General features: G+C 57.2%; 56 protein-coding genes (2 of these 56 only partly in view). 23 read left to right on the forward strand and 33 right to left on the reverse strand.

The features are described 5' to 3' along the window. The 5 genes in view from recG to gmk are tightly spaced (at most 54 nt apart) and all read right to left on the reverse strand, a layout consistent with a single transcriptional unit that may run on beyond the window. Window positions 1-1581, reverse strand: the 5' portion of a protein-coding gene (gene recG / locus ACE3MN_RS00550; RefSeq protein ID WP_024359705.1) for an ATP-dependent DNA helicase RecG. 501 nt of this gene lie to the left of the window's left edge; only the first 1581 of its 2082 coding nucleotides appear in the window; its start codon is at window positions 1579-1581; its stop codon lies off the left edge, out of view. A gap of 2 nt (window positions 1582-1583) precedes the next feature. Beyond that, window positions 1584-2273 (reverse strand): tRNA (guanosine(18)-2'-O)-methyltransferase TrmH, encoded by a 690-nt coding sequence (trmH, locus tag ACE3MN_RS00555; RefSeq protein WP_024359706.1) that lies wholly within the window; start codon window positions 2271-2273, stop codon window positions 1584-1586. A 4-nt stretch (window positions 2274-2277) separates the two neighbouring features. Beyond that, entirely contained in the window at window positions 2278-4398 is a 2121-nt protein-coding gene (spoT, locus tag ACE3MN_RS00560; protein WP_024359707.1) for a bifunctional GTP diphosphokinase/guanosine-3',5'-bis pyrophosphate 3'-pyrophosphohydrolase, read from the reverse strand. Window positions 4399-4416: 18 nt separating this feature from the next. Continuing rightward, complete coding sequence (rpoZ, locus tag ACE3MN_RS00565; protein WP_004106927.1) at window positions 4417-4692, reverse strand: DNA-directed RNA polymerase subunit omega; 276 nt, start codon at window positions 4690-4692, stop codon at window positions 4417-4419. Window positions 4693-4746: 54 nt separating this feature from the next. Next, window positions 4747-5370, reverse strand: coding sequence for a guanylate kinase (gmk, locus tag ACE3MN_RS00570; RefSeq protein ID WP_004137706.1), 624 nt, complete (start codon window positions 5368-5370; stop codon window positions 4747-4749). Between the two features lie 257 nt (window positions 5371-5627). On the opposite strand from gmk, the gene ligB reads away from it, so the two are divergent. After that, entirely contained in the window at window positions 5628-7304 is a 1677-nt protein-coding gene (gene ligB / locus ACE3MN_RS00575; protein WP_286454074.1) for an NAD-dependent DNA ligase LigB, read from the forward strand. A 5-nt stretch (window positions 7305-7309) separates the two neighbouring features. Here ligB and ACE3MN_RS00580 read toward each other — a convergent pair whose 3' ends face one another. Beyond that, the gene (locus ACE3MN_RS00580) at window positions 7310-7927 is read right to left on the reverse strand and encodes a trimeric intracellular cation channel family protein (protein WP_102650143.1); all 618 of its coding nucleotides are present in this window, start codon (window positions 7925-7927) and stop codon (window positions 7310-7312) included. A gap of 275 nt (window positions 7928-8202) precedes the next feature. Here ACE3MN_RS00580 and ACE3MN_RS00585 point away from each other — a divergent pair, with 275 nt between their 5' ends. Then, complete coding sequence (locus ACE3MN_RS00585) at window positions 8203-9462, forward strand: chloride channel protein (RefSeq protein ID WP_049131049.1); 1260 nt, start codon at window positions 8203-8205, stop codon at window positions 9460-9462. Window positions 9463-9535: 73 nt separating this feature from the next. On the opposite strand, the gene ACE3MN_RS00590 is transcribed toward ACE3MN_RS00585, so the two are convergent. Further along, complete coding sequence (locus ACE3MN_RS00590; protein ID WP_004137708.1) at window positions 9536-10399, reverse strand: YicC/YloC family endoribonuclease; 864 nt, start codon at window positions 10397-10399, stop codon at window positions 9536-9538. Between the two features lie 123 nt (window positions 10400-10522). Between ACE3MN_RS00590 and rph the strand changes: the two genes are divergently transcribed. Then, window positions 10523-11239 carry a ribonuclease PH gene (rph, locus tag ACE3MN_RS00595; RefSeq protein ID WP_004106921.1) on the forward strand — a complete coding sequence of 239 codons (717 nt, stop codon included), beginning with the start codon at window positions 10523-10525 and terminating at the stop codon, window positions 11237-11239. A gap of 65 nt (window positions 11240-11304) precedes the next feature. Beyond that, complete coding sequence (gene pyrE, locus ACE3MN_RS00600) at window positions 11305-11946, forward strand: orotate phosphoribosyltransferase (RefSeq protein ID WP_004126666.1); 642 nt, start codon at window positions 11305-11307, stop codon at window positions 11944-11946. A 124-nt stretch (window positions 11947-12070) separates the two neighbouring features. Here the strand turns inward: pyrE and slmA are convergent, their stop codons facing one another. The 3 genes from slmA to coaBC form a co-directional block, all read right to left on the reverse strand. Next, window positions 12071-12667 carry a nucleoid occlusion factor SlmA gene (gene slmA, locus ACE3MN_RS00605; RefSeq protein WP_004137709.1) on the reverse strand — a complete coding sequence of 199 codons (597 nt, stop codon included), beginning with the start codon at window positions 12665-12667 and terminating at the stop codon, window positions 12071-12073. Between the two features lie 174 nt (window positions 12668-12841). After that, window positions 12842-13300 (reverse strand): dUTP diphosphatase, encoded by a 459-nt coding sequence (dut, locus tag ACE3MN_RS00610; RefSeq protein ID WP_004126662.1) that lies wholly within the window; start codon window positions 13298-13300, stop codon window positions 12842-12844. Further along, window positions 13278-14489 (reverse strand): bifunctional phosphopantothenoylcysteine decarboxylase/phosphopantothenate--cysteine ligase CoaBC, encoded by a 1212-nt coding sequence (gene coaBC, locus ACE3MN_RS00615; RefSeq protein ID WP_049131056.1) that lies wholly within the window; start codon window positions 14487-14489, stop codon window positions 13278-13280. The genes dut and coaBC overlap by 23 nt, the downstream gene beginning before the upstream one ends. Window positions 14490-14664: 175 nt before the next feature. Here coaBC and radC point away from each other — a divergent pair, with 175 nt between their 5' ends. The 8 genes from radC to mutM all read left to right on the forward strand — a co-directional run bounded on the left by radC (window position 14665) and on the right by mutM (window position 22150). After that, the gene (gene radC / locus ACE3MN_RS00620; RefSeq protein ID WP_004126657.1) at window positions 14665-15330 is read left to right on the forward strand and encodes a RadC family protein; all 666 of its coding nucleotides are present in this window, start codon (window positions 14665-14667) and stop codon (window positions 15328-15330) included. A gap of 216 nt (window positions 15331-15546) precedes the next feature. Beyond that, entirely contained in the window at window positions 15547-15783 is a 237-nt protein-coding gene (gene rpmB / locus ACE3MN_RS00625) for a 50S ribosomal protein L28 (RefSeq protein ID WP_002436699.1), read from the forward strand. Between the two features lie 20 nt (window positions 15784-15803). Next, window positions 15804-15971 (forward strand): 50S ribosomal protein L33, encoded by a 168-nt coding sequence (rpmG, locus tag ACE3MN_RS00630; RefSeq protein WP_003024094.1) that lies wholly within the window; start codon window positions 15804-15806, stop codon window positions 15969-15971. Window positions 15972-16169: 198 nt separating this feature from the next. Then, a complete protein-coding gene (locus ACE3MN_RS00635) occupies window positions 16170-16847 on the forward strand; it encodes a vWA domain-containing protein (RefSeq protein WP_004137713.1) in 678 nt (225 codons plus the stop codon). A 4-nt stretch (window positions 16848-16851) separates the two neighbouring features. Next, window positions 16852-17577 (forward strand): PP2C family serine/threonine-protein phosphatase, encoded by a 726-nt coding sequence (locus ACE3MN_RS00640; RefSeq protein WP_049131053.1) that lies wholly within the window; start codon window positions 16852-16854, stop codon window positions 17575-17577. Continuing rightward, window positions 17567-18940: a DNA-binding protein gene (locus ACE3MN_RS00645; protein WP_224232912.1), complete on the forward strand. Its 1374-nt coding sequence runs from the start codon at window positions 17567-17569 to the stop codon at window positions 18938-18940. Before ACE3MN_RS00640 ends, ACE3MN_RS00645 begins: the two co-directional genes overlap by 11 nt. Further along, entirely contained in the window at window positions 18941-21277 is a 2337-nt protein-coding gene (locus tag ACE3MN_RS00650; protein WP_154915407.1) for a TonB family protein, read from the forward strand. A 63-nt stretch (window positions 21278-21340) separates the two neighbouring features. Then, window positions 21341-22150, forward strand: coding sequence for a bifunctional DNA-formamidopyrimidine glycosylase/DNA-(apurinic or apyrimidinic site) lyase (mutM, locus tag ACE3MN_RS00655; RefSeq protein WP_004137720.1), 810 nt, complete (start codon window positions 21341-21343; stop codon window positions 22148-22150). 100 nt (window positions 22151-22250) lie between these two features. On the opposite strand, the gene coaD is transcribed toward mutM, so the two are convergent. The 7 genes from coaD to rfaQ form a co-directional block, all read right to left on the reverse strand. Beyond that, window positions 22251-22727 carry a pantetheine-phosphate adenylyltransferase gene (coaD, locus tag ACE3MN_RS00660; RefSeq protein WP_004106901.1) on the reverse strand — a complete coding sequence of 159 codons (477 nt, stop codon included), beginning with the start codon at window positions 22725-22727 and terminating at the stop codon, window positions 22251-22253. Further along, complete coding sequence (locus tag ACE3MN_RS00665) at window positions 22724-23500, reverse strand: glycosyltransferase family 2 protein (RefSeq protein ID WP_004137723.1); 777 nt, start codon at window positions 23498-23500, stop codon at window positions 22724-22726. The genes coaD and ACE3MN_RS00665 overlap by 4 nt, the downstream gene beginning before the upstream one ends. Continuing rightward, window positions 23500-24774, reverse strand: coding sequence for a lipid IV(A) 3-deoxy-D-manno-octulosonic acid transferase (gene waaA / locus ACE3MN_RS00670; RefSeq protein WP_024359715.1), 1275 nt, complete (start codon window positions 24772-24774; stop codon window positions 23500-23502). Before waaA ends, ACE3MN_RS00665 begins: the two co-directional genes overlap by 1 nt. A 92-nt stretch (window positions 24775-24866) precedes the next feature. Then, entirely contained in the window at window positions 24867-25856 is a 990-nt protein-coding gene (locus ACE3MN_RS00675) for a glycosyltransferase (protein WP_004137725.1), read from the reverse strand. 29 nt (window positions 25857-25885) lie between these two features. Continuing rightward, window positions 25886-26980 carry a glycosyltransferase gene (locus tag ACE3MN_RS00680; RefSeq protein WP_024359716.1) on the reverse strand — a complete coding sequence of 365 codons (1095 nt, stop codon included), beginning with the start codon at window positions 26978-26980 and terminating at the stop codon, window positions 25886-25888. Between the two features lie 2 nt (window positions 26981-26982). Beyond that, window positions 26983-28110 carry a glycosyltransferase family 4 protein gene (locus ACE3MN_RS00685; RefSeq protein WP_049130766.1) on the reverse strand — a complete coding sequence of 376 codons (1128 nt, stop codon included), beginning with the start codon at window positions 28108-28110 and terminating at the stop codon, window positions 26983-26985. Continuing rightward, window positions 28107-29183: a putative lipopolysaccharide heptosyltransferase III gene (gene rfaQ / locus ACE3MN_RS00690; protein WP_004137731.1), complete on the reverse strand. Its 1077-nt coding sequence runs from the start codon at window positions 29181-29183 to the stop codon at window positions 28107-28109. Before rfaQ ends, ACE3MN_RS00685 begins: the two co-directional genes overlap by 4 nt. Before the next feature lie 111 nt (window positions 29184-29294). On the opposite strand from rfaQ, the gene ACE3MN_RS00695 reads away from it, so the two are divergent. Beyond that, a complete protein-coding gene (locus ACE3MN_RS00695) occupies window positions 29295-30257 on the forward strand; it encodes a polysaccharide deacetylase family protein (RefSeq protein ID WP_004137733.1) in 963 nt (320 codons plus the stop codon). Window positions 30258-30278: 21 nt separating this feature from the next. Then, entirely contained in the window at window positions 30279-31361 is a 1083-nt protein-coding gene (locus tag ACE3MN_RS00700) for a glycosyltransferase family 9 protein (protein ID WP_004137734.1), read from the forward strand. Between the two features lie 32 nt (window positions 31362-31393). Here the strand turns inward: ACE3MN_RS00700 and ACE3MN_RS00705 are convergent, their stop codons facing one another. From ACE3MN_RS00705 to rfaD, 5 genes are read right to left on the reverse strand one after another with little or no spacing between them, the layout of a single operon-like run. Then, window positions 31394-32560 carry an O-antigen ligase gene (locus ACE3MN_RS00705; RefSeq protein ID WP_049086966.1) on the reverse strand — a complete coding sequence of 389 codons (1167 nt, stop codon included), beginning with the start codon at window positions 32558-32560 and terminating at the stop codon, window positions 31394-31396. Next, window positions 32538-33446: a hypothetical protein gene (locus ACE3MN_RS00710; RefSeq protein WP_004137736.1), complete on the reverse strand. Its 909-nt coding sequence runs from the start codon at window positions 33444-33446 to the stop codon at window positions 32538-32540. The genes ACE3MN_RS00705 and ACE3MN_RS00710 overlap by 23 nt, the downstream gene beginning before the upstream one ends. Continuing rightward, window positions 33446-34417 (reverse strand): lipopolysaccharide heptosyltransferase RfaC, encoded by a 972-nt coding sequence (gene rfaC / locus ACE3MN_RS00715; protein WP_049086967.1) that lies wholly within the window; start codon window positions 34415-34417, stop codon window positions 33446-33448. Before rfaC ends, ACE3MN_RS00710 begins: the two co-directional genes overlap by 1 nt. A gap of 3 nt (window positions 34418-34420) precedes the next feature. Next, window positions 34421-35479, reverse strand: coding sequence for an ADP-heptose--LPS heptosyltransferase RfaF (gene rfaF / locus ACE3MN_RS00720; protein WP_004137738.1), 1059 nt, complete (start codon window positions 35477-35479; stop codon window positions 34421-34423). A 9-nt stretch (window positions 35480-35488) separates the two neighbouring features. After that, entirely contained in the window at window positions 35489-36421 is a 933-nt protein-coding gene (gene rfaD / locus ACE3MN_RS00725; RefSeq protein ID WP_024359722.1) for an ADP-glyceromanno-heptose 6-epimerase, read from the reverse strand. A gap of 214 nt (window positions 36422-36635) precedes the next feature. Between rfaD and kbl the strand changes: the two genes are divergently transcribed. From kbl to ACE3MN_RS00740, 3 genes are all read left to right on the forward strand, one after another. Beyond that, entirely contained in the window at window positions 36636-37829 is a 1194-nt protein-coding gene (gene kbl / locus ACE3MN_RS00730) for a glycine C-acetyltransferase (protein ID WP_024359723.1), read from the forward strand. A gap of 9 nt (window positions 37830-37838) precedes the next feature. Further along, on the forward strand, window positions 37839-38864 hold the full coding sequence (tdh, locus tag ACE3MN_RS00735) for an L-threonine 3-dehydrogenase (RefSeq protein WP_004126597.1): 1026 nt from the start codon (window positions 37839-37841) through the stop codon (window positions 38862-38864). A 160-nt stretch (window positions 38865-39024) separates the two neighbouring features. Further along, window positions 39025-39822: a glycosyltransferase family 2 protein gene (locus tag ACE3MN_RS00740; protein WP_024359724.1), complete on the forward strand. Its 798-nt coding sequence runs from the start codon at window positions 39025-39027 to the stop codon at window positions 39820-39822. On the opposite strand, the gene ACE3MN_RS00745 is transcribed toward ACE3MN_RS00740, so the two are convergent. Genes ACE3MN_RS00745 through gpmM form a run of 3 tightly spaced genes read right to left on the reverse strand, consistent with a single transcriptional unit; the run spans window position 39819 to window position 43580 of the window. After that, window positions 39819-40751, reverse strand: coding sequence for a divergent polysaccharide deacetylase family protein (locus ACE3MN_RS00745; RefSeq protein ID WP_024359725.1), 933 nt, complete (start codon window positions 40749-40751; stop codon window positions 39819-39821). The two genes, ACE3MN_RS00740 and ACE3MN_RS00745, sit on opposite strands and share 4 nt — an antisense overlap. A gap of 3 nt (window positions 40752-40754) precedes the next feature. Further along, window positions 40755-42026 carry a murein hydrolase activator EnvC gene (envC, locus tag ACE3MN_RS00750; protein ID WP_049086978.1) on the reverse strand — a complete coding sequence of 424 codons (1272 nt, stop codon included), beginning with the start codon at window positions 42024-42026 and terminating at the stop codon, window positions 40755-40757. A 9-nt stretch (window positions 42027-42035) separates the two neighbouring features. Next, on the reverse strand, window positions 42036-43580 hold the full coding sequence (gene gpmM, locus ACE3MN_RS00755) for a 2,3-bisphosphoglycerate-independent phosphoglycerate mutase (RefSeq protein ID WP_375364228.1): 1545 nt from the start codon (window positions 43578-43580) through the stop codon (window positions 42036-42038). Window positions 43581-43825: 245 nt separating this feature from the next. Here gpmM and ACE3MN_RS00760 point away from each other — a divergent pair, with 245 nt between their 5' ends. From ACE3MN_RS00760 to cysE, 5 genes are all read left to right on the forward strand, one after another. Further along, a complete protein-coding gene (locus ACE3MN_RS00760; protein WP_004126582.1) occupies window positions 43826-44257 on the forward strand; it encodes a rhodanese-like domain-containing protein in 432 nt (143 codons plus the stop codon). A 111-nt stretch (window positions 44258-44368) separates the two neighbouring features. Beyond that, window positions 44369-44620 carry a glutaredoxin 3 gene (gene grxC / locus ACE3MN_RS00765; protein ID WP_004106850.1) on the forward strand — a complete coding sequence of 84 codons (252 nt, stop codon included), beginning with the start codon at window positions 44369-44371 and terminating at the stop codon, window positions 44618-44620. Between the two features lie 59 nt (window positions 44621-44679). After that, window positions 44680-45147 (forward strand): protein-export chaperone SecB, encoded by a 468-nt coding sequence (gene secB, locus ACE3MN_RS00770; RefSeq protein WP_004106849.1) that lies wholly within the window; start codon window positions 44680-44682, stop codon window positions 45145-45147. Then, window positions 45147-46163: an NAD(P)H-dependent glycerol-3-phosphate dehydrogenase gene (gene gpsA, locus ACE3MN_RS00775; protein ID WP_024359728.1), complete on the forward strand. Its 1017-nt coding sequence runs from the start codon at window positions 45147-45149 to the stop codon at window positions 46161-46163. The genes secB and gpsA overlap by 1 nt, the downstream gene beginning before the upstream one ends. Window positions 46164-46243: 80 nt before the next feature. Then, window positions 46244-47065, forward strand: coding sequence for a serine O-acetyltransferase (cysE, locus tag ACE3MN_RS00780; protein ID WP_004106845.1), 822 nt, complete (start codon window positions 46244-46246; stop codon window positions 47063-47065). Between the two features lie 153 nt (window positions 47066-47218). Here the strand turns inward: cysE and trmL are convergent, their stop codons facing one another. From trmL to ACE3MN_RS00805, 5 genes are all read right to left on the reverse strand, one after another. Next, entirely contained in the window at window positions 47219-47692 is a 474-nt protein-coding gene (gene trmL, locus ACE3MN_RS00785; protein WP_004137752.1) for a tRNA (uridine(34)/cytosine(34)/5-carboxymethylaminomethyluridine(34)-2'-O)-methyltransferase TrmL, read from the reverse strand. A 49-nt stretch (window positions 47693-47741) separates the two neighbouring features. After that, the gene (gene lldD, locus ACE3MN_RS00790) at window positions 47742-48971 is read right to left on the reverse strand and encodes an FMN-dependent L-lactate dehydrogenase LldD (protein WP_024359729.1); all 1230 of its coding nucleotides are present in this window, start codon (window positions 48969-48971) and stop codon (window positions 47742-47744) included. Next, window positions 48971-49744, reverse strand: a complete 774-nt coding sequence (gene lldR, locus ACE3MN_RS00795; protein ID WP_004137755.1) for a transcriptional regulator LldR — start codon at window positions 49742-49744, stop codon at window positions 48971-48973. Before lldR ends, lldD begins: the two co-directional genes overlap by 1 nt. After that, window positions 49741-51396, reverse strand: a complete 1656-nt coding sequence (gene lldP, locus ACE3MN_RS00800; RefSeq protein ID WP_375364230.1) for an L-lactate permease — start codon at window positions 51394-51396, stop codon at window positions 49741-49743. Before lldP ends, lldR begins: the two co-directional genes overlap by 4 nt. 351 nt (window positions 51397-51747) lie before the next feature. Further along, window positions 51748-52110: a YibL family ribosome-associated protein gene (locus tag ACE3MN_RS00805; protein ID WP_004137762.1), complete on the reverse strand. Its 363-nt coding sequence runs from the start codon at window positions 52108-52110 to the stop codon at window positions 51748-51750. Between the two features lie 274 nt (window positions 52111-52384). Between ACE3MN_RS00805 and ACE3MN_RS00810 the strand changes: the two genes are divergently transcribed. Next, window positions 52385-52609, forward strand: a complete 225-nt coding sequence (locus ACE3MN_RS00810; RefSeq protein ID WP_004126554.1) for a hypothetical protein — start codon at window positions 52385-52387, stop codon at window positions 52607-52609. Here ACE3MN_RS00810 and mtlR read toward each other — a convergent pair. From mtlR to ACE3MN_RS00825, 3 genes are all read right to left on the reverse strand, one after another. Continuing rightward, window positions 52598-53194 (reverse strand): mannitol operon repressor MtlR, encoded by a 597-nt coding sequence (gene mtlR / locus ACE3MN_RS00815; protein WP_004137764.1) that lies wholly within the window; start codon window positions 53192-53194, stop codon window positions 52598-52600. The two genes, ACE3MN_RS00810 and mtlR, sit on opposite strands and share 12 nt — an antisense overlap. After that, window positions 53191-54339: a mannitol-1-phosphate 5-dehydrogenase gene (mtlD, locus tag ACE3MN_RS00820; RefSeq protein WP_024359731.1), complete on the reverse strand. Its 1149-nt coding sequence runs from the start codon at window positions 54337-54339 to the stop codon at window positions 53191-53193. Before mtlD ends, mtlR begins: the two co-directional genes overlap by 4 nt. A gap of 127 nt (window positions 54340-54466) precedes the next feature. Continuing rightward, window positions 54467-55403, reverse strand: the final stretch of a protein-coding gene (locus tag ACE3MN_RS00825; protein WP_024359732.1) for a PTS mannitol transporter subunit IICBA. It continues 974 nt past the right edge of the window; only the last 937 of its 1911 coding nucleotides appear in the window; its start codon lies off the right edge, out of view; the stop codon is at window positions 54467-54469.

Here is a 55403-nt window from a genome sequence, read left to right on the forward strand (position 1 = left end):
CATGCGCCCGTGCACCAGGCCGATATTCAGCTCCGGCAGCGCGAGCTTCAACTCTTCCCAGGTGGCTTCCGCCGCCTGGGCTTCCAGCAGATCCGACTCTTCAATCAGCGTACAGACCCAGTAGGCCTGACGACCTTCGTGCGTGCAGGCGTTACGCACGCGGTCGATAATATCGCTGCGTCGGGTATCCGGAATGGCCACCGTGGTGACCGGCGTACGGCCCGGCGGCAGTTCATCGATGACCGAGGTGTCGAGGTCGGCATAAGCGGTCATCGCCAGGGTACGCGGAATCGGTGTGGCGGTCATAATCAGCTGGTGCGGATGAAAACCCTGCTGTTGGCCTTTTTCCCACAGCGCCAGCCGTTGATGGACGCCAAAACGGTGCTGTTCATCGATAATTACCAACGCGAGGCCGTTAAACTGGACCTGCTCCTGAAAGATGGCGTGGGTCCCGACAATCATCTGCACCTGTCCGCTGGCGATAGCCTGCTGCTGCGCCAGGCGCGCTTTGCCTTTTTGTTTGCCCGCCAGCCAGCCCACCTCAACACCCAGCGGTTCGAACCAGCTGCGGAAGTTATTGGCGTGCTGTTCAGCCAGCAGCTCGGTCGGTGCCATCAGCGCCACCTGTTTGCCGTGGGCGATGGCGCGCAGGGCGGCCAGCGCGGCAACCAGGGTTTTACCGGAGCCCACGTCCCCCTGCACCAGACGCATCATCGGCACGTCCAGCGCCATATCGCGCTCGATTTCAGCCGTGACGCGCGCCTGCGCGCCGGTCGGCGTAAAGGGGAGGGAGGCCAGCAGCTTGTCTTTTAACGTGTCGTTAGCGCTAAGCGCGAGGGCGTGATAGCGCTGGGCGCCTGCCCGCAGCGCCAGCATGCTGAGGTTATGCGCCAGCAGCTCTTCCAGAATTAAGCGCCGCTGGGCCGGATGTTTACCGCTTTCCAGCTCGCTAAGCTGTAGCGTGGGCGGCGGGCGATGCAGGGTGCGTAAGGCGTCCGGCAGACTCATCATCCCCTGGGCCAGCTCCGGCGGCAGCAGCTCGGCGATCGCGCAGGTTTCAAGCAGCTCCAGCGCCTGGTCGGTGAGCTTGCGCAGCGTAGCCTGCTTGATGCCTTCGGTGGTGGGATAAACCGGGGTCAGCGTTTCCTGTAAATCAGGCGTACTCATATCGCCCTGAACCCGATATTCCGGGTGGATCATCTCCGCTCCGTGCTTACCGCGCTTCGCTTCGCCGTAGGCCAGCACGCGGCGCCCGGTTGCCAGACTGTTTTTCATCGCCGCGCTGAAGTTAAAAAAGCGCATGGTGAGGATGCCGGAGCCGTCGCTTATCTGGCAGGTCATCATCCGGCGGCCGCCGAAAGTGATATTGCAGTTGAGAACTTCGCCTTCAACGGTGGCGTAAACGCCGGGCAGCAGTTCGCCGATTTGATACAGATGGGTGCGGTCTTCGTAGCGTAGCGGCAGGTGCAGAAGCAGATCCTGCACTGTGTGCAGGCCGATTTTCGCCAGTTTACTGCTCTGGGCCGCGCCAACGCCCGTCAGGGTGTTGAGCGGCACCGCATCCAGCAGACGGCCCTGCATGATTACTTCGCCGCCTGCATGGTGGCCCACCACGCGGCATCGGCTTCGACTTCGCCCTGCTCGTTGACGTGGGGGTAGGGAAGACCTTTGCGTTTTGCGACCCTCGCCAGCACCGGATAGCCGCCTTCAAACAGCAGACGCTGTTGGTCTTCTTCCGGCAGCATGCTGTTTTCGCGCTGGTACATGCCGGCGTTCTGCCGCTGGCGCTGGGCTTCGTAGAGGATAAGCGCCGAGGCGACGGAAACGTTCAGCGACTGCACCATGCCAGTCATCGGAATGATGATGTCCTGGTCCGCCAGGTCTAACGCTTCCTGCGTAATGCCGGTTTTCTCCTGCCCCATCAGGATACAGGTAGGGCGGGTATAGTCGATTTCACGGAAATCAACGGCTTTATCAGAGAGGTGGGTCGCCAGGATCTGCATGCCCTGGCCTTTTAAATGCGTGACGGCCTCGCCAATAGTACGGTGGGTTTTAACCTGCACCCAGCTATTGCTGCCGGCCGCCGCAGAGGCCATGGTACGCATACGGCTACCCGGCCAGATAGCGTGCACTTCATGCACGCCAACGGCGTCGGCCGTACGAATGACCGCAGAGACGTTATGAGGTTTGTGGACCTGCTCCATGCAGACCGTCAGGTCAGGCTGACGCCTGGCGAGCATCTCGCAGATACGCGCATAACGCTGTGAATTCATAATACTAGTTTCGGTTACGGGTGACTTTTATCACATCCGGCATGACGCGAATTTTGCGCATAATATTCGCCAGATGTACGCGATCGCGCGCGGTGAGGCGAATAAAGGCGCTATAAACGCGGCCATCTTTCTCTTCCGTATTCAGGCTTTGGATATTGGAAGAGGCGGTGTTGATCGCGGCGGTAAGATTCGCCAGGGCACCCTGATGGTTGAACATGTCCACCTTGATTTCGGTGATAAATTCCTGCGCCGTCTCTTTGTCCCACTCGACCGCCATAAATTTCTCCGGCTCTTTCTGATAGCCGCGAATGTTACGACAGGACTCATGGTGGATAACCAGGCCTTTGCCAGGACTGACGTGCGCAATAATCGGGTCGCCGGGGATCGGACGGCAGCATTTGGCAAAGGTGATCAGCACGCCATCTGCGCCTTTAATCGGCAGATGGTTATGGCCGATAGGCGCCGGCTGTACAGGCACGGCGGTAGTTTCACCCTGCTGCAGGTTTTTTGCCACCACGACGCTCATGGCGTTGCCGAGGCCGATTTCGGCCAGCAGATCGTCAAGGGTTGTCAGCTTCATGCGCTCAAGTTCACGCTGAATATTCTCTGGCGGAATCTCCGCCAGCTTACGGCTACCGCCGAGGGCGTGGTTGAGCAGGCGGCGTCCGAGGCTAACGGAATCGTCGCGCTTGAGGTTTTTCAGCAGCTGGCGAATTTTGGCGCGCGCTTTCGAGCTGACGACAAAGTTCAGCCACGCGGCGTTCGGGCGTGCGCCCGGCGCGGTGATGATTTCCACCGTCTGGCCGCTGGAGAGCGACTGCGACAGCGGATACGGCTGGCGGTCGACGCGCGCGCCGACGCAGGCATGGCCGATATCGGTATGCACCGCGTAGGCGAAATCCACCGGCGTCGCGCCAGCGGGCAGTTCGACAATGCGCCCTTCCGGGGTGAAAACGTAAATCTCATCCGGGAACAGATCGGATTTCACGCTCTCAATAAATTCAAATGAACTACCGGCGCTCTGCTGAAGCTCCAGCAGGCTCTGCATCCAGCGCTGGGCGCGGATTTGCGCGGTGGTGCTGCTCTCGCCGCCGTGCTCTTTATAAGCCCAGTGCGCCGCCACCCCCATTTCCGCCATCTGGTCCATGTCTTCGGTACGAATTTGTACCTCAACCGGGACGCCGTGCGGGCCGATCATCGAGGTGTGCAAAGATTGATAGCCGTTCGCCTTTGGAATGGCAATGTAGTCTTTGACGCGACCCGGACGCGGCTTGTAAAGGCTATGCATCTGGCCAAGCACGCGGTAGCAGGTGTCGGAATCATGGACGATGACGCGGAAAGCGTAGATATCCATAATCGAGTGAAAGCGCTGCTCTTTGAGCACCATCTTGCAGTAGATGGAGTACAAATGCTTTTCGCGACCGCTTACGCGACAGGGAATTCCCGCTTCCTGCAGGCGCCCTTCGATTTCGGAGAGGATTTTTTGAATCATCTCTTTACGGTTGCCGCGCGCCGCTTTGACCACCTCTTTAATAACGCGGTAGCGGTTAGGATACAGCGCCTCAAAGCCCAGCTCTTCGAGCTCGGTTTTGATGTGATGAATACCTAAACGGTGCGCCAGAGGGCTGTAGATTTCCAGCGTTTCGCGGGCAATGCGGCGGCGCTTATCCGGGCGCAATGAGCCCAGCGTGCGCATGTTGTGGGTGCGGTCAGCAAGCTTGATAAGGATGACGCGGATATCCTGCACCATCGCCATAATCATTTTGCGAAAGTTTTCGGCCTGGGCCTCTTTCTTGTCGCGAAACTTAAGCTTATCAAGTTTTGACACCCCCTCTACCAGTTCAGCAACGCTTTTACCAAAAAGCTGCTCCATGTCCTGGTAGGTGGCGGGGGTATCTTCTATCACGTCGTGCAGCAGAGCGGCCATCAGCGTTTCGTGGTCGAGTTTCATCTCGGCCAGGATACAGGCTACCGCTACCGGGTGCGTGATATAGGGTTCACCGCTTGAACGTGTCTGGCCCTCGTGAGCGTCACGTGCAACGAGATAAGCCTGCCGAAGACGTTTAATTTGCTCTTCGGGCAGGTAGTTTTGAATCAGCTGATTCAGGCTTTCAAACAGATACAAGGGCGACCCGCAGTGTGATTAACGACGACCTTCAGCAATAGCGGTAACGGCTTGTAATTCAGCGGCTTCCTGCTCTTGCTGTTCCTGGCGCTCACGAACGTCGAGGATCTTGTTGTTGATCAGACCTTCTTCGATTTCGCGCAGTGCGATAACGGTAGTTTTATCGTTTTCTTCCGGTACCAGCGGATCCTTTCCGCCTACCTGCATCTGACGAGCGCGACGCGCGGCGACCAGTACCAGGTCAAAACGGTTACCAATTTTCTCTACAGCGTCCTGAACAGTTACGCGTGCCATACTTAAAATGCTCCACAGGTGAAGAAATGACTGGGCATAATACTGAATGTGGGTTCAGTCTGCCAACAGTTTGGTGATTAAAGCGCCATGTCGCTGCTTTTGGCGGCTCATGCGCAGACGTTCGGCGCGAATAATAATTTTCAGATCGCTCAGCGCGGTATCAAAATCATCATTCACAATCAGGTAATCATATTCCGCGTAATGGCTCATTTCTGCAACTGCCTGCGCCATACGTTTCGCGATAACCTCTTCGCTGTCCTGACCGCGGCCGCGCAGGCGACGATCAAGCTCATCTTTTGACGGCGGCAGAATAAAAATGCTGCGCGCGCCGGGCATTCTGTTGCGGATTTGCTGCGCGCCCTGCCAGTCAATATCGAGGAAGACATCGACGCCGGTCGCCAGTACCTGCTCGATAGTTTCGCGCGAGGTGCCGTAATAGTTGCCAAAGACTTCTGCATGTTCAAGAAAAGCGTCTCTGCCAATCATCGTCCTGAATTCGTCGTGATTCACAAAGAAATAGTGTTCACCGTGCACTTCACCCGGGCGCGGAGCGCGTGTGGTATGCGAAACAGAAACCTGAGAGTCGTACAACGGTTGGGTTTTTAATAAAGCCTGAATCAGGCTGGATTTACCCGCGCCGCTAGGGGCGGAAACAATATAAAGCGTGCCTTGAGCCATGAGTGTCTTTTGTATGTGGTGGTCGAAATAGAGCTTACATACGAGCCTATTATACACGGCGGCGCAGCGTGACGCAGTCCCTGTCACACTTTTTGCGTTCTTTCTTTCATTTTGCTTGCCGTTTCCCTGATTTCTCCGGGCGTTGCAGAAACAACACAGAAAAGCCGGAAGCCTGCTCGCAGCGTTAAAAATCCCCTCTCGCCGATGAAAATAAGCCTGCGGCACAATCCTCGGTGAGAAAACAGGAGGGCATCGCGATGCAAAAAGGAGTCTGGGCGCTGGTGCTGTGGATGCTGGTGGGATACGGGCAGGCAGCCTGCCCCGCGTGGCCGCAGGCCAAGGCTGAACAGGAAATGGAACGTCTCGGTCAGCGGATAACGGAATGGAATAACGCCTACTGGCAGCAGGGGAGCAGTACGGTAAGCGATGAAGTCTATGACCAGCTTGCGGCGCGGCTGGCATACTGGCAGCGCTGCTTCACCGGCGAGACTCCCGCTCACTCTGCGCTTCCGCCGCTAAGGGGGGATACCAGACATCCGGTGGCGCACACCGGCGTGCGTAAACTGGCGAATCAAGCCGACGTGGCGCGCTGGATGCGTGGCCAGTCCGGCCTGTGGGTACAGCCGAAAGTCGATGGCGTCGCGATCACGCTGGTGTATCGGCAGGGGCGTTTGACGCAGGCGATAAGCCGGGGTAACGGCCTGACCGGGGAAGACTGGACGGCCAGGGTCTTGCAGATCCCCTCAATTCCTAAAACCTCTGACGGCGTACTGGCGAATAGCGTGCTGCAGGGTGAGCTGTTCCTGCTCCGCGAGGGGCATGTACAAAAGCGAATGGGCGGCATGAACGCGCGGGCAAAAGTAGCCGGCATGATGATGCGCCAGGAGGCGCAAGCGGAGCTTGATAGGCTGGGCATCTTTATCTGGGCGTGGCCCGATGGTCCAGAGGATATGGAACAGCGGCTGGCGCTGCTGCGGCAGGGCGGCTTTCTTTACAGCACGCTTTTTTCGCATCCTGTCGCGGATGCGCAGCAGGTTGAACGATGGCGCCAGCGTTGGTTGACTTCACCGCTGCCTTTTGCCACCGATGGCGTTGTGGTGCGGCGGGCAAAAGAGTCCGCCGGGCGTTTCTGGGCGCCGGGTCAGGGCGATTGGGTTATCGCCTGGAAATATCCGCCTGCCTCGCGGGTTATGGAGGTTCGCGGTATCAGCTTTAGCGTCGGGCGCAGCGGTAAAATAGCCGTGGTGGCGCTCCTGGAGCCGCAGCTGCTGGACGATAAGCGCGTGCAGCGGGTGAACGTCGGCTCGGTATCCCGCTGGTACAATCTGGACATCGGTGTTGGCGATCAGCTGCAAATCAGCCTTGCCGGGCAGGGGATACCGCGCATCGATTCGGTCGTCTGGCGCACGGCTCAGCGTAATAAACCCCAGCCACCGGCGGCGCGTTTCAATGCCTTAACCTGCTACTTCGCCACCCCCGAGTGCGCGGAGCAGTTTCTCTCGCGGCTGGTCTGGCTCTCATCCCGATCGGTTCTCGATATTGACGGCGCGGGGGAAGCGCTGTGGCGAACTCTGCACGATGCCCGCAGCATGGGGCATCTCTTTTCATGGCTGGCGTTTACGCCGGAGCGGCTGCAATCCATCCCGGGCATCTCTGCGCAGCGCGGGCAGCGGCTGTGGCATCAGTTTAACCTTGCGCGCGAACGGCCTTTCCTGCGCTGGATACAGGCAATCGGCGTGCCCATACCGAAGACGGCATTTGCCGGGCTGAAGGAGGATGACTGGCGACGGATGCAGGATCGCAACGAAGAGCAGTGGCGACGCCTGCCGGGTATCGGAGCAGAACGAGCGCGGCAGCTGGTGACGTTCTTACATCATCCGGATGTTGCCGCGCTAGCGAAGTGGCTGAGCGGGCAACGCGTTCCGGGATTCTGAAAGCACTAATGTGCGCTATGGTTGTAATTAAATACCGGCAGGCCCAGCTTCCAGCGCAGCGCCAGCATGCGGGCGGTAAAGCCGAACAGCAGGGTGGAGATAACCACCACATCGTGATTGCTGACGTAATTCTGGAGCGCGATATAAAGCACCGCGGCGGCGAATGATACCCCGGCGTACAGCTCTTTCTGGAACACCAGCGGGATGCGCTTGCAGAACATATCGCGCAGCACGCCGCCAAAAACGCCGGTGATCACAGCGGCAATGGAGGCGATGACCGGGCCCTGGCCCATATCCAGCGCGATCTGGGCGCCAATGATAGAGAACACGATCAGGCCGAGCGCATCAAGCACCAGGAACAAGCGTCGCAGATGCGGCATCACCGGGGCGGCAATCGTGGTCAGGACCGCGGCCACGGCAACAATAATGACGTACTCGGGGTGTTGTACCCAGCCAAGCGGATAGTGGCCAAGCAGAATATCGCGCACCGAACCGCCTCCGAGGGCCGTCGCGGTAGCGATGATAATGACGCCAAACGTATCCATACGGCGGCGCCCGGCAGCCAGCGCGCCGGTCATGGCTTCCGCCGTAATCCCAATCAGATAAAGAATATGAAGCAGCATGAATCCCCCACGGTGATGGCGGAAGGTTAACGATTTGTGCTCAGGATCACGATTGAGTTTTTCTAAAGTGAATGTCTTTAACCAGATTTATGTAATGTTTGTATTGCCTATGTATCCTGTTTTTAAACGTTAATATGTCATTTTATTATTTAATATAGATTAGAAAAAATAATGATGAAGGCGCTGGCGTACATCTCTAGCGAATACGTAATGAATACCTAATGTTTAATTCCCGACCTTTATCCTTTTATTTTCCTCCTTCAGGGCCTGAGAAAATGACTGCAGCCGCTGGCAATAAAAACTCTTTCACCCGCCTGATTGCCGTTGTGCTGACGGGGATACTGGCCGGTCTGTCAGGTATGGTTCTGGCGCTGATTTTACACGCGATTCAGCACCTGGCTTTTGGCTACAGCCCTGGGCAGATCGTGAGCGCGGAGTCATTTCTACAGGGCGTCACGGATTCCTCCTGGCCTCGTCGCATCTCTGCCATTGTGGCGGGGGGAGCCATCGCCGGGTTCGGCTGGTGGCTGCTTGGACTCTATGGGCAGAAGCGGGTTTCAATTGCGGCGGCGGTGGCTAACCCTTCCGTGCCAATGCCTGCGGGTACCACAACGATTCATGCTCTGTTGCAGATCGTCACCGTGGCGCTGGGCTCTCCGCTTGGTCGCGAAGTGGCTCCCCGGGAAATGGGCGCGCTGGGGGCGGGGATGGTGGCGCGTAAGCTGGGGCTGACGGCGGATGAAACCCGAACGTTGGTTGCCTGCGGCGCCGGTGCGGGCCTGGCGGCGGTGTATAACGTCCCGCTGGCCGGTGCGTTATTCAGCCTTGAGGTCATGCTGCTGTCGTTTAGCTGGGAAAAAACGCTGGCGGCGATTATCACCTCGGCGATTGCCGCGTGGACGGCAACGCTCGGGTTAGGCGATGAATCGCAATACCATTTTGCTTCCGACATCCTGCCGCATTCATTTGTCTGGTGGGCGGTTATCACCGGCCCCATTCTTGGCGCCGGGGCCTGGCTCTTTCGCAAAGCGACCAGCACGGCGCGTTCGCACGTCCGAAGTAACTGGCAGATGCCGGTTTTCTGTCTGCTGGCGTTTTCCCTGCTCGCCGTCCTCAGCCTCTATTTCCCTGAGCTTCCGGGAAACGGTAAAGGGCCTATGCAGCTGGCTCTCAACGATGAACTGGGTTTCCCCGGGGCGGCGATGCTGCTGGCGCTAAAAATGGTGGTGATTCTGGCGGTGCTGCGCGGCGGCGCGGAAGGCGGCCTGCTGACGCCTGGGCTGGCGGTCGGCGGCATGACCAGCCTGCTGCTGTGCATGCTCTGGCAACAGCTGCTTCCCGGGGGAGATTGCGCCAGTTTTGCTCTCGTCGGCGCGGCGGCGTTCCTCGCTGCATCCATGCAAATGCCGCTAACGGCGGTGGCGCTGGTGATGGAGTTCACCCACATGGATCACAGCTATCTGGCTCCCACGCTGCTGTGCGCCGCAGGGGCGTTTTTAACCTGCCGGATACTGGATAAAAACTATTTCTTCTGAAACGCAGCGAAAATAAAAGGCCATGATTTACCATGGCCTTTTGTCCGAACGTGATGTGGCGGGCGGGAAACCGTTACTCGATGTTCTGGATCTGCTCGCGCATTTGTTCGATCAGTACTTTCAGCTCAATGGCGGAGTTCGTCACTTCAGCATTGATAGATTTAGACGCCAGGGTGTTCGACTCGCGGTTGAACTCCTGCATCATAAAGTCGAGGCGGCGACCGACCGCTTCTTTCTTCTTCAGGATATTCCACGTCTCTTTCACGTGCGCTTCCAGACGATCCAGTTCTTCGGCGACGTCTATACGCTGCGCCATCAGCACCAGCTCCTGCTCGAGGCGGTTGTTTTCCAGCTGCACTTCCGCATCTTCCAGCTTGGCAACCAGACGCTCGCGCTGCCACTGTAAAATTTCCGGCATATGGGCGCGCACTTTAGCCACTTCGGCCGTCACGCCGTCGAGACGCTGTTCGATCAGCGCTTTCAGCGCCTGGCCTTCGGTTTCGCGGGCGACGATAAAGTCATCCAGCGCGCCGTTCAACGCGCCCAGGATTTCAGCGGTAATAGCGTCCAGATCCTGCTCATGAGCCGACATTACGCCAGGCCAGCGCAGAATATCGACCGGATTGATTTCGCCTTCGTCGCTCTGCATTTTGACCCAGTTGGCGGCGTTAACCAGCTGCTTTGCCAGTTTTTCGTTGAGGATCAGCTCGCCCTGCGCGCTCGGGTCTTGCTCAAAACGCAGGGTACATTCGACTTTACCGCGGGTCAGACGGGAACGAATACGTTCACGCACCACGGGCTCCAGGCTACGGAACTGCTCCGGCAGGCGGAAGTAGGTTTCCAGATATCGTTGGTTTACCGAGCGCAGTTCCCACGCGGCGCTACCCCATTCACCCTTGATTTCACGCCGGGCGTAGGCGGTCATACTGCGGATCATAGACGTTCCTGTTTTTAAAGGAGAGTGGGGTGGATTATAGCTTTCGAGGCCTTATCAGGATAGGAATAAGCGCGCATTATCCGTATAATGCGCAGCCACATTCGTTTCAAGCCGGAGAACACCATGCGTCCAGCAGGCCGTAGCGCTAATCAAGTGCGCCCAGTAACCCTGACCCGTAACTACACAAAACACGCAGAAGGCTCCGTGCTGGTCGAATTTGGTGACACGAAAGTATTGTGCACCGCTTCTATTGATGAAGGCGTGCCGCGCTTTCTGAAAGGCCAGGGCCAGGGGTGGATCACCGCGGAATACGGCATGCTGCCGCGTTCTACCCACACTCGCAACGCGCGTGAAGCCGCAAAAGGTAAGCAGGGCGGGCGCACCATGGAAATCCAGCGCCTGATCGCGCGCGCGCTGCGCGCTGCAGTTGACCTGAAAGCGCTGGGTGAATTCACTATCACGCTGGACTGCGACGTACTGCAGGCCGACGGCGGCACTCGCACCGCATCGATCACCGGAGCCTGCGTGGCGCTGGCCGATGCGCTCAATAAGCTGGTTGCGGCCGGTAAGCTGAAAACCAACCCGATGAAAGGGATGGTGGCGGCGGTCTCCGTAGGCATCGTGAATGGCGAAGCGATTTGCGATCTGGAATACGTTGAGGATTCCGCGGCGGAAACCGATATGAACGTGGTGATGACCGAAGATGGTCGCATCATCGAGGTGCAGGGAACGGCGGAAGGCGAGCCGTTCACTCATGAAGAACTCCTCACCCTGCTGGCACTGGCCCGGGGGGGTATCGAATCCATTGTCACGACGCAGAAAGCGGCGTTGCAAAACTAGTTTTTAAGGCGACTGAGAAGTCGCCTTTTTTTTGTCCGTAGAAAAGTAAGATGAGGAGCGAATCCATGAAACCGTATCAGCGCCAGTTTATTGAGTTTGCGCTTAACAAGCAGGTACTTAAGTTTGGCGAGTTTACGCTGAAATCCGGGCGCAAGAGCCCCTATTTCTTCAACGCCGGCCTGTTTAATACCGGGCGCGATCTGGCTCTGTTAGGCCGTTTTTACGCCGAAGCGCTGGTGGATTCCGGGATTGATTTTGACCTGCTGTTCGGCCCGGCCTACAAAGGTATTCCGATTGCCACGACCACGGCGGTCGCGCTGGCGGAACACCATGACCGCGATCTGCCTTACTGCTTTAACCGTAAAGAGGCGAAAACCCACGGCGAGGGCGGAAATCTGGTGGGAAGCGCTCTGCAGGGCCGCGTGATGCTGGTGGATGATGTTATCACCGCAGGCACCGCGATTCGGGAATCGATGGAAATTATCCAGGCCAACGGCGCGGAGCTGGCCGGCGTGCTGATTTCTCTTGACCGTCAGGAGCGCGGGCGCGGCGAAATCTCCGCGATTCAGGAAGTTGAGCGCGACTACGGCTGTAAAGTGATTTCCATCGTGACGCTGAAAGACCTGATTAGCTATCTGGAAGAGAAGCCGGAAATGGCTGAACACCTGGCGTCAGTTCGCGCCTATCGCGAAGCGTACGGCGTATAAACCGCGGCCCGGCAGGCGCCGGGCTGATTTAAGCCGCTACGCTAAGAGCTGCAGGATATCAACGCGGATAAAGTTCCTGTGGGAAGAGATGCAGCCTTTCTGGCTGCATAGAGACAGGCGATAATTACTTCAGCTGGGCGGCGACCAGCGGCCAGCGGGCGTCAAAATCGTCCGTCGGGCGATATTTAAACTCGCTGCGCACAAAGCGCGACAGCATCCCTTCGCAGAAGGCCAATAGCTGGCTGGCCAGCAGGGCCTCATCGACGGTAAAGCCTTCGCCTTCGCGCATTTTCTTTTCCCGCATCACCTGACGCAGCTGAACTTCAATACGCTCGAACAGCTGATTGATACGGCCCTGAAGCCGGTCCTGTTCAAACATCAGCGCATGGCCGGTCAGAATTCGTGTCAGCCCAGGATTACGCTCGCCAAACCCAAGAATCAACAGAACAATCAGCCGCAGGCGCGCTGAGGTGTCTTTTTCATCTTTTAAAATCAAATTGATGCGCGTAATCAGGCTGTCTTCAATAAATTCAATCAGGCTATCAAACATGCGGGTCTTGCTCGGGAAATGCCGATACAGAGCCGCTTCGGATACGCCAACGGACGCCGCCAGTTTCGCTGTGGTAATGCGCTGACTCCCATCGCTGGATTCAAGCATTAGCGCCAGAGATTGAAGTATTTCTTCGCGACGATTCCTTTTCGCAGTTTGTTTTTCTGCCATGTTTTAAAATACCCCTGAAAAAGCACTTGTCAGGCAGGCACCCACAAAGCGACCGCAAGCTGTGGCCTGCGGTGATGTTATTGCATTAGTGCGCTTTGCGATGCTGGTTCCACTTCATCCTTCAGGCTGCCCTTTTGTCGGCGACGCCCCGAAAGATTTTTTCTATCGCCGGGCTTATTGACGCCCTGAGTGACCGAAGCCGCCTTCGCCGCGATCGGTGGCGTCAAAATCTTCCACCAGGTTAAATTCCGCCTGCACAACAGGCACAAACACCATTTGCGCGATACGCTCGCCGGGTTCGATGATGAAGCTCTGCTGGCTGCGGTTCCAGACGGAAACCATCAACTGGCCCTGATAGTCAGAATCAATCAAACCGACCAGATTACCCAGTACGACACCGTGCTTATGGCCCAGCCCGGAGCGCGGGAGAATGACCGCGGCCAGAGAAGGATCGGCAATATGAATCGCCAGGCCGGTCGGCACGAGAGTGGTTGCGCCGGGAGCCAGCTCTACGGCGTCATCGAGACAGGCTCGCAGGTCAAGTCCGGCGGAGCCGGAGGTGGCATAGGTCGGCAGCGGAAATTGCTGACCAACGCGCGGGTCCAGAATCTTAACGTCGATTTTTTTCATCATAACGGGTAACGATCTCGTCGAGTAATAATTGGCCCAGGAGTTCCTTGCGCTCAAGTGGTAAGCGCTTATCTCCCTCCTGCCAGAAAAGGTGTAATGCATTGCTGTCGCTGTTAAATCCTTGATTTGGCTGTGAAACATCATTGGCGCAAATCAGATCAAGATTTTTGCGGGCTCGCTTTTGCCGTGCGTATTCTTCCACATTATTTGTTTCGGCGGCAAACCCAACGACGTAAGGGCGGTTGGCCTTAAGCGCAGCGACCCCTGCGACGATATCCGGATTTTTAACCATTTTCAGGGTTAATTCATCACCTTGTTTTTTAATTTTTTCTTCGGCGATGGCGACCGCACGGTAGTCGGCGACTGCCGCACAGCCAATAAAAATCTGCTGTTGAGACGCGCTATTTTGCACCGCGGCTTCCATTTCCAGTGCTGTGGTGACATCAATTCTGTGTACAAACGGCGGCGTAGGCAGCGAAACAGGGCCGCTCACCAGCGTAACGTTCGCACCGCGACGCGCGGCGGCGGCGGCAATCGCGAAGCCCATCTTACCAGAACTGTGGTTGGTGATATAACGCACCGGATCCAGCGGCTCGCGGGTGGGGCCCGCGGTAATCATGATGTTCAGATGTTGCAAATCTTTGACAGGAGAGAAATGCTGCGCGGCCATATCCACAATGGTCAGCGGGTCGAGCATCCGCCCTGGGCCAATATCGCCGCAGGCCTGGCTGCCGCTGTCCGGGCCCCATACCAGCAGGCCGCGGGCGGCGATGACGGCAAGATTATGCTGGGTGGCGGCGGCGCGATACATCTGCTGGTTCATGGCGGGCACGACGGCGACCGGCGACGGCGTAGCGAGACAGATCGTCGAGACGAGATCGTTGGCCATGCCTGCCGCGATGCGGGCGATTAAGTCGGCGGTGGCGGGGGCAAGAATGACCAGATCAGCCCATTTCCCCAGCTCAATATGGCCCATCGCCGCTTCGGCGGCCGGGTCGAGCAGGCTGTCGGATACCGGATAACCGGACACCGCCTGTAAGCTTAACGGCGTAATGAAGGCTTTTGCGGCTTCCGTCATGGCGACGCGGACATCCGCGCCGCGGTCACGCAGGCGGCGCACCAGTTCCGGCGTTTTATAGGCGGCAATGCCGCCGCTCACGCCAAGAACGATCTTTTTACCAGCCAGACTCATCATGATTTTTTCCTGTTGCGGTACACCAGAATTCGCGCATCTTATCACAATCCTCACGGCATCGTGTGCCTGGTAGAGATTCACTTTGCGAGGCGCCACGCAGGGATAAAACTTGCGTATCGGCGGCGCAAAAAGGCTGTGCCAGGATAGCGCGGAGTAGGAAGGAGAGGCCGCGATGGAAATACAAGAATCCCTGATGCCGAGGGAAAAGATGCAGCGCTACGGTATCGAAGTTTTGTCGGATATTGAACTGTTGGCGCTATTTTTACGTACCGGTACCCGCACGCAGGATGTGATGACGTTTTCGCGCGAGTTGCTGCAGCGTTTTGGCTCGCTGTACGGCCTGTTATCGGCGGAGGAGTCGCAGTTTGCCGAGGTGGAAGGCATTGGCCTGGCGAAATATGCGCAGCTAAAAGGGATCGCTGAACTGGCGCGACGCTATTTTAGTCTGCGAATGACCGAAGAACCCTCGCTGGTTACCCCATCGATGACGCGAGAATTTCTGCAAAGCCAGCTGGCCGACGAAGAGCGCGAGATCTTCATGGTGATCTTTTTAGATAATCAGAATCGGGTATTGAAACATAGCCGACTTTTTTCTGGTACTCTTAGCCACGTTGAGGTGCATCCGCGAGAAATCGTACGCGAAGCCATCAAAGTGAACGCCGCAGCGGTGATCCTGGCACATAATCATCCATCCGGTAGTCCTGAGCCGAGCAAGGCCGACAGGTTGATTACCGAAAGAGTGATAAAATGTTGTCGATTCATGGATATACGTGTGCTGGATCACCTTGTTATTGGCCGCGGAGCGTACGTATCTTTCGCTGAACGCGGCTGGATTTAGCCCCGATCGCGCGATCCATCGGGATCTTTGTCTGTTCGGGACTTGAGCACATCGCCGAGTCAGCGTATACTACGCCACCTTTGAGAATCTCGGGTTTGGCATTTGGGCCTGGCAATCGAGAGTTCGCTTAGAACTGCGATGACCGGGCTGTAAAGCCTGACGAGGCGCCAATACCCCATACGAAGCTCGAGCTAATTTGATTTTTGGAGAATAGACATGTCCCGAGTCTGCCAAGTTACTGGCAAGCGTCCGGTGACCGGTAACAACCGTTCCCACGCACTGAACGCGACTAAACGCCGTTTCCTGCCGAACCTGCACTCTCACCGTTTCTGGGTCGAGAGCGAGAAGCGTTTTGTCACCCTGCGCGTATCTGCTAAAGGTATGCGTGTTATTGATAAGAAAGGCATCGATACAGTTCTGTCCGAACTGCGTGCCCGTGGCGAAAAGTACTAAGTACTTAGAGGAAATAAATCATGGCTAAAGGTATTCGTGAGAAAATCAAGCTGGTTTCTTCTGCTGGTACTGGTCACTTCTATACCACCACGAAGAACAAGCGTACTAAGCCGGAAAAACTGGAACTGAAAAAGTTCGATCCAGTTGTCCGTCAGCACGTTTTATACAAAGAAGCTAAAATCAAATAATTTTAGACTCCTTGTACAGAAAAACCCCGCCCCGGCGGGGTTTTTTGTTTTCGCTTTACACTCATCCTGCCTCCGAAATATATCCCGCTCTTCTTTTTTATTGATAATCATTAACCATATGAATGAATTGGTTTTTCTTGTCTTACCAGCATGGGGTGTTTATCCTGCCGGTACAGAAAACCACCGACAGGGATTGTTATGACGTCTTTAATTCCGGATGTTTCATTTATCGATAATAGTGAACAGCGTACGCCTTTGATTTTAGTCCTTGACTGCTCAGGCAGCATGGACGGCCAGCCAATCGCCCAGCTAAATCAGGGGCTCAAGCTGCTGGAAGAAGAACTCAAGCATGATGTGATAGCCGCCAAACGCGTTCGCCTGCTGGTGATTAAATATGGCGGTTACGACGAGTGTCAGCTGTACGGCGACTGGTGCGATGCGATGGATTTCACCGCACCTGTTCTTGAAGCCAACGGCTTAACGCCTACCGGGCAGGCCGTCAGCATGGCGTTAAGTGAAATTGAAGCTGAAAAGCAGCGCCTGAAAGCAGCTGGCGTACCCTATACCCGGCCATGGCTGTTTTTGATGTCGGACGGCGCGCCAACGGATAACTGGCAGACGGCGGCCCAGGAGTGCCGCGAGGCGCAGGCGGCGAATAAGGTTGCCGTATTCCCGATAAGCGTGGGTAGCGAGGCTTCCGAATCGATGGGTCACTTCAGTCGTAGCGGTATAAACGGCGTGAAGCAGCTAAAAGGTTTGCAGTTCCGCGAGCTGTTCCTCTGGCTGAGCGCCAGCATGCAGGTAGTTTCGCAGTCTACCCCTGGCGGTAAAGCACAGCTGCCGCCGACGGATAGCTGGTCAGAAATTTCGGTCTGACGCGATGAACTGGCGCGTTTACGCTTCGTCGGCCATTGGCAGCAGCCACCGACAAAATAACCTTCCTTGTCAGGATGCCTTTTGCTACCGCAATTTGGGCGATCGTCTGGTCGCCGCCGTATGCGACGGCGCAGGCTCAGCCGCTTATAGCGAACAGGGTGCGGTTTTAGTCGCCCGAGAGCTGGCCGAACGGCTGGCGAAATTCACCGCCGCGCCTGATGAACAGCAGCTGGCGACGCTGATAGCGAGCGTGCGTGAGGTCGTTCTGCTGGCGGCGCAGGAGCGAGGGCTTTCCGCAGGCGATTTTGCCTGTACCGTTGTGGCCGCATGGCTCGGGGAAACCGCCTCAGTGGTGCTGCATATCGGTGATGGCGTCGCGGAGTTGAGCATCGACGCTGAGCAGCACTTCTCGTTACCTGAAAACGGTGAATACGCCAACCAGACCTGGTTTCTCACCAGCCACGACTGGCGCGAACATTTACGCATCCGTCAGTTTGCTGGCAGAGCCACGCAACTGGTGATGATGTCCGACGGCGTGCAGCCGTTTGCGCTAAACCAGCGCGGCGATGCGCTATTCTCCCCCTTTATGGACCCTGTTTTGCGTTATTTGCCGCAGGTCTCTGAGGTTGAAGGGAGTGAGGCGATACGCGCCACGCTTGACGACCCGCGCACCTGGGCGATAACCGGCGATGATAAGACGCTTCTGGTAGCTCTGCGTAATGAAGCATAAAAAAGCCCCTGGGTGTTATAACGAGCAACGTCGCGCGGTACGCCTGGGAAAACTGATTAAGAGCGGCGGCGCTGGCAGCGTCTATTTTCTGGCGGATGACCCTTCCCGCGTCGCGAAAATCTATCATCCCAATATCGATACCGGCTATTACCAGCGCAAGCTTAGCGCCATGCTTGCGCAGCGCCCGGAAATCCCCGCGCCTGCTGACGGTGAAGCGATCGTCCAACTGGCGTGGCCTGACTATTTGCTCTTCGACGAGCGCAAGCGGGTTATTGGCTTTGTTATGCCGGTGCTCGATACCCGGCGCACTATTGAGCTGGAGTATATTTTGCAGTCGCGGCAGGCGAAGGCGCAGAATCTGCCGGAGGGGATTGGCGCCAAAGTGAGCCTGGCCTGCAACCTCGCCACCCTGGTCTCGGCGTTACACGCGCGCCAGCACCGGGTTATCGACATGAAGCCGGTCAACCTGCGTTTTTATCGCGACAGCCTGTACATCGCGCTGCTTGACTGCGATGGCTTTAGCATCCAGGGCGAGGGCGAGCGTTTCCCGGCCGGGCAGTTCACGCCGGATTACCTGGCGCCTGAGTTCCAGCGCATTGGCCAGGTGCCGGGCGAACAGGAAGAGGCTCAGGACCGCTTCTCGCTGGCGGTGATTATTTTCCAGCTGCTCAACCACGGCATTCATCCCTATAGCGGCCGCGCGCAGGCGGCAAAAGTGCCTGATGATTTACCCGGTCGCATCGCCGCCGGTTGCTACGCCTACGGCATCAATGCCGCAAAGAATATCTCTCCGGTACCGGCCAGTACCCATCACCTGCTGCCCGCTGGGCTACGCAAGCAATTCGATCGCGCCTTTAGCGATTCGCCTGCCCAACGTCCTTCCGCCGATGAATGGGCGAAGATCCTGCGTCCTTATGCGCTACGCAGTACGCAAAAAATTGTTCTCTGTAGTAAGAAACACCAGCATTTCGCAGGGATGCCGTGCCTGGTCTGCGCACGTGAAAAACAGGTTGTTGAGGGGATAAAGCAGGCGAAGCAGCATAAGCGGACACAAACCGTTAGTCCAAAGCCTGCGCCCGCAAAGCGGCAGCCTCGCGTGGCGCCAGCCGCTGCGGTACCTCGTCAGTCAACTGGGCCGGGGCCGTTAACGCTGCTGTGGCGCAATATGCGCAGCAAAGTTCCTGCATTTGTTTGGCATGGCGCGCTGGCTGTGATTAGCACGCTGGTGATGGCCATATTAGCGCGTAATTTTACCCAACTGAGCGGTCCCTGGCATGCCTGGTACGATAATGCGGCGTTAATCCTGATTTTTGTCTGGATAGCCATGATGGGGCTGCTGGCGATTCTTCGGAGTAAGCCATAAATGATTACGCCGAAGTTAAAACACCTGCTGGTCATCTTGTCTTTGATTGCGCTTTTTGTCGCGCCGAATATGGTGCTCTTTCTCTGGTCTGCACCCTTTATGTTGGTGGATAAGCTTTCGCTTTTACCGGCGGCGCTGAATGCTCCCCAGCGTTTATTGCTCTACGGCCTGTGGCTAGGGGGAACTCTCTACTTTTCCGCCCTGATGTGGGTGGCGATTACCCGGCGCAATAAAGGCTATCTGATTGCTGCCGTGGCGCAGATTGTTTTTGTTATCGGTATCACCTTATTCAATGTCCCAATTGGCGAGCAAAACCAGCGGCGTTGGCAGAGTATGAATCAGCTGGCATCGCCCGCCTGGGCGGATTTTCTCTATGACCGTCATGCCCGTTTTATTCAGATAATCCTGCGTGGGGAACCGTTTAATCAGCACAAGATTGTCGAGCAATTTATCGCGCAGAAAAAGCCATTAGCGGAGCTGCCGCTTGGCTGGAGTGAAAAAGATGCCGCCGCCGCGGATGCGCTCTGGCAGCAGGCACTGGGCTATCGCGAACAAGAAGCGAAAGCATTACCCAAAATAACGGATTATCTCAGCTGGATGCCGGACCGTGGCGATCTGACGCTGGCCGCGGCTATCCTGACGCTGACAACGGATGCGGACAAATCGCGGGCGGAAAGAGCCTTTCGGCAGGCAATCGCCATTGCGCCGGAAAACTCTGACGCCTGGCTGGGTTGGGCGTTAGCGCTGATCCAGTCCCGCGATAATGAGCGGGTGCGAAATTCGCAGTTTCAGGCGCTTACGCAAAGCATTACGAGCGGATTATTGATGGCGGAGGGCCTGAAGGATAGCCCGCGCCAGCCTGCGCTACAGCAGCGGTTAGCGGCGTATATCGCGCAAATGCCGTCTGACGACCGGCAAATCCTTCATATTCTGCAGGCCAGAATGCAGACGCGCTCCTGCGATTTGCCATTGGACCGGTATGCAACGGAAAAAGGCGAAGGTAGCAAGGTGCTGCCTTTATCGAAATCGATCGTGTTTAAAGAAGGCACCGTGCGTGGCATCAGCACAGTTAACGAGCACTTTCCGGGGCACGTCAGCATTGAGCCAGAAAGATATGGGATCGGCAAAGAGACGGTGCCGCCGATGCTCTACCCGGCGATAAATAAATATATCAAGTCGGCGACGACGGTACTCTCGCTGGATACAGACGCCAGCGGCGAGCTGTTAAACGTGGTGGTTGAGTGCAGCAGCGGCGTTCCCGAGTTTGATAAAGCGGCGCTCCACTACGCGCCGCAGTGGCGTTTTCACTCTAATCGGCAGGGAAAGCGCCTGCTGATGCCGGTGACCTTTATCAGCGATCGCCTGTCTCCGAATGAACACTATCGGGAAATGGAATCACGGGCGATGCGTATCTCACGGCTGGCGGCCCGGCATAATAAACCTGGAATGGAAGCCGCCGCGCAAGAGATGGCCGCTCAATTCACCCGGATGAAAGCGCTTTTTCCGCAGAAGAAACTGAGCGCGGAAGAGGCGCGCAATTTACAGCTTATCTACTTCAAAAAACGAGAAAAAACGACCAAAGGCAGAATAGAAGGTTTTACCGAAATGACCGAGGCGATGGAAGCGCTGGTCGAAACGCATCCCTACTATGCGCCGTTATTGAAGGATTTGGCGCTGAGAAAGAGCTATGTTTCCTTTGACGAGAAACGGGCGACGTGGGCGCAACTGCTGGCGCTGGCTCCGGAGGATCCGCAGGTGTGGATGGGGTGGGGCAGCCTGTGGGCCGAGCGCGATCCTGAACTGTACATCGGCGCAATGATCTACTCCCTGTTGCTACAGCCACTCGCCGAGGATACCGAGCAGAAAATAGCGAATATCAAAACTAAGCTACTGATGCGGGTTGGCATGGGCGAGCGTAATGCGATTCTTTCGGCAAAAGTGTACGCGGATTATGCTGATATCCTCGGGGAAAGAGCGAAAGGTGAAGAGACCGCAAAAGCCGGGGAAATCTTGCCGGCGAGCAAAAAGCTGGACCGCCATGAAACGCTCGTTCCCTTTGACCCGCCGGTGAGTATGACGGTTGATATCGACAAGAATGCGGTGTTGAACGCGTCTTTCTTCGGCGTTGAGTGGAAGGCGCCGCAAATGCAGGGCGATAAACGGACTGAGCTTACCGTTGATATTGATAAAAACGGCGCGCCGACGCTGGTGCTGGTGAGCAAAAGCAGCGAAGTGGAACAGTACGATGCGCGGGCGGTCGATATGCTCTGGCGCTGGAAGTTCAAACCGCAGCCCGATGGCAGGCAGATAACCATCGGCGTGAATTTTCAGCACTAGTCGCGTCGCGGCCTCCTGAACGAGGTAAAATAGCGGCGCCTGCTGTTTTAATATGAGAAAAATATGCCTGAATTACCTGAAGTAGAAACCAGCCGCCGCGGGATTGAACCGCACCTGGTTGGCGCCACCATCCTGCACGCCGTGGTGCGTAATGGACGCCTGCGCTGGCCGGTTTCCGAAGAGATCTATCGCCTGAGCGACGTTCCGGTGCTCAGCGTGCGCCGCCGTGCCAAATACCTGCTGCTGGAGCTGCCTGACGGCTGGATTATCGTCCACCTCGGCATGTCCGGCAGCCTGCGTATCCTCAGCGAAGAGCTGCCCGCAGAGAAGCACGATCATGTAGACCTGGTGATGAGTAACGGCAAGGTCCTGCGCTATACCGATCCGCGCCGCTTTGGCGCCTGGCTGTGGACCAAAGAGCTGGAGGGCCATCCGGCGCTGGCGCATCTGGGGCCGGAGCCGCTGAGCGATGAGTTCAACGCTGATTATCTCCAGCAGAAGTGCGCGAAGAAGAAAACCGCGATTAAGCCCTGGCTGATGGATAACAAGCTGGTGGTTGGGGTGGGCAATATCTACGCCAGCGAATCGCTGTTTTCGGCGGGGATCCATCCCGATCGTCTGGCGTCCTCGCTGTCGCGCGAAGAGTGCGAGCAGCTGGTGAAAGTGATTAAGCTGGTCCTGCTGCGCTCCATCGAACAGGGCGGGACGACGCTGAAGGATTTCCTGCAAAGCGACGGTAAACCGGGCTATTTCGCCCAGGAATTACAGGTTTATGGCCGCAAGGGCGAGCCGTGCCGCATTTGCGGGACGCCGGTTATCGGCAGCAAGCATGCACAGCGGGCGACGTTTTATTGCCGCCAGTGCCAGAAGTAAGGTGCGATGGTTGCGTTGATCCCGTCTCGCGCTGCGCTTGGTCCGGTAGCCCGGACAGATGCGCAGCATCGCCTCCGGGAAGAGCCCCGAAGGCGCAGGATTACAGCTTCTTCAGCAGCGCCTGGTGAACGTTAGCGGGCAGGAAGTGAGAGACGTCGCCCTGGTGGCGCGCCACTTCTTTTACTAGCGAAGAGGAGATAAACGACCACTCTTTGCACGGCATCAGAAACACGCTCTCCAGCGTCGGCATCAGATGACGGTTCATATGCGCCAGCTGCATCTCATATTCAAAATCCGCCACCGCCCGCAGGCCGCGAATCAAAATATTGGCCTGCTGCGCGCGGGCGAAATTAGCCATTAAATCGCTGAAGCCGATAACCTCAACGTTAACCAGATGCGCCGTTGCCTGGGTGGCCAGCGCGATGCGCTCGTCGAGGGTGAACATCGGCTTTTTGCTCGGGCTGGCGGCGATAGCCAGCAGCACTTTATCGAACATGCTGGCCGCGCGGGTGACGATATCAATATGGCCGTTGGTGATAGGGTCGAAGGTTCCCGGATAGATCGCTTTTGTGCTCATAATGATACTTTCTCCGAGTAGCCGCGGCTCAGGGCCCACAGCTCGGTGTATTTATTAAACGTGTATTGCGCGTTGACTACCGCCAGCAGCCAACCTTGCTTTCCATCCAGCACGCCGCCGCGCAGCAGCAGCGTTTTAACAAAGGCGCCCAGCGTATGGCCGAAGATAGCGGCCAGCGAGGTCTTCTTCCCTCTTTGATGGCGCTCCTGCGCCCAGGCGGCGGCGTAAGCCAGCTGCTTTTGCTGAAAGCCGGAAAAATCGCGGCAGGTCAGATGCAGCAGATCGCCCGCGAGTTCGATAACCTGCGCGCCCTGGCCGTCGAGAGATTCGTGAACCAGATTATCGTTATAGCGGTAACGGTCGCGTTCGTACAGGCGCATCACGCGGTCGGGGTACCAGCCGCTGTGGCGCATAAAGCGGCCAAGAAAATAGTTGCGGCGGGCGATGCTGTATATCGCCCCGGCTTTCGGCGCGGCCAGCACGCTGCGGATGGACTGCGCAAGCTCCGGGGTAACGCGCTCGTCGGTATCGATCATCAGCACATAGTCGCCGGTGGCGTAGTCCTGTGCGCGCTGACGCTGAATGCCGTAGCCCTGCCAGTCGCGGTTGATATGTACCTGAACGCCCAGGCTGCGGGCGAGTTCAACGGTGTTATCGCTGCTGCCGGAATCCAGCAGTACTATCTCATCGGCCCAGCTTACCGAGGCCAGACAATCAGGCAGCAGATCCGCCGCATTTTTGGCGATCATCACGACCGAGAGGCGAGGCGACATCAGTGGCTCCGCTGCGGCAGGTAGGGTTGTAGTAACTGTAGCAGACGGGAGAGGGCGCCCTGGTTTTGGTGCAGGACTTCCACCGCGTGACGGCCGTACCACAGACGGTAATCTTCATCGGTCAGCAGGTTGGAAACCTGCGTCACCAGCGAATCGGCGTCGGTCACGGTAATCAGACCGTCGTCCTGCTGCAGCTTGGCGCAAATATCTTTGAAGTTGAAGGTGTGCGGGCCCATCAATACCGGAATCGCGTGAGCGGCGGGCTCCAGCGGGTTATGACCGCCGCGTTCCACCAGGCTGCCGCCGACAAACGCGAGGTCGGCAATACCGTACAGCAGCATCAGCTCGCCCATGGTATCGCCAATCACCACCTGGGTACTGTTCGACGGGATTTCGCCGGTACTGCGCAGGGTGTAGCTCATTCCCGCTTTCTGCACCATCTCGCGGGCGTCGCCGAAGCGCTCCGGGTGGCGAGGGACGAGGATCAGCAGCAGGTTGGGGAAACGCTCGAGCAGCTTTTTATGCGCCTGAAGAATAATTTGTTCTTCGCCGTCGTGGGTGCTGGTGGCAATCCACACCTGGCGGTGCGGCGCCCACTGGCGGCGTAGGGTGATGGCGCGAGCCGCCAGCTCGGGGGTGACCGAAATATCAAACTTCAGGCTGCCGGTGACCGCCAGCTGATTGCGTTTCAGGCCAAGGGCGATAAAGCGGTTAGCGTCTTCTTCGTTCTGCGCGGCGATAAGCGTAATGCGGCTCAGCAGCCGACGCATAAATTTACCCAGTTTGGCATAGCCTTTCGCCGAACGTTCGGACAGACGAGCGTTAGCGATCACCAGTGGGATTTTACGCTTGTGCAGCGTGGCGACCATGTTCGGCCAAAGCTCGGTTTCCATCACGATAACCAGCTTTGGCTGAACGGTATTGAAGAAGCGATTCATCGCGCCGGGCAGATCGTAAGGCAGATAGACGTGATGCACGTCTTTGCCAAAAGCGGACATGGCGCGCTCAGACCCGGTTGGCGTCATGGTGGTGACGGTGATCGGCAGATAGGGGTAACGGTGGCGTAGCGCGCGCACCAGCGGGATAGCCGCCAGGGTTTCGCCAACGGAAACGGAATGCAGCAGGATGCCACCCGGTTCTACCTTGTTCTGGCAGAAGCCATAACGTTCCTTCCAGCGTTTACGATAGGCAGGGGCCTTACGGCTGCGTAACAGCAGTCGCAGCCACACCAGCGGCTGAATGAGGTAAAGTAGGGCGGTATAAAGCAATTCCAAGCGATTTATCCGTATTTATGTTTTTGCGGGCAAATTCTAAGCATTTAACCCGCGTAAAGCTATCTCTTTGGCGGAAACTAAGGGATTCAGTATTAAGCCGCGTCGCGATAGCGCTTGATGCGCAGATAGCGGCGTCCAAGACGCCAGCGTAGACGGAACGTACGGGCGTTTTTCCAGATCAGGCGCCAGATGCCGCGGTCGAAAAACTCTTTAATGATAATATGCTTTTTTGACTCATCTTTCATGCTATCGAAGGTATGAATAATTCCCAGCCCCTCTTTGGCGATCTGCCAGCGGCAGGCGGAAATATCGCGAACCTTATCCGGGTAGCGCTGGTTGATGGCGTCCAGCATCTCCAGAATCTTCATGTAGTGGCGCGCTGAACGCATCAGCGTGTCGTCGTTGTCCGGTTTATGCGACACCGATTCCGAGTGAATATAGTAATCGTAGAACTGCTCGCTGGTGTACTGCACGCGTTCTGCCGCCAGCAGCACTTCGGTGGTCCAGGGGATATCCTGATGACGCAGGCCAGGCTCAAAATGGAAGCGGTGGCTCGCGATAAATTCCCGGCGATAGATATTCAGCCAGGTGACGTGCAGGAACTTACGCGAATCCAGCGCCTGCTTTAACCAGACGTGGCCGGGCAAAACGCCGGTCGACTGCAGCCGGTCCAGCGGGAAAATGGGATGGATATCTTTTTTCGTCTCGTAGACGTAGCGGCCGTTGCAGGTGGCGACGTCAAGATTGCCCTTTTCCGCCATTTCCAGAAGCGTACGGTACATGCCCGGGTAAAGCTTATCGTCGATATCCGGGAAGGTCAGGTACTTACCGGTCGCCGCGGCGAGGCCGGTATTGCGCGCCACCGACACGCCCTGGTTTTCCTGCTCCAGCACGATCACGTTTTGCAGGCGCTCTTTCCACTGGTCGATAACCGCAAGGCTGCCGTCCGTCGACCCGTCGTTCACCAGGATCAGTTCATAGCTTTCCAGCTGCTGTTGCTCAAGGCACTCAAAGAATTGCGCAAGGAATTTTTCGCCGTTATAGACGGCGGCTACGATGCTTAGTAAAGGCGTTTGACTCATAACTCATTGATCCTGGTTAAATAACGGCGTCAGGCGCTGCGCAGCTGACGATACTGCTGACAAATCGATGCCACGCTGAACTTCTCCAGCGCCGCTGCGTCGATGGCCGGCGGGCTATGGTAAATGCTTTGCATCGTCTGAGCCAGCGCCGGGCTGTTGAGATCCGCCAGGCCGCGCGACAGCTCGCCGGTGAGGATCTCGGTCACGCCGCCCGGGCAGCGGGTGCTGGCGACCGGCGTATCCAGCAGCAGCGCCTCCACCACCACGTTGCCAAAGCCTTCGCTATCGGAGCTCAGGACCAGCATCCGCGCGCCTTTAATCCACGGCAGCGGGTTTTTCTGGAAGCCTTTAAACAGGACGCGATCGGCAACCTGTAGCTGCTGCGCCAGCTGGCGCAGGCGCTGTTCTTGTTCCGGTTTGCCCTGCCCCAGCAGCACCAGTGGCGCGTCGATGCCGCTTTGCGCATAGGCCTCAATCAGGCGGTCGTGACGTTTGCCGGGGTGAAAGCGGCCGACGTGGATAATATAGTCGCCGTCGGGGCGCTGGCTGGGTTCTTCAGCCGCGGCGCGCAGGGCGGCGATATCAAACGGGTTATAAATCGTTTTCAGCTGGGCGGGGCGAATGGCGAACTGCTCAACCAGGTCTTGACCGACCGCATCGGAGACGGTGACGACGTTGCGTCCCTGATAAACGCGCCCGATCTTCTGCTTTTTCATCCAGCGGTCAAAACCGCTGCGGTGTCCGAGATAGGAAGTCGAGAACACGCCGTGCAGGCAGAACCAGACGTTGCGCCCGTTCAGCAGGCGGCTGCGGGAGACGATGCGGTCGGTTTTATGCAGATTCGATAGCACCAGTTCGAAACGGCCCTGCTGTTCTGCTTTCTCGATTGCCGTATCAAGCTGGCGCGCGCGCCGGGATAGCTCGGTGAGTTTGCGCCAGGGTTTGCGGCAGCGGTCGGCGATGACCTGATAATCCAGCCCCGCCGGTAGCGGATACTCGCAGACGTCGCGCAGGGAAAAAAGCGACACCTGTTCACCCTGGCTGAGAAAATGCTCCGCCAGCGTCAGTACCACTTTTTCCGCGCCGCCGCCGGGCAGGCCGTCGATAACAAACAGTATGCGCATCGTTATTTCACCAAATCCTGATAGAGGGAGAGCAGCTGCGCCGAGAGCCGTTCGCTGGTGCTGGTCATGATCCGCTCGCGGGCGCGCTGGCCTTCTGCAGAACCCAAAGCCCGAGCGGGCAGGGCGTTAACCGACTCCTGCAGGGCCGGGATATCCAGCGCATCGCAAACGTAGCCGTTGCTGCCCTGAACGATAAACTCCGCGCCGCCGCAGCCGGTAGTCGTAATCACCGGCAGGCCGCAGGCCATCGCTTCGAGAATGACGTTGGGGAACGGATCGTACAGCGTCGGCAGCAGCAGGCCATCGGCCATCTGGTAGAACGGCAGGGTTTCCGACTGCATACCGAAAAAGCGCACCCGTTCCTCGCAGTTCAGCGTTTTCGCCAACTGCTGGTAACGAGCCTGCTCTTTATCTTTGCCCACCACCAGCAGGTAGCGATTGGTCGGGGCGATGGCGCGGATCGCCGCATCCAGCCCTTTGCGCTCAAAGCCGGAGCCGACGTAAATCAGGCAGGTCGCCTGGATCGGCAGATTCCATTTGGCGCGCAGCGCGACGAAGGCTTCTTCCGTCGGCGGCAGAAAACGCTGGTTATCGATGGCGTTATAGATGACGTGGATTTTTTCCGCCGGCAGGCCGAAGTCTTCAATAATCTCGCGTTTAATCATCTCCGCGTTGCAGATAACGCCGCGCAGGTGCGAGTCCTGGTACATTTCGCGCTCGGCCTGCATCACATAGCGATGGTAGCGGTCGGCAAACAGCAGGCGGCTTTTCCAGCCGGGCAAAATGCGCGAGCGCTGCTGCAGCCAGCGGCGGTGTACGCCATCTCCGGCACGGTACAGGTCGCAGCCGGGGATGCGCTCATGGCTTTGCACCAGGTCAAATGATTCGCGCTGCCAAAGCTGGCGGGCGGCGTCGGCAAACCCACGCTCGCGGCTGATCCGCCCCCACTTGCGCGGATTGCAGATGTGGATGTTCCACTCGGGCTTCACCGGCCCCTGCCACTCGCGAGTGATGACGTTCAGTTCAAGATCGCTGTCGTCGAGGGCTTCCAGCGCGCGGGAGACAAAGCGTTCCGCGCCGCCGTCCGGGCGATACTTCTGGCGTACCAGAGCCAGCCTGAATTTACTCATGCCAGTACCTTTTTCGCCGCCGCGATAACCGCGTCGGTGGGAATTAAATCGAGATAACGTTCGTCCGTGCCGGTATCGATATCATCAGGGTCGGGAATAGCGCCGAAATCGCCTGCCCAGATAACCTCGCCCTGCGCCTGCCAGGGACGCCAGAAGGTGAGCTTGGAGGGGCCGAAAAGCGCGACCAGCGGCGTACCCAGCGCGGCAGCCATGTGCATTGGCACCGAGTCGACGCCGATAAATAGACGGGCATGATCGATGACGGAGGCCAGCTGGCGCAGGGTGAGCAGCCCGGCGAGGGAGTGCAGGCGAGCATCGGGGCAGCCCGCCATAATGGTGTCGATCATCTGCTTCTCTCTGGCGTCAGGGCCGGAGGTCAGCACGACCGGGTAGCCTGCGTCAGAAAGCGCGTTAATCAGGGCGCTCATCCGCGCTTCGCGCCAGCACTTAAAGAACCAGCGGGAGGTCGGCTGAATGACGATATAGTTATCCTGAAATTCTTCCGGCAGCAGCGCGCGGCTGGCGCGCCAGTCCTGATCGCTGTAGCCCATCTTCGCCGGCGCGTCATCAATAGCCAGCCCAAGCGGCGCCAGAATCGACAGGTTCTGCTGCACGGTATGCTGCTGGTTATGCTGCTCGGTTGAGGCGAGGGCGGTATGGCAAAAACGCCAGGCCGGATGACGACGTTTCGGGAAGTCAAAACCGATGCGGGTGGCCGCGCCGGTCAGTTTGGTGATGATCGCGCTGGGCCACTGATCGGCAAGATTGAGCACCATATCGTAGCGCTGCTGGCGGAGCGTGCGAATCAGACGCCACTCCATCTTTAGCTGATGGCCGGCGCCCTGTTTTTTCCAGCGCCGGTCAATGCCGTAAATGTGGGTGATATCGGTATTCGCTGCGAGCATATCCCGGGTTTCTTCATAAAGCAGCACATCCACGCTGGCGGCGGGATATTGCTGTTTTAGCGCGTGAATAAGCGGGGTTATCAATAGCATATCGCCATGATGGCGCAGCTTGATGACCAGGATTCGCGCCGGGTTCACGCGGCCGGAAGTGCGGGTTTCAGGCGTCATTCTCTGTTCTTCATTCAGGGTCAGGGTTCCGATTCTAGGGGATCAGATAGATTGAGAGAAGCGTTGTCTTGCTCTACCATGACCCGATACGTATGGCCTGAGGACGTTTTCGTGCACAAACCCGCATTTCTCATCACGATTGACACAGAGGGCGATAACCTCTGGCAAAAACATGACAGCATCACCACCGAGAATGCGCGTTATTTACCGCGTTTTCAGCAGCTTTGCGAAAAGTACGGTTTCAAACCGGTCTGGTTGACCAACTATGAAATGGCCATCGACCCGGTTTATATCGAATTCGCCAAGGATGCGATCGCCCGGGGAACCGCGGAAATCGGCATGCATCTGCACGCCTGGAACAGCCCGCCGACCGATCCGCTCACCGATGACGACTGGCGGCATAAACCGTACTTGATTGAGTACAGCGATGCGGCGATGCGGGCGAAAGTCGACTATATGACCCGTCTGCTGGAGGAGACCTTCCAGACCAAAATGGTCAGCCATCGCGCAGGACGCTGGGCCTTTGACGAGCGCTACGCGCGTCTGCTGATGGAGTATGGCTATCTGGTGGATTGTTCGGTTACGCCGCGGGTGAACTGGAAAACGGCGAAAGGCGCGCCGCAGGGCGACGGCGGCACCGATTACCGTCATTTCCCGCAGCACGCCTATTTCCTCGACGAGAACGATATCCGCCGTGAAGGGCAATCATCGCTGCTGGAAGTGCCGATGAGCATTCAGTACAAGCATCCCGCGTGGATGAATAGCCTGAAGCAGGGTTACGATCGCCTGCGCGGTAAAGTGCGCTCGCCGTCCGTTCACTGGCTGCGTCCGATGGGCGGCAACGTCGAGACGATGAAAAAAGTGGTGGAACAAACGTTGACTCAGGGCAATGACTACGTCGAATATATGCTCCACTCTTCTGAGTACATGCCCGGCGGCAGTCCAACGTTTAAAAACGAGCAGGATATCGAGCGTTTATATGCCGATCTGGAGTCTTTTTTCAGCTGGCTGGCGCCGCAGGTGAAGGGAATGACGTTGGCGGAGTATTACCAACAGAAACGCACACAGCGATAAAAGATCACAACCAGGTACCGTATGCGTATCGTGAAGCAGTTTACGCGGAAGAAAAATGCCTTCTTCCGCGAAATTAAGTTTAATTTAATTAACTATCGTTACAGAAATAAAAGCGCGCGCCAGCCCTTTAATCCCGCGAAGATTCAGCATGTTTTATTATTGCGCCTGGATGACAAAGTTGGGGATATGGTCGTGACAACCGGCTGCGCAAAGCTTTTAGCCGACCGGGGCTATAAGGTTTCTGTGCTGACCGGGCCGGTTTGTAAGCAGATGCTTGCCGGCGCGGATTTTCTTGAGCAGGTCTATTTATATCAGCCGCGGATGCCGTTAAATGCGTTGCGCGCGGCAGGATTTGACGCGGTCGTTGATTTTGACGATGTTAAAACCTACGAGCGTTTTAAACTGCTGGCTGATTTGCAGCCCGGCTGCGTTATCGGTTTTAATAAACAAGAATATAAACTTTACGATCACTCCATCCCTTTTCTGGATAGCAGCAGCCATATTTCCGCCCGCTATAAAGCCGTCGCCAGGCTATTTGGCATAGAACACCCTCATTACCACTATCATCTGCCCGGCGATGCTTTTGAGCGGGAAAGAGTTAAAACACTGCTGGCTCAGCAACAGGGTAGCGAGCTCTGCATTGCCATCAACCCGTTTACCGCCTCAACGGATAAAGACTTTTGCCGTCATCAGGTTTCTGCCCTGATTGAGCGCTTATATACGCTCCCTTATAAAATCAGCGTCGTGATGGTCGGGCATAGCGAGAAAATTCGTCAGCTTAATCTGGAAACGGCGCTGCATCTGCCTGATAGCAATATTAATTCAGCGGTTGAGATTGTTCGCCACTGCGATCTGGTGATTACGGCGGATACCGCCATCGTGCATATTGCTCGCGCGTTCGACAAGCCCATGGTGGCGGTTTACAACAAACGTAAACTCAAAGACACCGGATTGCCGGGCTATACCATCTGGGCTCCGGGTTATGACAAGGCCAGACAAATTGTCTGCGAAGAGACTAACGTCGCCGACATGACCATTGACGCGGTCTGGCCGGTGATCAAAGCCCAGGCGGATGCCCTGATCGCCGCTCGCCAGCAGGCATAAAAAAGGGCCCGCTGCGGGCCCTTCTCCTTCTCTTAGCGTTTCGCCTTCAGGCCTCCGCTGAGCGCAATGCCCAGCGGTAGCCAAAACAGCGGCCAGCTTTCGCGAGGGTTGCTGATGATAAACATGCCCTGCGAAGCCATAAAAATCAGCGCATAGATAAAAATCGCCAGCCCGTAGCGGCCATCCTGCTGGTTACGCCATGCCTGCCATAACCCTCCGGCAATCACCGCCAGCAGCAGCGCCAGGCCGATTATGCCGCCTTTCAGCAGTGCGCCAAGATAGACGCTGTGGGTGGTGGTGATATGCTCGCCGCTGTAGTTGGTAAAGTTGAGCTCGTAGTCAAAGCCACGACCCAGCCACGGCTGGCTGGCCACTTCCTGGAGCGTATGGCGCCAGATACTGAGGCGCAAACCGCTTTGGGTGCCCAGCTCTTCAAAGCGCGCCAGCAGCAGGTCTCCCGTTGGCGTGAAGAAGAAAAGCGCGCCCAGAACCAACGCTAGCGCGGCGACAATCAGAACATTACGCCGGGTAAATACGTGCAGGTGCAGGGTGCAAACAAACGCCGCCAGCAGGGCGATAATCGGGCCGCGGCTTTGAGTCAGAAACAGCATCACCAGCATGATCGCCATCGGCACATACAGGAGATGGCTGCCTTTCTCCTTCAGCAGCATGGCGCAAATAAGGATACCGATACCGCAATAACCCGCGAGGTCGATAACGTTAGTCGGGCCGGGATTACCCGGTGATACCAGGCGCTCTTTAAGGACCAGGGTGAAATCGATCGCCATCGTCCAGATGGAGAGCACCGTGATCCCGGCAACGACGCTCAGCAGCGCCAGATGTCGGGTTCGGGGGTCGCCCAGCAGGGTAGTTAGCAGCAGGAGATAAAAAAATAAATAGGCGCCGTGCGTCAGCGGCGAGTCGATATGCTGCGGCGTCTGCCCCCAAATGTTGCTCAGGGCATAGTAAACGCAGAATACCACCAGCAGGATATAAACCAGCCACCGCTGGCGGATGCTTTCCGCTAGCGCCTGACGGTTATCGTGGTTAAGCAGTGAAAGCAAAAACAGCAAAATAGATAAATGAAGAAGGTTGTTTGTCCGGGTTGATACGCAAAAAACGGCGCTAAAAAACAGAAATAAAGTGAAGAAAACGGTGTAGCCCTGTCTGGCGTAACTACTTATTTTTAAAGTACTCATCAAAAGAAACCTTTGCGAAAATCGTTTCCGGAACCGCGCTTTCTAAAGAGAAGTTAACGACCCGAATATGGTTTTGTTGCAGCACGTTGGCAGCGTGCGAAAAGGACGGCATGACCAGGTCATCCACCTTATTTGCCAGCCAGGAGGGGAGTTTATCCTGTTCCGTTTCGTAGAAGCGCGGCTGGTTGAAATTACTCATATCCAGACCACTTATCAGAATGGTTTTAAATCCCAGCCACATCAGAATTTGCAGGGCCCAGTAGACCACGGTTCCGGCGTCGAAAATTCCCTGGCGGATATCGGTGCTAAAGCAAATATCCTGCCGCTGCGGGTGAAAGCGTAACGCCGCAACGCCTTTCCATACCTGCGGTATCGCGCTTTTGGCGACTTTGGGCTGATAAATTTTATAACAGGCGTCTTCAATTAATGCCAAACGACAGCGCAGTTCCGCGCCGTGACGGTCGAGGATTTTGGCGATACCGTGCATGGTGGTGAAGAGCACGAGATCGGGTTGGCTAATCACCGAACGAATCACGTCCGGCTTTTTATCGTAAAACTCCATATCGACAATGGTATAGAGCGAAAATTTAATTTTATCAGAGAGATGCCAGGCGCCATTCACCCCCATCACCGGAACGCTTTTCGGCAGCCGCGTAAAATCAATGCGGCGCGTCGAGGGACCGGTGGCGGTCAGCAGCACCTCGCCCTCGGCGCTATCCTTCAGTTCGCTGAGATTAACCAGCGGCACCGTTTTCCCTTTGTATTTCAGGGTGCGGATTTCACCGCTCGCCGCACGCGTGATGTGGGTAAACGGCCAGAGATTTTCGTTATGGCGAAAGGCGCGTCGATGCGTGTAGCGATAGATCTGCTTAAATAATGAACCCATTAAGCCAGTTCCTGAGATTTCAACAGTTGCAGAATCCGGGAGGCGGGAATATCCCCCGTGCTGCTGCCGCTTTCCGGGCGCACCACGTACTGATTTTTACCGTAGCCGCCAATTAGCCCCGGATCGGTCGGGCCGTACAGCGTGAAGTTCGGTTTATCGAGCGCGGCGGTGAGATGGCTCAGGCCGGTGTCGACGGAAACCACCCCGCGCGCGCCTGCCAGTACCCCAGCTACCTGCTCCAGGCTCATCCGCGGCAGGACGTCGACAAAATCGTGCCCCTCCGCCAGGCGCCTGGCCCGCGCTTCTTCATGGGGCGCGCCCCACGGCAGTTTGATGCGTACGCCGCTGTCGGCAAGCAGGGCGATAAGCGCCCGCCAGTTCTCTTCCGGCCAGTGCTTATCATCGCGCGTCGTGGCGTGGAGGAACACCAGATACGCCGCGGCGGACGCGTCATTCTGGCGCAAAAAATGACGGGCGATCGCGTAGTCGCCCTGGGTTTCCGGTTTCGCGTAGCCGAGGCTTTTCGCGAACAGTTCGCGGGTGCGCTCAACGGCGTGCTGCTGTTTAGCAATATGGTGGCGACGGTTGTAAAACAGGCTCGCCAGCGGCTCGCGGGCGGTTTGCCAGTCCATACCGTGCTTCACGCCGCGGGCCAGCCGGGTGACCAGCGCGGCGCTCTTCACCAGCCCTTGGGCATCGATGATCGCGTCGTACTTTTCCGCCCGTACGGCGTCGCGGAAAGCCTTGCGCTCGGTTTTGATCGGCGCGGAAAACCACGCCTTGCGCCAGCGGCGAATCGCCACCGGGATGACCCGGTCAACGGTCTCATGCCAGGAGGGGATCTGTGCGAAGCCTTCTTCAACTACCCAATCGAAACGAATGCCGGGAAAGGCCAGCGCGGCGTCGCTCAGCGCAGGCAGCGTGTGCAGCACGTCGCCCATGGACGAGGTTTTTACGATCAGTACCCGCATCCGCTAGTCTTCCTCTTGTTCCGTTTTTTCCAGCAACAGGTCGTTTAATTCTTCCAGTACGCGCTGCGGCGTAATGTCGATCAAACTCTGATGATAGCCTTCGGCGGCATCGCCTTTACGCACTTTGTGGTAGCCGCTGATCAGGCGGATCACGCGCGCTTTATGCGACAGCGGGGGAGTAAAGTCCGGGCTGCTGGGCCCGTAGAGCGCCACCAGCGGACGGTCCAGCGCGGCGGCGACGTGCATCAGGCCGGAATCGTTGCTGACCACCGCTTTACAGGCGGCGATCAGAATAACGGCCTGCTCAAGCTGGGTTTCCCCGGCCAGATTGCGGCACCATGCCTGCTGTTCGGTATTAAGCGCGGCGAGGATTTCATTGCCCGCTTCGTGGTCTTTCGCGGAGCCAAACAGCACGATCTGAAAGCCTTCGTCGATCAGCTGTTTCGCCAGCTCGGCGTAGTGATAGTGCGGCCAGCGTTTTGCCGGGCCGAACTCAGCGCCGGGGCAGAAGCCGATGATCGGGCGCTCGGTTGAGAGATTAAACGCGCTACAGGCCTGCGATTTTTCGCCTTCATGCACCTGCAACTGTGGCCAGAGCAGCGGCTGAGGCAGATCTTTCGCGCAGCGCATCACGCCTTTGTCGTAGGCCAGACCGACGTAGCGTTCGACCATCAGCGGCCAGGCGTCTTTATCCAGCTTGCGGGCATCGTTCAGCAGGCCGTAGCGCATCTCGCCGAGCCAGCCGGTGCGATGCGGTATTCCCGCAAAGAACGGCACGAGGGCCGATTTAAACGAGTTAGGCAGAACGTAAGCGCGGTCGTAGCGACGCTCGCGCAGGCTGTGCCCAAGCTTACGCCGTTCGCCGATTTCCAGCGCGCCGTGACCGAGCGGCATCGGGATTGCTTCGTTGACTTCCGGCATGCGCGAGAGCAGCGGACGGCACCATGCGGGCGCCATCACGTCGATGATCGCCTGGGGATAGCGCGCCCTGAGCGTACGATAAAGACTTTGCGACATCATCATGTCGCCCACCCAAGACGGGCCAATCACCAGTATTTTCATGCTTGCTTCTTACGCGTCGCGGTTCAGCCAGGCCATATATTCCGTTACGCCTTCGGCAACGGTCTTAAACGGTTTATCGTAGCCCGCTGCGCGCAGGTTTGTCAGATCCGCCTGGGTAAACGCCTGATAGCGGCCTTTCAGCTTATCCGGGAACGGAATGTACTCGATGCTGCCTTTCTTGTGGTAAGCCAGCGTTGCGTCTGCGACGGCCTGGAAAGACTCCGCGCGGCCGGTGCCGAGGTTGAAGATACCGGAAACGCCGTTTTCCCAGAACCACAGGTTCACCGCCGCGACGTCGCCGACGTAGACGAAGTCGCGCTTGAAGCCATCGCTGCCTTCAAACAATTTCGGACTTTCGCCATTATTCAGCTGAGTATTCAGATGGAAAGCGACGCTGGCCATGCTGCCTTTATGGCCTTCGCGCGGCCCGTAGACGTTGAAATAGCGGAAGCCGACGATCTGCGAGTTCGCTTCCGGCAGGATCTGACGGACGTATTCATCAAACAGAAACTTGGAGTAGCCGTAAACGTTGAGCGGCTGCTCGTATTCGCGGGATTCAATAAAGTCGCTGGTGCGGCCGCCGTAGGTCGCCGCGGAAGAGGCGTACAGGAACGGAATTTCACGCTCCAGGCAGTAGTGAAGCACCTCTTTAGAGTACTGATAGTTGTTATCCATCATGTACTTGCCGTCCCACTCCGTGGTGGAAGAGCAGGCGCCTTCATGGAAAATAGCGTCGATATCGCCGAACTCTTCGCCCGCCATAATCTGGATCAGAAAGTCTTCTTTATCCATGTAGTCGGCAATGTTCAAATCCACCAGATTGATGAATTTGGTGCCGTCTTTCAGATTATCTACGACCAGAATGTCGGTAATGCCCTGGTCATTCAGCGCTTTAACGATATTGCTGCCGATAAAGCCTGCGCCGCCGGTAACGATGATCATAACTGTAACCTTTGAAGTGGGTAGTCCAGAGACAATCCGGACATGAATACTCCTATCATATCACTACATCGAAAAGGCTTCAGCCATTCGCCGATAAGGTGGAGAGGGACTCGTGATTTATGCTGCAAATAATTCATGCAGTAATGCATCATCTCGTATCAGCGTATAGCTTTAGGTAATATGTGCCAAATTTTGCCGAATCTGGAGAGTTGCAATGCGTGGTGATTTCTACAAACAGTTAACCAATGACCTGGATACCGCGCGCGCGGAAGGGTTGTTTAAAGAAGAACGGATTATTACTTCGGCGCAGCAGGCGGATATCACCGTCGGCGGAAGCCAGGTGATTAACTTCTGCGCCAATAACTATCTCGGCCTCGCGAACCACCCGGAACTGATTGCCGCCGCGAAAAGCGGCATGGATAGCCACGGCTTCGGTATGGCCTCCGTGCGTTTTATCTGCGGGACCCAGGACAGCCATAAAGCGCTTGAGAAGAAGCTGGCCGATTTTCTCGGTATGGAAGATGCGATTCTCTACTCCTCCTGCTTTGATGCTAACGGCGGCCTGTTTGAAACCCTGCTCGGCGCGGAAGATGCGATTATCTCCGATGCCCTGAACCACGCGTCGATCATCGACGGCGTGCGCCTGTGTAAAGCGAAGCGCTTCCGCTACGCCAACAACGATATGGTGGAGCTGGAAGCCCGTCTGAAAGAGGCGCGCGACGCCGGCGCGCGTCACGTGCTGATCGCCACCGACGGCGTGTTCTCAATGGACGGGGTGATCGCCAACCTGAAGGGCGTTTGCGATCTGGCGGACAAATACGACGCGCTGGTGATGGTTGATGATTCTCACGCCGTGGGTTTTGTGGGTGAAAACGGCCGCGGTTCCCATGAGTACTGCGACGTGATGGGCCGCGTCGATATTATCACCGGTACGTTGGGTAAAGCGCTGGGCGGCGCGTCAGGCGGCTATACCGCCGCGCGTAAAGAAGTTGTCGAGTGGCTGCGCCAGCGCTCGCGTCCGTATCTGTTCTCCAACTCGCTGGCGCCGGCGATCGTCGCGGCTTCCATCAAAGTGCTGGAAATGGTGGAAGCGGGCAGCGAACTGCGCGATCGCCTGTGGTCTAACGCCCGTCTGTTCCGTGAAAAAATGACCGCGGCAGGGTTTATCCTCGCGGGCGCCGATCACGCCATTATCCCGGTGATGCTCGGTGAGGCCACCGTGGCGCAGGAATTTGCGCGCGAGCTGCAAAAAGAAGGGATTTACGTCACTGGATTCTTCTATCCGGTGGTACCAAAAGGCCAGGCGCGTATTCGTACCCAGATGTCTGCGGCGCATACCCCTGAACAAATTGAACGTGCGGTGGAAGCCTTTACCCGCATCGGTAAACAACTGGGCGTCATTGCCTGAGGGTGTGAGATGAAAGCGTTATCCAAACTGAAGGCGGAAGAAGGCATCTGGATGACCGACGTGCCGGAACCGGAAGTCGGCCATAACGATTTGCTGATTAAAATTCGCAAGACCGCGATTTGCGGTACCGACGTGCACATCTACAACTGGGATGAGTGGTCGCAAAAGACCATTCCGGTGCCGATGGTGGTGGGCCATGAATACGTCGGCGAAGTGGTGGGCATCGGTCAGGAGGTTCGCGGCTTTAAGCTTGGCGATCGCGTTTCCGGCGAAGGGCATATCACCTGCGGCCACTGCCGTAACTGTCGCGCCGGGCGTACGCACCTGTGCCGCAATACCACGGGCGTCGGCGTCAACCGTCCGGGCTGCTTTGCCGAATATCTGGTGATCCCGGCGTTTAACGCTTTTAAAATTCCGGACAATATCTCCGACGATCTGGCGTCGATTTTCGACCCGTTTGGCAACGCCGTGCATACCGCGCTTTCATTCGATCTCGTCGGCGAGGACGTGCTGGTTTCCGGCGCTGGCCCGATCGGCGTGATGGCCGCCGCGGTAGCGAAACACGTTGGTGCGCGCAACGTCGTGATTACCGACGTTAATGAATATCGTCTGGAGCTGGCGCGCAAAATGGGCGTCACCCGGGCGGTAAACGTTTCTAAAGAGAACCTTAACGATGTGATGGCCGAACTGGGCATGACCGAAGGTTTCGACGTGGGTCTGGAGATGTCCGGCGCGCCGCCGGCGTTTCGCACCATGCTCGATACCATGAACCACGGCGGGCGCATCGCCATGCTGGGGATTCCGCCGTCGGATATGTCTATCGACTGGACCAAGGTGATTTTCAAGGGGCTGTTTATCAAAGGGATTTATGGTCGCGAAATGTTCGAAACCTGGTACAAGATGGCCGCGCTCATTCAGTCCGGTCTCGATCTGTCGCCGATCATCACTCACCGCTTTGGTATCGATGATTTCCAGCAGGGCTTTGACGCGATGCGTTCCGGTCAGTCTGGCAAAGTCATTCTCAGCTGGGATTAATTCCCGCTAGTTTGCATTTTAAAAAAGCGCCTGCGGGCGCTTTTTTGAGAGTTGTCCTACATTTTTGTAATACTTAATCCACTCCGCACTTTTTCTAAATCGCTTTCTCGCCTATTCGTTTATACAGTCAGTTTAACCATGGTTTAACCCTACAAAGATTATGATTAAACTTTCTGTATGCTTATTGACCTGTAATTCATCCCGCTTATTACGGGAGGTATTACCACCTTTGCTTAAGGTGGCCGATGAATTTATCGTCATCGACTCAGGCAGCACGGACGCCACGCTGCAGATTTGCCAACAGTTCGGTCTCACCGTTCACTATCATGCTTATACCACTCACGGCACGCAGATGAACTACGCGACCTCCCTCGCCAGCCACGACTGGGTGCTGTGTATGGACAGCGATGAGATCCTTGATGACGAGGTGGCGGCGGCTATTCTGGCGCTGAAGGCGGGGGATGAGCCCGATCCAACCTGCGCATGGCGTCTGCCGCGCCACTGGTTCGTGCTGGGTGAAGAGGTGCGAACTATTTATCCGGTATCCTCGCCAGATTTCCCGGTTCGTTTGTATAACCGTTCTATCGCCCGGTTCAACGAGCGTCCGGTAGACGATCAGGTTGTCGGTTTTACGCACTCGGCCAGGCTACCGGGATTCGTGCGCCACGACACCTTCTACTCCCTGCATGAAGTGTTTAACAAGCTCAATAGCTACACCACACGGCTGGTTAAATATCAGAAGATCAGGCCGTCTCTTGCACGCGGAGCGATCAGCGCGATTGGCGCTTTCTTTAAGTGGTATCTGTTTAGCGGAGCGTGGCGAAAGGGCAAGGTCGGCGTGGTCACCGGGCTTTACGCGACCTTTTACAGCTTTCTTAAATACTTTAAAGCCTGGTATGCCCATCAGGACAAGGCGGAATCCGCGGCGGATAAGCACACGGATTCCCGGACGATTTAGTTGGTGGGCTGATCCCAGCCCTGCCACTTCAGCTGATAATACTGCAGCAGCGTACTCTGGGCGATGCTTTCGCTCAGAATGGTAAAGAAGCGGCTGGCGTTGACCGGCTCCGGCGGACGCTTAGATTTGCACTGCTTCACGCCCCGGAATGGATTGCGCGGCGGCTTAACCGGCGGCGCGGCATTCGGCGTGGAGGTATCCACCTGCGGCTCGTTGAGCAGGCTGCTCGGACGCACCAGAGTGATATCCGGCGGCAGGTTATACACCATCTGCTGCAGCACGCGCACCGTCGTCGGGTGCGGGTGGCCGATAGCAATGGCGGAACCGTTGCGCCGCGCCAAAGCGATAGCGCGGTTGAACTGATAGCGGATATCCGCTTCGTTTTGGGTATCGTCGAGGAAAACCTTACGCTTAATCACCTTCACGCCGGTGCCCTGCGCCGCGCGCATGGCCTGGGTATTGCCGATGGTGACGCTATCGAGGAAGTAGAGATTGTAGCGCTCGAGCGCCTGCATCACCTTCTGCATGCCGAAGAGGTTCGACGTCATCGCGCTGCCCATATGGTTATTCAGCCCCACGGCGTACGGAACCTTACCGTAGGCTTCGCGGATGATGCGCTCTATCTCGCTGCTGTTCATATCCGGACGGAGGGTATCTTTTTCCAGCGGCTGTTTGCTGAGCGGCGCCATCGGCAGGTGGATGAGCACCTCGTGGCCGAGATTATGCGCTTTGGTCGCCATTTCGCGGGCGTGGGGCGCATTAGGGAGTACGGCAACGGAGATCGTCGCCGGCAGCGCCAGCACCTGATTTTCCGTTTGTGGACGATAGCCAAAGTCGTCGATAACAATGGAGAGTTTGCCGGCAAATACCGGCGACACCATAACCAGCGTACCGGTTATGGCGAGTGCGATTCTGCGAAATTGAAGCAAAACTTATCTTCCCAACCACGGCTGTGGATTGACCGCCTGACCCTGGCGGCGAATTTCGAAATAGAGCGACGGACGGCCCTGACCGCCGCTGCTGCCTACGAGAGCGATCGGCTGGCCCGCCCGGACCTGAGTGCCGACGCTGACCAGCGCGCTTTGGTTATAGCCGTAAAGACTCATGTCGCCTTTGCCGTGTTCAACGACCACCACCAGGCCATAGCCCTGCAGCCAGTCGGCGAGAATAACCCGACCATCGGCAACGGCTTTGACCTCGGTGCCTTCAGACGCAGCGATAACCATCCCTTTCCAACGTAGCTCACCCTGCAGCTGTTCGCCATAACGATGGAGAATTGAGCCGCGAACCGGCCAGAATGCCTGGCCGCGCGGTGAGCCAAGCCCGCCGGTGCGGGACATCAGCGAGCGTTCGCTTTCGGTAGGTTTGTAGGTGGTGCCTTTACGCGAGGCTTCCTGCTGGCGATCGCGCACATCCTGCGCTTCGCGGGCTTCGCGATCCGCCCGCGCTTTGGCCGCCGCCGCCGCCTGGGCGATACGACCGCGCAGGCGCGATTCGTTAGCCCGCATTTCGCTGAGCTGTTGCTGACCTTGCTGAATGGAGGATTCCAGGCTGGCGAGGGTCTTTTTACGCTCGTTGCGCGCCTGCTCCAGCTTGCTCTGCTGGGCGCGCTGTTCGTAAACCAGGGTTTGCTGCTGGCTCTGTTTCTCTTCCAGCATGCTTTTTTGCACCGCTACGTCTTCGCGGGTCTTCTTAAGCTCGGCAATGGTTTCCTGGCGCGCCTGGTTCAGATAGCCGAAATAGGCCTGCATGCGCTGGTTACGCTGCCCCTCTTCGCCGCTAAGGATCATCTGGATGCCGGTATGCGGCCCCTGACGAAACGCGGCATCGAGCTGCGCGGAAAGATTACGCTCCTGCGAGGCGCGCTGACGCTCCAGCTTCGCAAGGGCGGCGTTCATTTCATCGATCTGCTTATTTAGCTGATTCAGCGTTTCCTGGGTTTCACGCAGCTTGCGCGCGGCGGCGGAGATGGCCTCCTCCTGCGCTTTAAGCTGCGCGACCAGGGAAGCGCGCTGCTGCTGCTGCTGCTTAATCGCCCTCTGTTTAGCGGCGATATCGGCCTGAATGGATTTAAGCTGGTCGCGGTCGTCGGCGTGAGCAGATGCGGCGCACAGCAATACGCCAGCGCTAAGCGCGCTGGCGTAAAGGACGGATCGAACTGCCGTTGCGATCCATGTAGTTGAATAAGTCGCCTTTCCCCTCATGGGGAAGGATTATTCCACGATGAACAGCGGCTTGCCAGTCATCTCTTGCGGGATTTCCATTCCCATCAGCGTCAGCATGGTCGGCGCGATGTCGGAAAGTTTGCCGCCGTTAACCGCTTTGACGTTTTTATCGCCAACGTAAATCAGCGGAACCGGCAGGTTGGTGTGCGCGGTGTGTGCCTGACCGGTGCCCGGGTCGCGCATCTGCTCGGCGTTGCCGTGGTCTGCGGTGATCAGCAGCTGTCCGCCAACGGATTCAACGGCTTTGCTAACCTGGTCGATGCAGTGATCCAGCGCTTCCACCGCTTTAACGGCGGCTTCCATCACCCCGGTATGACCAACCATATCGCCGTTCGGGTAGTTACAGATAATGGTGTCGAACTGACCGCCCTTGATGGCGGCAACCAGTTTTTCGGTCAGCTCGGCGGAGCTCATTTCCGGCTGCAGATCGTAGGTCGCGACCTTCGGCGAGTTGATCAGAATGCGCTCTTCGCCTTTGAACGGCTCTTCAACGCCGCCGTTGAAGAAGAAGGTGACGTGAGCGTATTTTTCGGTTTCGGAGATGCGCAGCTGGGTTTTGTCGTTCTTCGCCATCCATTCGCCGAAAGTATTGGTCAGAGACGCCGGCGGATAAGCACAGGCGACTTTAATGTCGGCGGCGTATTCGGTCAGCATGATGAAATCGAGATTCACCACTTTCTTACGGGCGAAGCCGTCGAAATCGGCGTTAACGAAGGCGCGGGTAATTTCGCGGGCGCGGTCGGCGCGGAAGTTCATGAAAATCAGCGCATCGCCGTCTTCCATCGCCGCATCGGCCTGGCCTGCGGCGCGAATAACGGTCGCTTTCACAAACTCATCGTTCTCATCGCGCGCATAAGCGGCCTGCAGGCCCGCAACGGCGGTATCGGCCTGGAACTCGCCTTTTGCCAGGGTCATCAGATCGTAAGCCTGCTCAACGCGATCCCAACGGTTGTCGCGGTCCATGGCGTAGTAGCGGCCAATGATCGAGGCGACGCGGCCTTTGCCCAGCGCGGCAAATTTGTCTTCGAATTTCGCCAGCGTTTTTTCAGCGCTGCGCGGCGGGGTATCGCGGCCGTCAAGGAAGGCGTGCAGATAAATTTTATCCGCGCCGCGCTCGGCTGCCAGTTCAACCATCGCCATGATGTGGTCTTCGTGGCTGTGGACGCCGCCCGGCGACATCAGGCCCATGATATGCACGGCTTTGCCCGCGGCGACGGCTTTATCGACCGCGCCGGTCAGTACCGGGTTGGCGAAGAAGGTGCGTTCTTTGATTTCAACGTCCAGGCGGGTCAGATCCTGGTACACGATGCGGCCCGCGCCGAGGTTGACGTGGCCCACTTCAGAGTTGCCCATTTGACGATCCGGCAGACCGACTTCCAGGCCTGAAGCATCGATCAGAGTGTGCGGACGTTTCGCCCACAGTGCGTCCATAACAGGGGTTTTGGCGCTATAAATAGCGTTATCCTGCTGGTCTTCACGGTAGCCATAGCCATCCAGAATCACCAGTACCATAGGTTTTTTAGAAACCGACATTGCGACAACCTCATGCTCAAAGACAGAAAATTTGCGTAATTTTACTACAGCTGAATCGATCAAATCACCGTAAAAGATCAAAGAAAGAGGGCGGCCAGAGCGCATCGCTGCGGCGAGAGCGGTTTTTTTTCGTGACGGGCCGCAGAAAATACATTACATCGCGCTCACTGGCTGTATTTGCCGCAATGCACAGGTATACTCCTTCCCTGGTTTTTTTATCACTTAGTCGGGAGTTGTAACCCCCCATGCAAGAAATTATGCAATTCATCAGCCGTCACCCCGTCCTGAGCATCGCGTGGGTCGCGCTGCTGGTGGCGGTGCTGTTCACCACCTTTAAAGGGCTGATGTCGAAAGTTAAAGTCATTACCCGTGGTGAAGCGACGCGCCTGATCAACAAAGAAGATGCCGTGGTTGTCGACCTGCGTCAGCGTGACGATTTCCGTAAAGGCCACATTGCGGGTTCTATTAACCTGCTGCCGAGCGATATCAAAGCAAATAACGTCGGCGAGTTGGAAAAGCACAAAGCACAACCCATTATAGTAGTAGACGGCTCAGGTATGCAGGCGCAAGAACCCGCCAGCGCGCTGAACAAAGCCGGCTTTGAAAAGGTCTTCGTACTGAAAGAGGGCATCGCTGGCTGGAGCGGCGAGAACCTTCCGCTGGTACGCGGTAAATAATTTACCCGCGTCTTTATGGCGTAGCGCGGTTTCCCCTGCGGCGGCTATTCGCCAGCGGGAAAACAGCGACTGCGGCGTGAAACTCTCGGGGGTAAAAACAGGAGTGAAGTCATGGCCAATATTGATATCTATACCAAAGCGACCTGCCCGTTCTGCGTACGTGCAAAAGCGCTGCTGAACAGCAAGGGCGTGACGTTCAACGAGTTGCCTATCGATGGCGATGCTGCGAAGCGTGAAGAGATGATTCAGCGCAGCGGTCGGACGACGGTTCCGCAGATTTTTATTGATGCGCAGCACATTGGCGGCTGTGACGACTTGTATGCGCTTGATTCACGTGGTGGACTCGATCCCCTCCTGCGCTAATTTTTGCGCTCATCCCCATTGGACGGGCGTACTTAAGGACAACACGAAAGGGTTTTACTATGTCAGAACAAAATAGCACCGAAATGACTTTCCAGATTCAGCGCATCTACACCAAAGATATCTCTTTTGAAGCGCCGAACGCGCCGCAAGTTTTCCAGAAAGATTGGCAGCCGGAAGTTAAACTTGATCTGGATACGGCTTCCAGCCAGCTGGCTGAAGGCGTGTATGAAGTGGTGCTGCGCGTAACCGTAACCGCCTCTCTGGGCGAAGAAACCGCATTCCTGTGTGAAGTACAGCAGGGCGGCATTTTCTCCATCGAAGGCATCGACGGTACCCAGATGGCGCACTGCCTCGGCGCATACTGCCCGAACATTCTGTTCCCGTACGCGCGCGAGTGCATCACCAGCCTGGTTTCTCGCGGTACCTTCCCGCAACTGAACCTTGCGCCAGTGAACTTCGATGCGCTGTTTATGAACTATCTGCAGCAGCAGGCTGGCGAAGGTGCTGAACAACATCAGGATGCCTGATGAACGCGCTTAACGCTGCAATGACTGTGATCGGTGCCGGCTCTTACGGCACCGCTCTTGCCATCACCCTGGCAAGAAATGGCCACGAGGTTGTCCTCTGGGGCCATGACCCGAAACATATCGCGACGCTGCAGAACGATCGCTGCAACGCTGCGTTCCTTCCCGATGTTCCATTCCCGGATACGCTGCACCTTGAGAGCGACCTGGCAACGGCGCTTGCCGCCAGCCGCGATATTCTCGTGGTGGTGCCCAGTCACGTCTTCGGGCAGGTTCTGCGCCAGATTAAGCCGCTGATGCGCCCCGACGCGCGTCTGGTATGGGCGACAAAAGGTCTGGAAGCCGAAACCGGACGCCTGCTGCAGGACGTGGCGCGTGAAGCGCTGGGCGAGGCTATTCCGCTGGCGGTGATTTCCGGCCCAACCTTCGCCAAAGAGCTGGCGGCAGGCCTGCCGACCGCGATCTCGCTGGCGTCTACGGACCCGCAGTTCGCTGACGATTTGCAAAGCCTGCTGCACTGCGGCAAGAGCTTCCGCGTCTATATCAACCCGGACTTTATCGGCGTGCAGCTCGGCGGCGCGGTGAAAAACGTCATCGCTATTGGCGCTGGCATGTCTGACGGCATCGGCTTTGGCGCCAACGCGCGTACCGCGCTGATTACCCGCGGGCTGGTTGAGATGTCCCGCCTCGGGGAGGCGCTGGGTGCCGATCCGGAGACCTTTATGGGGATGGCGGGCTTAGGCGATCTGGTACTGACCTGCACCGATAACCAGTCGCGTAACCGCCGCTTCGGCATGATGCTCGGTCAGGGCATGGACGTGCAAAGCGCGCAGGAGAAGATTGGCCAGGTGGTTGAAGGCTACCGCAATACCAAAGAGGTTCGCGTTCTCGCGCAGCGTTTAGGCGTCGAAATGCCAATAACCGAGGAAATTTATCAGGTATTGTATTGCGGAAAAATTGCGCGCGAGGCAGCATTGACCTTATTAGGTCGTGCACGCAAGGACGAGCGTAGCAACTAACTGCGATGGAACCTGGATCACCTGAATGACCCGGCCAGCAAAGAACTGGCCGGTCATTATTATATCGTCTGGAGTCAGCAATGCCGTGTGAAGAACTGGATATCGTCTGGAATAATATTAAAGCTGAAGCTCGGGCTTTAGCTGACTGTGAGCCAATGCTCGCCAGTTTTTACCACGCCACGCTACTCAAGCACGAAAATCTCGGCAGCGCCCTGAGCTATATGCTGGCTAACAAGCTCGCCTCTCCGATCATGCCCGCCATCGCGATTCGTGAAGTGGTGGAAGAGGCCTACGCCGCCGACCCGGAAATGATCGCCTCCGCCGCCTGCGATATTCAGGCGGTGCGTACCCGCGACCCGGCGGTGGACAAATATTCGACGCCGCTGCTCTATCTGAAAGGGTTCCACGCGCTGCAGGCCTATCGTATCGGCCACTGGCTGTGGAATCAGGGGCGTCGGGCGCTGGCAATCTTCCTGCAGAATCAAGTGTCCGTATCGTTCCAGGTGGATATCCACCCGGCGGCGAAGATTGGTCGCGGGATCATGCTGGACCACGCCACCGGCATTGTGGTCGGCGAAACGGCGGTGATTGAAGACGATGTGTCGATTCTGCAATCCGTGACCCTTGGCGGTACCGGTAAAACCAGCGGCGATCGTCATCCGAAAATTCGCGAAGGCGTGATGATTGGCGCCGGGGCGAAGATCCTCGGCAATATCGAAGTCGGACGCGGGGCTAAAATCGGCGCGGGTTCGGTGGTGCTACAGCCGGTGCCGCCGCATACCACCGCCGCAGGCGTTCCCGCCCGCATCGTGGGTAAGCCGGAGAGCGATAAGCCCGCGATGGATATGGATCAGCACTTTAACGGCATACACCATACCTTCGAGTACGGCGACGGTATCTGATTGATTTCCCGGAGGCGATGCTGCGCATCTATCCGGGCTACAAAACCGAGCGCTGTCTGGTAGCCCGGACAGGCGCTACGCGCCGCCTCCGGGAGAAAGCTAGCATTTAGCCCGGATAAGGCGCCGCGCGCCGCCATCCGGGAAGAGCGCAGGCTAGCTGCGCAGTACCGCGCCGGGATATCCCAGCTGGCGCCAGGCTTCATACACCACCACCGACACCGCGTTCGACAGGTTCATGCTGCGGCTGTCCGGCATCATTGGAATACGAATTTTTTGCTCTGGCGGCAGGGCATCGAGAATGCAGGCTGGCAGGCCGCGGGTTTCCGGGCCAAACAGCAGAAAATCGCCATCCTGATAGCTCACCGCGCTATGCGCCGGGGTACCTTTGGTGGTCAGGGCGAACAGACGCTGCGGCTTTGCGCTTTCAATAAAAGCGGCGTAATCACGATGGCGCTGGACGGCGGCGAACTCATGGTAATCCAGCCCGGCGCGGCGAAGACGCTTGTCGTCCCAGGCAAAACCCATGGGTTCGATAATATGCAGATTGAAGCCGGTGTTAGCGCACAGGCGGATGATATTCCCGGTATTTGGCGGGATTTCTGGTTCGAATAAGACGATGTTCAGCATACTGCCCCCTTAATTGCGGGGGGCAGAATAGCAGATATTTGGTCAACCCTCACCCCGCCTGCCGGACGGTTCCCTCTCCTTGGGGAAGAGGGGTCACTGCCGGGTTTCCTGCTGCGATCGTATCAAAGGTCCGTAGCGCATCGGCGTTCTGGACTAAAGATTCACGGCTGATTTCGCCGATGGTTTTCGCGCCGGTCAGCGTCATCGCCACCTTCATCTCTTTCTCGATCAGGTTCAGCAGATTGGCGACCCCCTGCTTGCCGTGGGTGGCGAGCGCATACAGATAAGCGCGGCCCAGCAGCACGCTGTCGGCGCCGAGGGCGATCATGCGTACGACATCGAGACCGTTGCGGATGCCGCTATCGGCGAGGATGGTAATGTCGCCTTTAACCGCATCGGCAATCGCGGGCAGGGCGCGGGCGGAAGAGAGCACGCCATCAAGCTGGCGGCCGCCGTGGTTGGAAACCACGATCCCGTCAGCGCCGAAGCGCACCGCGTCGCGGGCGTCTTCCGGATCGAGGATCCCCTTGATCACCATCGGGCCATCCCAGAAATCGCGGATCCACTCAAGGTCTTTCCAGGAAATCGATGGATCGAAGTTATTCGCCAGCCAGCCGATGTAATCTTCCAGGCCGGTCGGTTTGCCGAGGTAGGCGGAGATATTGCCCAAATCGTGCGGCCGACCGTTTAATCCGACGTCCCATGCCCACTGCGGATGGGTCACCGCCTGCCAGTAGCGGCGCATTGCCGCATTCGGGCCGCTCATCCCGGAGTGAGCGTCGCGATAGCGCGCGCCGGGGGTCGGCATATCGACGGTAAAGACCAGCGTTGAACAGCCCGCCGCCTTCGCCCGCTCCAGCGCATTGCGCATAAAACCGCGGTCGCGCAGGACGTACAGCTGGAACCACATCGGGCGCTTAATGGTCGGGGCGACCTCTTCAATCGGGCAGACGGAAACGGTAGAGAGGGTGAATGGAATGCCTTTCTCATCCGCCGCGCCTGCCGCCTGCACTTCACCGCGGCGCGCGTACATTCCGCACAGCCCAACCGGCGCCAGCGCCGTCGGCATCGCCAGCTTCTCGTTGAATAAGGTGGTTTCCAGGCTCAGGTCTGACATATTGCGCAGAATACGCTGGCGGAGCGCGACGTCGGAGAGGTCTTCAACGTTGCGACGCAGGGTGTGCTCGGCGTAAGCGCCGCCGTCGATATAGTGGAACAGGAACGGTGGCAGGATACGCTGTGCGGCGGCGCGGTAGTCGCTGGCGGCGGAAATAATCATCACAAGTTCTCCCTGGTATTTTCGTTATGGTCACCGGGCAGGCGGGTAATTCGCGCCTGGCGGGCCTGGTCTTCATCAAAACGTTTGATCGTGGCGTGAACGAAGGCCAAATGGGCCATCATCGCCTGTCTGGCACCTTCCGGGTCACCGGCGATAATCGCCTCCATGACCGCCTGGTGCTGTTCGGTCAGGCGAGCGAATACCGGCGGGACGAGATACATCCGCTGGCGGCTCTCCTTGACTGAGGACTGTAAGAGGTCGAAAAAACCGCGCATGGTTTGCAGCAGCACTACGTTGTGCGAGGCTTCGGCAATCGCCAGGTGGAAGCGGACGTCGGCCTGCGAAGCCAGGTCAGGGTCTTCGCTTTGAGTGGCTTCAAAGCAGAGGCGGATTTTCTCTTTTTCGGCATCGGTTGCCCGCATCGCCGCATGCCAGGCGGTACTGGCTTCAATGGCGTGACGGGCTTCAAGGATATCAAAACTGTAATCGGGGTCGTCGGAGAGCAGCGTCTTCAGCGGCTGGACGATGTTTTGCTCCGACCACGCTTCATGCTGCCAGCGCACGAAGGTGCCGCCGCCGCGACGGCTGAGCAGCACGCCTTCGTTGACTAACATCGCCAGCGCTTCGCGCAGCGAATTGCGCGATACGCCCAGCTGCGCCGCCAGCTGACGTTCGGCGGGCAATCGCATGCCCGCCTCCAGCTTTTGTTCTTCAATCAGCGCCCGCACGCGACGGGCTACATCGTCGGCAAGGCGTTTTGGCATCACTATCACGGGATCATCCAGGTTAAGACGTAGGCCTGCAGGGTAGTGATCACGCCGACCATGCAGGTGAAAATCAGACTATGTTTCACGGTAAAGCGGAACAGGTCCGACTCTTTCCCCACCAGACCGACCGCCGCACAGGCGATGGCGATAGACTGCGGGGAGATCATTTTCCCGGTCACGCCGCCGGTGGTGTTGGCGGCGACCAGCAGGATATCGGAGACGCCAATCTGCTGGGCCGCCGTCGCCTGCAGCGCGGCAAACAGCGCGTTCGACGAGGTATCCGAACCGGTCAGGAATACCCCCAGCCAGCCGAGGAACGGCGAGAAGAAGGTAAACGCGTGCCCGGTATGCGCCAGCGCAAGGGCCAGCGTTGAGGAGAGACCGGAATAGTTAGAAATAAAGGCGAACGCCAGCACCATGCCGATGGAGTAAATCGGCAGCGCCAGTTCTTTCAGCGTGCTGCCGAAGGTTGAGATCGCGTCCTTCGGCTTCATGCGCAGCCAGACGATGGAAAGCAGCGCGGCGAACAGGATGGCGGTGCCGGTGGCGGAGAGCCAGTCAAACTTATAGACCGCGGCGTAAGGCGTCGCTTCGTTGACCACCGGCGGCATGCGGGCCACCATTTTGTCGAGGAACGGCACGGAAATATTAATCACAAAATCGTACATCGCACCGCCCGGGGCGAACAGCGCTTTGAACGGCGGCACGCTCCACAGGGTCACGGTTGCGGTCAGAAACAGGAACGGCGACCAGGCGCGAATCACCTGTCCCGGCGTGTAGCGGGTGCGCGCCAGGTTCATATCGACCTGCGATGCGCCCATATCGCCGAAGCGGAAGATGCGAACCGGCTGCCAGCGTTTGAGGAACAGCGTCAGGCAGACCAGCGATACCAGTGAAGAGATAATGTCCGGCAGCTCCGGGCCGAGGAAGTTTGAGCTGAGATACTGAGCAATCGCAAAGGAGCCGCCGGCGACCATGACCGCGGGCCAGGTCTCTTTAATGCCGCGCCAGCCGTCCATAATTGCCATGATCCAGAACAGCACGATGATGGTCAGGAACGGCAGCTGGCGGCCAACCATCTGGCCGATTTCGAAGCTGTCGAGGCCCGTCACCTGTCCGGCGACCAGAATGGGAATGCCCATCGCGCCAAACGCGACCGGCGCGGTGTTGACGATCAGGCACAGACCCGCCGCATACAGCGGGTTAAAGCCGAGACCCCCCAGCAGCGCCGCGGTAATGGCGACCGGCGCGCCAAAACCCGCAGCCCCTTCGAGGAACGCGCCGAAGGAGAAACCGACGATCAGCATTTGCAGACGCTGGTCCGGGGTAATCGACAAAATCGATGAGCGGATAATGTCGAACTGCCCGGTTTTCACCGAGATTTTATAGACGAAGACCGCGGCGATAATAATCCACGCGATTGGCCACAGGCCGTAGAAGAAGCCGTAGACGACGGAGGCCAGCGCGTGGTCGACCGGCATTTTGTAGAACAGCAGGGCGACGGAGAGCGCAATGACCACGGTCCAGGTCGCGGCGACGTACCCTTTCAGCTTGAGCTTAATCAGGGCAAAGAAGAAAAACAGAATCGGTAGCGATGCGATAAGACTCGATAGCCAGATATTGCCGGCCGGATCGTAATTTTGTTGCCAGAGGTTCATGCAGGTCTCCATCGGGCCGTCATGATGGCGTGCTGAGTCTTACGCTCTTAGCAGGTCACATCATTTGTAAAATTGGCCCAGCCAAATTGCGATTGTAGGATTAACGACAACGAATGGTTAATCAAATGTTATTGATGAGCAATATGTCTGTGACGAAAAATGATGGATATGTGAACCATTGGGCGATTTAAGAAATAATTGGTAGGGCCAATTAGCGGGAATATGGCGTTTGAAACAGAGCCTGTCCCGGAGGCGATGCTGGCGCATCTGTCCGGGCTACCGGCCCGCAGGCGGCGGTGAACCCGTAGCCCGGGCAAGGCGCGTCAAGCGCCGCCCCCGGGGACGACAGGATTAGAAAGCGGTTTTGGCGAAGCCGGTCATCTCTTTGAGGCCCATTTCGCGGCCCAGCGCGGTCATCGGGTGAACAACAACCAGACCGCGCACGCTTTTCTTGAGCTTGCCCATATCGGCCTGCTCTTTTTTGGTGATGGCGCGGCGATGCGGCATGTCCATCAGCTTTTGCGCTTCTTTGCTCAGCTTCTGGCCCTGAACCTCACGCAGGCGGATGATTTCTGCCTCAATGGTGGTTTTCTCTTTTTCCAGTTCGGCGTATTTTTCTGCGGCTTCAACCAGGGAGAGATCGGCCTGCTGGTGGCGGATGGCGTCAAGGCGATCGCTCAGACGTTTAATTTCGTTTTTTTCGACTTCTTTCATGATGGCTTAATCTATTAAGAAAGGGGCATTATCAGACTATAGTATGTGCTGTCGCTTGGGTTGTGGGTAGTTATTTATCAAAATGTCGCCGTTTTTTGGTCATAACAGCCGTAGCGGCATATTATAACTTGTTGAACATAAAAATCATTTTAAGCCAGAGTTGGCGAATATTCATTTCTGTGAAGCCTGTCGGTCATTAAGCACGTTTTCCTCATCTGAAACCCTATTTTTGGCTAATCCTTAATAAGATCATTCCCGAGCAGAGGAGAGCGTGATGGCGAAAATCGGCGACGGCGTACCGCGTATTATTGACAAGGCCGTAGATTTTATGGCTTCAAGTCAGGCTTTTATGGAATATCTGAAAAAATCTCCGCGTTTGCAGCATATACCGCCGGATATTCCGGCTGATAAGGAAGCGCTATTTCTGCGGCGTCTTGAGTATTATCGTCAGCTTTATCGGCCGACGTGCGACCAGCAAGAGCCAGAATCAGAGCGTTGATTTTTGAAAGGCTTTTTTTAAGCTGATTTTAGAAATCAGCTCGGTCAGAGATAGCATCATCGTTGAACGTACGACCTGCTGGTAGCGCAGCTTTTGCATTGCCAGCAGGTCCGCATCGCTCTCATCAAATAGCGGCGTTGGCGGCAGAGCGGCCACGCAGTGCAGTTCGCCAAACGGCCCAAGGATCTCATCGTCGGTAAAGCTGTACTCATTACCGTCGTGGTTCAGCTCTTCGCGCAGGGCCATCAGTAGTTCAGCGTCTTCATATTCGGCGCGGCTAATCACCCCAAGGCCGTAAATCAGCTTCAGGCGTACAGAAAGGTCGCCAAGCGGCCCGTCGCCGTCCAGCAACGGCTCCACTGCGTATTTCACCGCGTAGTCGTCTTTACGGAATACCTGAAGCACCAGAATATTGACCGCTTCCGTCAGCAGTTCAACGGTGGCGATCAGGAAGCTTCTTACGGTTTTGCCAGCATTCAGACGTTCAAGCACACGGTTTTCAAATGCCTGTGTTTCTTCCATTATTGCCTGCATATCTGACATGAGTAATGGGCGCGGTTCGGACCGCGCCAGGTCTTGCCTCATTTGGTGGCGCTGTAGTCGTTAACGGCCTCCGCCACCACTTCGCTTGCCGCGTCCAGACCCGAAATCTGCGCCAGCGCCGCCTGCGGGCCTTTCTCGGCAATCAGCGCCGCCAGTTCCTGCGCCTGCGGGTCCTCTTCGCTGCGGAAATGCATCGCCGCGGCGATCCCTTTCACCAGATTCCGGTGCGGCAGGCCATATTCCAGCGTACCGAGCAGCGGCTTAATTAAGCGATCCCCCGCGCTCAGTTTGCGCAGCGGCTGGCGGCCAACGCGCTCAACGTCATCTTTCAGATACGGGTTCTCGAAACGACCAATAATTTTCTGGATGTATGCAGCGTGCTTTTGCGCATCAAAGGCATAACGTTTGATCAGCACCGCGCCGCTCTCTTCCATCGCCCCTTTGACCACGGCGCGAATATTCTCATCAAGAATCGCGTCGCGAATCGTCTGGTGACCCGCCAGTTTTCCGAGGTAGGCGGTTATAGCATGTCCGGTGTTTAAGGTGAATAGCTTACGTTCGACAAATGCCATCAGGTTATCGGTTAATTCCATACCCGGGATGTCCGGCAGCTCGCCTTTGAACTGGGTCTTGTCGACAATCCACTCGCTGAAGGTTTCCACGGTGACTTCCAGCGGATCGTGAGTGGCGGAAGCGGACGGCGGAACGATGCGGTCAACGGCGGAATCAACGAAGCCGACGTTGGTTTCAACCCAGGCTTTATCCTCTTCGGCCAGGGCGTTAAAAACGTGGCCCTTAAGCTGGCTGGTGCCGCGAATCATATTCTCGCAGGCGATGATATTCAGCGGGGCCGTAACGCCCTGCGCCTTGCGTTTAGCCAGGCCTTTGGCAATCGCCGGGGCGATGCGCTCCAGCACGACCGGGCCGACGGCGGTGGTCACCAGATCCACGCTGGCAATCAGCTCTACAACTTCGTCGCCGATGCTGCTGACGGCGTCAACGCCGGAAACGGTATCGACCTGCTCGTTCTCGCCGACCACGTGAACCTGATAGCTATGACGGGCATTCAGGGCATCAAGCACGACCTGATTTACATCCGCAAACGTCAGCTGTATCCCCGCGTCCGCCAGCAGTTTGCCGATAAAGCCACGACCGATATTACCTGCGCCAAAATGTAATGCTTTCATAGAATTAACCTTCAATTAATGTTTTTACCTGAGAGGGCTGGGGTGAGGCTTTTCCCTCACCCAAACCCTCTCCCCATGACTCAGGAGAGAGGGGGGGGCGTTTCCCGGCGTACCGCCGGGAGACAAATTACCCTTTCAGCAGCGTCAGAACTTCATCAACGCTGGTGGTTTTCGTCAGACGCTCAATCACCGACTCATCGTCCAGCGCGTTAGTCAGGCTGGTAATGACCTGAATATGCTCGTTATTACGAGCCGCGATACCGATAACCAGGCGAGCCACCTCGTCCTCTTCTTCGCCGAAGCGCACGCCTTCCGGATACTGGCAGAAGACGATGCCGGTTTTCAGGACGCGATCTTTGGCTTCAATAGTGCCGTGCGGTACCGCGATGGACTCACCCAGATAGGTGGAGGTCAGCTTTTCACGGTCCAGCATCGCCTGGACGTATTCCGGCTCAACGTAGCCGCCTTTCACCAGCTGCTCGCCGGCAAACAGAATCGCTTCTTCTTTGGTCGCCGCTTTACGGCCGAGGAAGATGTTCTCCGCGCCGAGTTTGAACAGGTTGGTGTCAGCCGCGTCGAAGCTGTCTTTCAGGCTATCGCGGACTTTCTCTTCGTTGTCAGTATGGCGCTGCGCCGCCACCAGACGTTCGGTCAAGCTGGTGTACAGGCCGCTGTCGAGGAAGTTGGTTAGCGAAATATGCTGTGCCTGCGGCACCTGACGCATCGCGCGCTCGGTCAGATCGCGATGGGTGATGACCAGGTCCACATCCGGCGGCAGGTTGTTAATTGCACAGTTAGTCACGGAGATGTTGCTCAGCCCGGCATCCTGCACTTTTTTACGCAGCACGCCTGCGCCCATGGCGCTGGAGCCCATACCGGCGTCGCAGGCGACGATGATTTTACGCACGTGGCTCAGGTCGTTCGCGCCATCGCCAGCGGCCAGCGGAGTCGCGCCGCCTTTGGATTCGGCTTTCATATCGTGCATGCGGCGGGTCGCGGCTTCGATATCATCTTCTTCTTTCACTTTGCTGGTTTTCAGCAGAACCGCTGCGACCACGAAGGAA

Origin of the sequence: Klebsiella grimontii, from assembly GCF_042137965.1 — a bacterium.
Taxonomy (GTDB): domain Bacteria; phylum Pseudomonadota; class Gammaproteobacteria; order Enterobacterales; family Enterobacteriaceae; genus Klebsiella; species Klebsiella grimontii.

Coding starts and splice junctions, on each gene's coding strand:
- trmH (WP_024359706.1), bottom strand. CDS start 2,273: ATGAATTCACAGCGTTATGCGCGTATCTGCGAGATGCTCGCCAGGCGT.
- rpoZ (WP_004106927.1), bottom strand. CDS start 4,692: ATGGCACGCGTAACTGTTCAGGACGCTGTAGAGAAAATTGGTAACCGT.
- gmk (WP_004137706.1), bottom strand. CDS start 5,370: ATGGCTCAAGGCACGCTTTATATTGTTTCCGCCCCTAGCGGCGCGGGT.
- ligB (WP_286454074.1), top strand. CDS start 5,628: ATGCAAAAAGGAGTCTGGGCGCTGGTGCTGTGGATGCTGGTGGGATAC.
- ACE3MN_RS00580 (WP_102650143.1), bottom strand. CDS start 7,927: ATGCTGCTTCATATTCTTTATCTGATTGGGATTACGGCGGAAGCCATG.
- ACE3MN_RS00585 (WP_049131049.1), top strand. CDS start 8,203: ATGACTGCAGCCGCTGGCAATAAAAACTCTTTCACCCGCCTGATTGCC.
- ACE3MN_RS00590 (WP_004137708.1), bottom strand. CDS start 10,399: ATGATCCGCAGTATGACCGCCTACGCCCGGCGTGAAATCAAGGGTGAA.
- rph (WP_004106921.1), top strand. CDS start 10,523: ATGCGTCCAGCAGGCCGTAGCGCTAATCAAGTGCGCCCAGTAACCCTG.
- pyrE (WP_004126666.1), top strand. CDS start 11,305: ATGAAACCGTATCAGCGCCAGTTTATTGAGTTTGCGCTTAACAAGCAG.
- slmA (WP_004137709.1), bottom strand. CDS start 12,667: ATGGCAGAAAAACAAACTGCGAAAAGGAATCGTCGCGAAGAAATACTT.
- dut (WP_004126662.1), bottom strand. CDS start 13,300: ATGATGAAAAAAATCGACGTTAAGATTCTGGACCCGCGCGTTGGTCAG.
- coaBC (WP_049131056.1), bottom strand. CDS start 14,489: ATGAGTCTGGCTGGTAAAAAGATCGTTCTTGGCGTGAGCGGCGGCATT.
- radC (WP_004126657.1), top strand. CDS start 14,665: ATGGAAATACAAGAATCCCTGATGCCGAGGGAAAAGATGCAGCGCTAC.
- rpmB (WP_002436699.1), top strand. CDS start 15,547: ATGTCCCGAGTCTGCCAAGTTACTGGCAAGCGTCCGGTGACCGGTAAC.
- rpmG (WP_003024094.1), top strand. CDS start 15,804: ATGGCTAAAGGTATTCGTGAGAAAATCAAGCTGGTTTCTTCTGCTGGT.
- ACE3MN_RS00635 (WP_004137713.1), top strand. CDS start 16,170: ATGACGTCTTTAATTCCGGATGTTTCATTTATCGATAATAGTGAACAG.
- ACE3MN_RS00640 (WP_049131053.1), top strand. CDS start 16,852: ATGAACTGGCGCGTTTACGCTTCGTCGGCCATTGGCAGCAGCCACCGA.
- ACE3MN_RS00645 (WP_224232912.1), top strand. CDS start 17,567: ATGAAGCATAAAAAAGCCCCTGGGTGTTATAACGAGCAACGTCGCGCG.
- ACE3MN_RS00650 (WP_154915407.1), top strand. CDS start 18,941: ATGATTACGCCGAAGTTAAAACACCTGCTGGTCATCTTGTCTTTGATT.
- mutM (WP_004137720.1), top strand. CDS start 21,341: ATGCCTGAATTACCTGAAGTAGAAACCAGCCGCCGCGGGATTGAACCG.
- coaD (WP_004106901.1), bottom strand. CDS start 22,727: ATGAGCACAAAAGCGATCTATCCGGGAACCTTCGACCCTATCACCAAC.
- ACE3MN_RS00665 (WP_004137723.1), bottom strand. CDS start 23,500: ATGTCGCCTCGCCTCTCGGTCGTGATGATCGCCAAAAATGCGGCGGAT.
- ACE3MN_RS00675 (WP_004137725.1), bottom strand. CDS start 25,856: ATGAGTCAAACGCCTTTACTAAGCATCGTAGCCGCCGTCTATAACGGC.
- ACE3MN_RS00680 (WP_024359716.1), bottom strand. CDS start 26,980: ATGCGCATACTGTTTGTTATCGACGGCCTGCCCGGCGGCGGCGCGGAA.
- ACE3MN_RS00685 (WP_049130766.1), bottom strand. CDS start 28,110: ATGAGTAAATTCAGGCTGGCTCTGGTACGCCAGAAGTATCGCCCGGAC.
- rfaQ (WP_004137731.1), bottom strand. CDS start 29,183: ATGACGCCTGAAACCCGCACTTCCGGCCGCGTGAACCCGGCGCGAATC.
- ACE3MN_RS00700 (WP_004137734.1), top strand. CDS start 30,279: ATGCGTATCGTGAAGCAGTTTACGCGGAAGAAAAATGCCTTCTTCCGC.
- ACE3MN_RS00705 (WP_049086966.1), bottom strand. CDS start 32,560: ATGAGTACTTTAAAAATAAGTAGTTACGCCAGACAGGGCTACACCGTT.
- ACE3MN_RS00710 (WP_004137736.1), bottom strand. CDS start 33,446: ATGGGTTCATTATTTAAGCAGATCTATCGCTACACGCATCGACGCGCC.
- rfaC (WP_049086967.1), bottom strand. CDS start 34,417: ATGCGGGTACTGATCGTAAAAACCTCGTCCATGGGCGACGTGCTGCAC.
- rfaF (WP_004137738.1), bottom strand. CDS start 35,479: ATGAAAATACTGGTGATTGGCCCGTCTTGGGTGGGCGACATGATGATG.
- rfaD (WP_024359722.1), bottom strand. CDS start 36,421: ATGATCATCGTTACCGGCGGCGCAGGCTTTATCGGCAGCAATATCGTT.
- kbl (WP_024359723.1), top strand. CDS start 36,636: ATGCGTGGTGATTTCTACAAACAGTTAACCAATGACCTGGATACCGCG.
- tdh (WP_004126597.1), top strand. CDS start 37,839: ATGAAAGCGTTATCCAAACTGAAGGCGGAAGAAGGCATCTGGATGACC.
- ACE3MN_RS00740 (WP_024359724.1), top strand. CDS start 39,025: ATGATTAAACTTTCTGTATGCTTATTGACCTGTAATTCATCCCGCTTA.
- envC (WP_049086978.1), bottom strand. CDS start 42,026: ATGAGGGGAAAGGCGACTTATTCAACTACATGGATCGCAACGGCAGTT.
- gpmM (WP_375364228.1), bottom strand. CDS start 43,580: ATGTCGGTTTCTAAAAAACCTATGGTACTGGTGATTCTGGATGGCTAT.
- ACE3MN_RS00760 (WP_004126582.1), top strand. CDS start 43,826: ATGCAAGAAATTATGCAATTCATCAGCCGTCACCCCGTCCTGAGCATC.
- grxC (WP_004106850.1), top strand. CDS start 44,369: ATGGCCAATATTGATATCTATACCAAAGCGACCTGCCCGTTCTGCGTA.
- secB (WP_004106849.1), top strand. CDS start 44,680: ATGTCAGAACAAAATAGCACCGAAATGACTTTCCAGATTCAGCGCATC.
- gpsA (WP_024359728.1), top strand. CDS start 45,147: ATGAACGCGCTTAACGCTGCAATGACTGTGATCGGTGCCGGCTCTTAC.
- cysE (WP_004106845.1), top strand. CDS start 46,244: ATGCCGTGTGAAGAACTGGATATCGTCTGGAATAATATTAAAGCTGAA.
- trmL (WP_004137752.1), bottom strand. CDS start 47,692: ATGCTGAACATCGTCTTATTCGAACCAGAAATCCCGCCAAATACCGGG.
- lldD (WP_024359729.1), bottom strand. CDS start 48,971: ATGATTATTTCCGCCGCCAGCGACTACCGCGCCGCCGCACAGCGTATC.
- lldP (WP_375364230.1), bottom strand. CDS start 51,396: ATGAACCTCTGGCAACAAAATTACGATCCGGCCGGCAATATCTGGCTA.
- ACE3MN_RS00805 (WP_004137762.1), bottom strand. CDS start 52,110: ATGAAAGAAGTCGAAAAAAACGAAATTAAACGTCTGAGCGATCGCCTT.
- ACE3MN_RS00810 (WP_004126554.1), top strand. CDS start 52,385: ATGGCGAAAATCGGCGACGGCGTACCGCGTATTATTGACAAGGCCGTA.
- mtlR (WP_004137764.1), bottom strand. CDS start 53,194: ATGAGGCAAGACCTGGCGCGGTCCGAACCGCGCCCATTACTCATGTCA.
- mtlD (WP_024359731.1), bottom strand. CDS start 54,339: ATGAAAGCATTACATTTTGGCGCAGGTAATATCGGTCGTGGCTTTATC.